The following is a 57,671-nucleotide window of genomic DNA, read 5'->3' as shown; positions in this document are numbered from 1 at the left end:
CAGGTGCTGTATTTGCTCAATATCAGCCTCTTCTGCAACTCTAAAAATCATATTTGCAAACTTATACAAATTTCTCCCATATCAAAAGCTATCAGATATGTATTAAATGTATACGTATATTAAATCAAAGTCAAGTTTAGTAAAATGAGTTTAACAAAACGGAACAAATACCGATACAATAATTTATTTTTGATTAGAAATAAGCGAAAAACGAATTTTTAGAACGTATATGAAGATAAGGTCACCTTTATGGGTAAGCATCGTATTGGTATTGTTAATAATATCCTGCAATACATATCCGGATAAAAATCCGGGCAGGAATCCTGCCCAATCCAATCAGATGGCAACACTTTCGGATATACGCTTTGGCAAGACTATAGATAAGACTCTGGAAATATGGGGAATGTCTCTTAAAGACAATAATAACAAGGCTTCCAGTTCCAAAATTGATTTTGAAGAATTTACGCTCAAAAAAGATGTTCCTGCAGAATTATACAGCATTGACCTGAGCCATAAATTCAGAAACATTTCCATTTTTTATGATAAAAAAACTAAAGTTATCTTCCGGTATGAATTAAGAATCTCAGGAAAGGATCTGGTCGAGGAAATGATAAAGGTTTTCAAAGAGAAGTATGGATCCCCATTATTTTACAGGGATCAGGATGACAAATCCGGATCCGTGTTTATTGATCAGGAAGGAAATCAGATAGAAGATTCAGAACGCTCCTATTATCAGTGGAATGACAAAAAAAACCGTACTTCATTTTTCATGATAAGGAAAAATGAAGCACAAAGCGAAGTACTGGAGATCATAGCAATGGAGAGAAATTCAAAACGCAACCAGCAGGAATCTGTATCCGGTGGTACGGAAACGGTTTTCCCGGAATAAAGAATCAAAACAGATAGCTTTCTGTATAGATTTATATAAAAAGACATTCCCTATGCTTAGAAAGATTTTATATACCCTGATATCATGTTCACAGTTAGGAATACTCTTTTCCTGCGCTGAACAGATAGATGCTGTCTCAGAAAATTATTACATCAAATCCGGAAAGATTTATTACATCCCCGGGGGCAATTCATTTGAACGAGGCTCTGTTGAAACCGGTGCTGATAAAAACACTTTTCAGGTATTATCGGCTGATGTTGCAAAAGATAAAGCGCATATCTATTATAAAGGATATGCACAGAAGCAGGTAGATTACTCCTCTTTTTATCTGGAGAATGGTCTTTTTAAGGATAAAGACCATGTTTACTATTCGAAAAACTATTCCACCGAACCAGGTCGCCCAGGCAATCCTGAAGACAGAAACCAGTGGAATATCGTCCGTCTGGCAGATCCGAAAACTTACATTCCCCTGGCTGCTCCAAACCAGCAATGGGCTAAAGACAAAAGCCGTTATTTTTACAACAATGAACCCTTAGATGTAGATTATGCCACTTACAGCATTATCAATAAATCGTTTTCTGCGGATAAGAATACGCTTTACATCAATGAAAACAGGCTTATAAAACCAACAAAGTATGTCCCGATAAGTATAGATTCATTGACAAACCGTTATATTCTGCTTAATCACAATACCTTACTCTTCTATGCCGGCCAGTTAGCAGAACAACAAATTCAAAACAGCAAGGATGTCCGGGTGCTTCATAATAATGTTGTATGTATAGACAAGAAGGTGATTGTAGACGGAAATCTTTTTCATCGTAATGAAGCAGATGCATCATCCTTTGAAATACTCTTTATTTCGACCAGTTTTTTTGTAGCAAAAGATAAAAACAAGGTTTACTATCAGGAGGACATTATAGATGGAGCAGATGCGGCAACTTACCAAAATCTGTACCTGGCGATCGGCAAAGACAAGGATCATGTGTACAGCGGAACAGACATCGTACATGTCCCAGATCCGGCTTCATTTCATAAAATTGACGACAAAAATTTTGATTTCGCAGACAATAAGGGAAACCAGTTTAAGTACGTCAGAAAAGAAAGCAAAATCCGGCTTCAGGATCAGTCCGGTAAATTGTATTAAAAAAATCAACCAAAGCCATGTGGAAATACTATGCTTTACTCTCTGCCCTGTTTGCTGCTCTGACTGCTATTCTGGCTAAGATCGGCGTAAAAGGAGTCAACAGTAACCTTGCAACCGCAATACGTACTCTGGTCGTGTTGTTTATTGCCTGGGGTATTGTACTGTTGAGTGGCGAGATCAAAGAAGTAAAAACGCTGAATAAAGAAAACTGGTTATTTCTAACACTATCCGGCATAGCGACCGGATTATCCTGGTTGTTTTATTTTAAAGCTTTACAGACAGGAGATGTTTCCAAAGTAGCCCCTATTGATAAGTTAAGTGTCGCTATCGCTATAGGTCTCTCTTTTTGGCTCCTTAAAGAACCTGTAGATGTCAAAACAATAGTAGGTGGTCTGCTGATTGTAGCCGGAACACTGGTGATTATATGGTGATAGGTCCTATATAATACTATGACATCTATGACTATTGTGTCCACAAATGATATTATTAGTATCTTAATATTTATGATACATATTATCCAAATTCAAAAAGAATTCAAAATTGAATGTTTAATTTGCATCAAAGGAATAATTGACAACCCTACAGTCTAAAAATGAAGATCCTGATCATAGAAGATGAATACGAGCTTGCAAAAAGCATTGCTGACTATCTCGGCCAGCAAGGTTATCGCTGTGAATTTGCATCCACTTTTCAGATGGCTCAGGAAAAAATAGCCGGATTTGATTATGACTGTATTTTATTGGACATTATGCTTCCGGATGGCAATGGAATGCATGTATTGCAGACTTTGAAGGAGCAGGAAAAACAAGATGGAGTTATTATCATCTCAGCCAAAGATGCACTTGATGACAAAATCAAAGGGTTACAGATCGGAGCAGACGATTATCTGACCAAGCCTTTTCATCTGTCGGAGTTGGTCGCCCGCATTTATGCTGTAATACGACGTAAGCAATTTCAAAATTCCAATATTATTGTACAAAACGAACTTCAGATCGATCTGTTAGCCAAAACCGTATCTGTAGGGGATCATGCGGTACCCTTTACAAAAAAAGAACTTGATCTTCTGCTTTATTTTATCGGGAATAAGAATAAAGTGATTTCAAAAAGTACGCTTGCAGAACATCTTTCCGGTGATGTGGCAGATATGCTGGACAATCATGATTTTATTTACGCACACATTAAAAATCTGAAGAAAAAATTACAGGATGCGCATAGCGGATCTTATCTAAAAACCATCTACGGCAGTGGATACAAATGGGAAGGATGAAAAAATTACTTAGTAAATCCATAAAACCATTTATTATATACTCATTAGTAGTACTGCTTTCCAGTATTCCGATCTATTATTTCCTGGTAGATGGCATATGGTTAAGTGAGCTGGATGAGCATAACGAAATTGTAGCAGACCGAACTGAAAATCAACTCAATAAACTTAATCTCAGTAAACAACAATTGTCCGAGAGCATCAGGCTCTGGAACAGTATACAGCCGGGAACCAATCTTCATCCGTTCACCGATACACGGATTCCGGCAGACAGCACATATACCATACGGAAAACAAATCCATATACCGAACATGAAGAGATTGACCGTTTCAGAGTCTTGCAACGCATAATCAGGATCAACGGTCAGCCCTATATCCTTACGGTAGAAACCAATGTGGAAGAGACTGAAGAAACAGTGATTGCTATTGCTATAGTTACGTTATTATTCTTCATGATTCTTGTCGTAGGTTTCCTGATCTTAAACAAAAGACTTTCTATAAATCTGTGGACACCTTTTAGAAGTACATTATCCAAACTCAAGACCTTTAACCTGAATACACAAACAACTATTGAATTTGATAAAAGTGACACCGTAGAGTTTGAAGAATTGAATGCCGCACTAACCAAACTACTTGAACATAACATTACTGTATTCAAATCTCAGAAAGAATTTACAGAAAATGCTTCTCATGAACTGCAAACGCCTCTGGCCATCATGAAAAACAAACTGGATCTTCTCCTGCAGCAGCAGCAACTTACGGAAGAACAATACCACATTATTGAAGATATTAATAAGGCGCTTAGCCGTAGTGCACGCATCAATAAAAATTTACTTTTACTGGCAAAAATTGAAAACTTACAATTTGACGATCGCGAAGATCTGGATATAAGTCTGATGATCCGTCAATCCCTCCTTGTTCTGCAGGAACATGCAGATCAGAAAGAACTTACGATCACAGAAAAAATAAGTCCTCAGATCATAAAAAGCGGAAACACCACACTTATTGAAATTCTGCTCAACAATATAATTATCAATGCCATAAGGCATACCAGACCCGGCGGGAATATTACGCTGACTCTAAATTCTCAGTTTTTAGAGGTCAGCAACTCCGGCAATAGCCCCCTACGACAGGATCTGTTGTTTAACCGCTTTTCCGGTACTACATCCGAAAGCTCCGGAAGCGGACTTGGACTCCCGATTATTAAGGAAATCTGTAAAAGACAAAAATGGGATATTACGTACCGTTTTGACAATAATCTTCACTGTTTCCGTATAGCTTTCTAAAATTCAAAATTTCTTCAAAATTGGCTTTTATCATTGTAATAAAAACAAACAATGGTAAATCGATTCTGGCTTCTCAGCATTTTTCATCTGATCTGTATCAGCGTTTCAGCACAATATCGTCAGCAGACCTTGAGTACCGATAGTACACAGATCTTATATAATTCCGCAATCTCAAAACCTCATTTCCAGTTCCGTCAACTCTATATTCCGGGAGCTTTGCTGATATCCGGTATAGCACTAAACGGTAATGGGCCTGAATCTTTTAAAAATGAAATTGTAGAAGAACGAAATGAACATATTCCCAGATTTCGTACGCATATAGACGATTTTCTGCAATTCTCCCCTATCCTTGCCGCTTACAGTCTGGATGGATTAGGAATCGCCTCAAAAACGGATCTATATAACCGGACAGCAATACTAATCAAAGGTGAAGCTGCTATGGCGGGTATTACCTACATTATGAAAAAAACTATCCATCAGCAACGTCCTGACGGATCCAACTACGAATCCTTCCCTTCCGGTCATACAGCTCAGGCATTCGCTGCAGCAACTTTTCTTAGTGAAGAATACAAAGACAAATTTCATTGGATGCCATACGCTGCATATGGTGTAGCAGCTTCTGTAGGCACATTCCGTATGGTCAATAACAGGCATTACATCAGTGATGTGCTTGTGGGTGCTGCCATAGGAATATTATCCATGAAAGCAAGCTATTGGACACATCACTACAGATTAACAAAAAAACAAAAAGAGGCAATAGCTTATAAACGGTATATGGAAGAAAGTTACTAAAACACGAACTATCATTCCCCATTTTTTTGAAACGATATAAATCTAAAACACATGCATCGCAGAATCCTTTCTTTCTTAATTTTTCTATTTCTACTGATAAATACCAGCTACGCGCAGATAAGTTCGGTAACTGTATCAGGAACAATAAGAGCACAGGCCGGCAAAGAACACTTACCTTATGTAACTATAACCCTTAGCACTGCATCTGACAACAAGTTTGTATCAGGAACTGTTTCCGATGAACAGGGACGTTTCACCTTATCTCATATTAAACCTGGTAATTACCAGTTGTCGGTTTCACTTGTCGGATATAAAAATCAGCAACAGAATCTATATGTGGGCAGCCTTTCCGAATATCTGGATGTAGCAAATATTAATCTGGAATACGATGAACACATGTTGGACGAAGTAACAGTAACCGGGCAACAGTCAGGAATAAGTCATAAGATGTATAAAAAAACATTTACAGTTGCCGATAACCTGAGTCAGACCGGAGGATCCATATTACAGGCATTGCAAAATCTCCCGGGAGTAAGTACTCAGGAGGGAAAAGTACAGCTCAGAGGCAATGACAAAGTTGCTATTCTTATTGATGGCAAGCAGACTGCTATGACCGGATTTGGCAGCCAGACAGGACTGGATAATATTCCGGCATCAGCTATTGAACGTGTTGAAATCATCAATAACCCTTCGTCCAAATATGATGCAAATGGAAATGCAGGTATTATCAATATTATTATGAAAAAAGAGAAGAAAGAAGGATTAAACGGTAAGATTGGATTAACTACAGGTGCCGGAGCATTGTGGGTGCGTCAGGCCAATTTGCCGACCATCCGGCCACAGTATACGTTTACCCCAAAGATCAATCCTTCTCTTTCCCTTAACTATCGCAAGAATAAAGTCAATGCCTTTCTATCTGTAGATAATCTCTACACACATACGTTAAATAAAAATGAATTTGTAGACCGTGTATACGATGACGGTACAACAATCCGTCAACAAACCAAACGCAACAGGAATACAAACTACTTTACGTCAAGAATGGGACTGGATTGGACGATAAACGAGCAAAATACATTGACCGTATCCGGACTTTTCGGCAGTGAAAAGATAATAGACCGTGGTGACGAACCCTTTTTTAATGCGGATCTTTCTGAGCGGCTCAGACTGTGGCAATTTTTAGAAGACGAGCTCAAAACGACTGTTATGGCTACAGCTAATTATCAGCACAAGTTTAAGGAAGCCGGACATACACTAAACGTCGGGCTGAACTATACCTTCCACCGTGAAGATGAAAAATACTTCTTTGACAATATCATGCCTGATTATACGGGTAAAGATGCTTTCAAACTGATATCTGATGAGCAGGTAACGGATCTGAATATTGACTATGTAAGACCTCTTAAATACGGGCGAATAGAAGGAGGGTTGAAATTCAGACACAGGCGCATTCCTACCGATATGCTCTTTATCCCGGGACTCCATTCCCCATTAGACAGCAATGCCGGTGGTTGGGCGACTTACAGGGAGATAATCCCTGCTGCATATGGAAATTACATCTTTGAAAACGAAAAGATTGAAGCAGAAATTGGTCTTCGAATGGAATATGTAGACCTGCAGTATGATGTAAACCCGCTGCATCCGACATACAAAAGTGACGGATACAATTACACACAGCCTTTTCCGAATATCAGACTGGCATACAAGATAAATCCTCAAAACAAATTTTCATTGTTTTACAACAGAAGAGTGGACAGACCTAACGAAGTAGATATACGGATATTTCCGAAATATGATGATGCAGAGATTATCAAGGTTGGTAATCCCGCTTTACTTCCGCAGTTCACCAATTCATTTGAACTCGGGTACCGCAGTGACTGGACCAAAGGTTATATTTATACAGCCTTATATCATCGCTTTGCTGATGGTACCATTTCACGTATATCGACTACTGTACCTGGAAGCAATCTGATCTATGCCATTTTTCAGAATGCAGGCAGAAGCTATAATTCCGGATTGGAAGCCATGTTTCATCAAAAATTTTCTGACACTTATGCCTTAGATATCAATGGTAATATGTACCGCAATCAGATCAATGCCTTTACCGTCGAAAACCTTTACCCTGTTACGCACAGTTTTCATGCAGACGAACAACGTATGTTTTCGGGAACGCTGAAGATTAATAATAATTTTCATTTCCCAAAAGGACTTGATGCACAATTGACAGCGGTCTACCTTGCACCAGATATTATTCCGCAAGGAAAAATACAAAGCCGGTTTTCAATCGATTTAGGTCTCAAAAAAGCTGTTCAAAAGGGCAAAGGAGAACTCTTTCTTAATGCAAGTGATCTGTTAAATACGATGGTTATTAAAAAGACTATCCAGGGTAATACTTTTTATTATGCCAGTAAAGATTATTATGAAACTCAGGTCGTACGGTTGGGATACAGCTATAAATTATAGTCACTGCAATTTTATCGGTTATTATAAACAAAAATCCCTCTTATAGGGTTAAAACTATGCTGAATAGCTAATGTGAAGACTATTACAGAAGCATCTGTTTATGCGTTATCAATCACACAATCATAATTGCAAATCCCTTACAGATACCTGCTTAACAGATCGGCATATCTAAAGAATATATTATATTTATGTTTAAAAGGATTATAAATGTATTAAATCACTTAAAAAATGAAAATAATTAGCTGTCATCTTTTATATCTGTCTTTACTATTCACCCTAACATTTTGCAGTGGATCTGCTCAAAAACAAGAACAAGAGATGATATGGTTGGTCTTTCAGCCTAAGGTCGAATTGAATAAATCTGTTGCGTTAAGATTATTCTTTAAAAATAAACCGGAAACCGGAAGTATTAAAGTACATTCATCGGACAAAGATAACTACAAAGAACTTGAGGGCTCAGAAATTGAAAGAGAAATGGAATCACAAGCTGATTTATATTTTTACGACATCACTTTTGAAGCAGGATCATTAGGAAAATCAGATCTCCCCATTATAGAAGCAAAAATAGACGGAAAGATTTATAAAAGCAGTGCAGAGATTATAGAAGTTGTAGAAAAACAAGATGTGGACATCAACGCCGTAAAATTGGTATTAGAAACAGACAAGGATCGCTACAATATCGATGATACCATCAGGCTCGCTTTGTACGAATATTCAAAATTCTCACAGATTTCTAAATTTACTCCGGAAGACTTAGTAAAAAAGGGAGCTCCTGAAGCTCTGTTTGCCATCATTGATTCAGGTAATGTAGATTATGAGGTTGGTATTCTAGGTTTCAAAAAATATATAGACGCACACTTTAATGTCGCAAATTATGATTGGAATGTAAATGATATCGGTAAGCGTATGGCAACATTGGATGGTCAGCTTTATATTAAAAACCGAATCTTCAATATGAAAATGGTCGCTAAAGAAAAAGGAATTTTCACAATTCCCCAAAGCCGGTTTGATTATAAAATTTACCCCTATGCGGAAGCTTTTAAAGAAGAACTGCTTGGCTCCGATGAAACTCTACGTACAAAAAATAAAATTCCCGCACAGTCCAATTCTTTGAAGATTATAGTAGAATAGCTAATGTGAAAATTCTCACATTAGCTTACATTTTAACTGTTGTCAAAGGTTTAATCAAAGGAAATGCAACTTATTATAGAATTTTGTCAGACGATTGCTGAAACAACAATAGATGATGCTTTGAAATATCTATATGTCAAGCTTTATATGCCCTCACCGCATCAACAATATCCTCCTTTATAAATTCCCAATATTTACCTCTTAAACAGATTGGATCAAAATCATCATCAGCAAGCTCAAAATTGATGAGGTTGTTAAGTATTAGTTCTTGATCGTGTGTGTAAGGGTAACGTTGTTGATGGAGAGAAAGCATGGTAGAAATATTGTATTGGGATAGCAGCTCATGCAAATCCCAGAAATCTTTCTTACGACCTATACGTTGTACCACATCTATTTTCATGGCAATGATTTCTTCGGTAGTAGCCATTCTGATTTCATCCGTAATCAAAGGAAGTTGTATGAAAGTATCCGTATAAAACACATCTAATTTTACCACATTGTCTTTATCTGTACCCACACTGTAAGATTTACCCATTGCTGGATCTAGATTTGAAAAATGATAGTGGTAGGGAAATGTTTTCTCAATAAATTCATCAATAGCCTTAAAATCAATAGAGCCATACAGAGCATCACTAAACAAATCTATATCTACTGACAAACGATGTCCTAATTGAAGACTTAATGCCGTACCGCCCACCAAACGAAAAGACTCAAACACAGAAGACTCCATTAGCGTAATCAATGTGTTTCTTAATAGATCATTGACGGTGTTATAATACATCATAATTAGTCTGTAGTTTTATTGGGTCTGTATATGGTATATGGACTTCTTATATTAGAATCCTCCAAAGCTTGTTTTACTTTTTCAGCACCATAAAAGCGAATGATCTCGTTTTTATCATTCTCATTTCCACGTTCAAAAACACGCTGAATCACGGCTCTGTACTGTCGTTTCCAATCTATGTGTTGAATAACCGTATCCCAAAATAAAGCTTTACTCAGGATATGCAGATCAGGAGTTCTTTTGATTTCTTTTTCTTTGATTTTTTGGATATCATAATAGGCTTGCAATATCACCAAAGTACCCTCTTCTAACCCAAGTTCTCGCTCAATCTTCAATGCTAATGCCGTGCTGATACCTCTTTTACCTTTGGTAATAGCATTAAAGGTTTGAGGATGTTCCTCTAAAGACAAAGCAAAAGGACGTTGCTTGATAGAACGTTTTTTTAATTCTCTGTCAATTACAATACCCGGATGTATTCCTTTATATTTTTCAAATTGCTTAATCATAATACAAATATAAACATTTTTGCTTACATTATTATTTATTGACTGGATAATTTCATAAGAGCAAATTGAAGAAGATTTTTTTATATAAGTTTGCTATCTTCTAAATCATATTACCAAACCGCCATCTTCTCTGTTCTGAAAAATAAGTAAATACTCACCCCAAGAAAAAAAGAAAACCCCACAGCCAGCAAATACCAAGATAATGAAGTACTGACGAATCCATTAAACAAATACAATTATTCTTATCCGTTAACTTTGCATATTTTTTGTGTAGTAAAAATAAGTACGGAAACATCAATACTGAGTCCTGGATCGTATTTCCTAACAACATATCTGAACAGCTCAGTATATATGAGACCAGTTTTGAGTAATAGTCAATAAATGCAGGGATAAGAAAGTTGCTTTTACCAAATTAGGACTAGGGCACAATCAGATAGAAGTTTCAGGAATATCATCTTTTGAAAGCATGGCCAGATCTATCGTTACCCATCATCCCTATCCTACATTACTTTGATAACAAAAGTACCAATGCTTCAGCAGAGTCATTCAATGCTAAACTAAAAGCTTTGAGAAGTTAGTTTACAGGTGTTGGGGATATTAACTTTTTTCTATTCAGGCTAACCAAATTATTTGCTTAGTCCACAACTTTTGAACATGATCCGATGCTTTGGACTTGGAGGTGTCTCTGATATCTCCACAAATGTGGTGACACCTCGAAGGACACCTCCGGATTGGGGTTTAATACTTAACCTGATTACCGCATAAAAGAAAAAACCGCTAAACAATTAAGTTTAGCGGTTTTTTAACCTTTTTGTATTGCTACTTGCGGAGCGTTCAGGATTTGTTGCGTCCCTCATCCCCATGCGCAACCCGCAACGATAATGTTCGAACCCGGCCACCGCTTCAGGTTAGAATCTGGAATTGCTGTCTATATCTTGCATCAAAAAACGGCGGGACATTGCATAAAAAAACCTTCATCTTTCGATGAAGGTTTCTGCGGAGAGTGAGGGATTCGAACCCCCGGACCTGTGACAGTCAACAGTTTTCAAGACTGCCGCATTCGACCACTCTGCCAACTCTCCGCGACAAAAGTACAAATTTTCTCTATTCTACCAAATAATATTTTAGAATTTATGGCTAAAATATGCTTTTAATTATGAATCAAGCTGATTATTAGCTTTTTGAAAATTGAATGTCACCTGATATTTTTACCTCTTCACTGACCATTACTCCACCGGTTTCTAATGCCGCATTCCATGTCAGGCCAAAATCACTTCTGTTTATTTTACCTGAAAAGGTATATCCGGCTTTACTATTGCCCCATGGATCTACAGCAATGCCTCCGAAATCCACATCTAACGTAATAGGTTTGGTCACATCCTTGATCGTTAAATCTCCTGTTACTGCAAATTCATCTTCTGATTTCTTCACAATGGAAGTCGATACAAACTTTATCTCAGGATAATTGGCCGCATCAAAAAAGTCTCCGCTTTTTAAATGTTGATCGCGTTGTTCATTTTTAGTATTAATGGAGTCGGTTTTGATAGCTGCTTTAATAGTTGCTGAGGTCAAATCTTCACCATTTCCTTCTAATTCGATTTCAAAGTCTTGAAAAAGTCCTTTTACATTTGAAATCATCATGTGTTTTACTTTAAACTCCAATTCACTGTGAGCAGAGTCTAGATTCCAGATAGTTGCCATATTTTTATTTTAATTTTCCATACAAAAGTAAATGTTATAACATATATATTTGTTTTTTATATGTCATATTATAACAAAAAAGATAAGGGAGTTGTTCTGACAGGCGAGAGAAATAATTGCCTTGACAGGCAATGACTTAATATATCGGCATAAAAAAAGTATTCATTTTTTTTGGAAATATAGCGGATTTGAGTAGTTTTGCATCACCGAAAGGGACGCGCCCATAGCTCAGCTGGATAGAGCAACGGTTTTCTAAACCGTCGGTCTCAGGTTCGAATCCTGATGGGCGTACAAAAACCCCACTTAACATCATGTTAAGTGGGGTTTTTGCTTATTTATGGCCGTTCTATTTTACTAAAACTTTTGGATTTAATCCGCAATTCCAGATTCGAACGTGAAACTGTAGTCTGAGTTCAATCCGAATTTAGTTTAGTTCTTTCAGATGTCACACCTATACGAAATATAGAATACTATTTCGCCAACTAAAAAGATCTTTCAGTAACGAAAAATAAAAATCATATAGCTATTACCCCCTACTAATACAGATGTTAATTATACTTTTTAATTTTTGATCTGAAAATTAAAAATTCAATAATTGTACATAACAAATAAAGTATTGAAAAGCCTAACAGCATTTTTATAGAAGAGGGTATAATATCATACTGATGAATGTCAAGTGCTATATTAACACCTACGAAAAGAACAAAAAAGAGAGGTAATCCCGAAAAGGTCAGAAAGGACAAGTAATAATTATTCCTGATTCGGTCTATTTGATTTAGAAAAAACAATAATGAACTGACAGCTATTGCAACAAGATAAACTGAAGACAAAATGATCTGCATGAAAATATCCATAACAGTATAGATTTTTTCCAAAGTTGTTGTATCAGGGGGATTTAATCTGTCAATAATAACTCTGTAAAGCAAAAACAACACAATACCCAGCCCAATGTTAATCAGCGAAAATCTAAATATTATTTTCTTCATATCTTATTAACAGCTCTTTTATTAAGAATATCATTAGCATTCCACCATTATATGCTAACCCTCTAAAATTATAAAAAATATAGCTATTAATAAAGCTGTATCAGGTCTAAAAACACTTATCTTTTAACTTCTAACTGTCGGAAATATTAGTGATTTATTCAATTTGTTTTATTGGGTCTTGTATATACTTCTAAATACGGATTAGAAAAATCATATCCGCTGTAAACGCCCGAAACATTTATGCTCTTACCTGATTTGACACCCCGATATACAGCTTTGTACTTTAATTCAACAGTATGCTGTACTATCCATAAATCATATGAAAACCAAGAATATGCCGGTATTACAATCTCCATCGGGTAGGTAGTAACAATGGTACGATAAGGCTTTGGACCATAATTCATCTTTATTTTTTCCTTCTTTCCAAAAGAATTCATGCCAGCAGAAGAGCTTACTCTGGGCAAATCAGTTTCTAATTCAACATTTTTGTTTTTTTTAAAACTTATTCCATCAAATGTCTCCTGAATTGAAAATTCACTTTTTAGTGTATCTCTCAGCAACACATTTTCCCTGAATTCTGTAGATCTGGTGTTTACCCTCAAACCATAATCAATTCGGGTTATTCTTGAATTGGTGATCTTTCCACCTGTTGTATCCAGCTGTATACTCTCCAATATAAACTCCTCATTGGGAACAAATACAAAATTCAGATATTGTATAAAGTCCCTTTTCCCCATAAACAATCTACCATACTCTGCTCTTATACTATAATTAAATGGCTTTGGTTTTCCATCTATCACAACTGTACCCGATACATCCCGACTGTCTAAATAGTAAGCTGTTCTTTCTGGATTTAAAACCGGAATCCATGAAAAACCAAATGAAGAAGGTCTGCCGGATCGTTGGGTAAACGGAAAATACTGGTCCGGACTTTTGGCATATGCTCCGACACCTATTGCTGTATTTTCTTTTACTGAGTAGAGCATATAAGGATTATCAGAAGATGGAGGAGAAAACTTAAAATAAAACAACTGCGAGTCGTCATCAGGCGCTATGGGTTCCAGAAGCAGATTTTTTCCTTTACCATAGCTCTGTAAAACTAAGTTATCATATGCTTTTATATAAAACTGCAGACCATCCAACTGATAAAGAATATCATATACACTCTTTACTACAGTATCTTTTTTGACAACCGGAAATTTTGTAGAATCGAGTTCCAATAGTATGCCTCTCTCTTCCGGATTATCAGGGGGTTTTATATCCTGCCTGGAACAGGAAAGTAGCAGGCTTGTATTCAGTAATATAAATATCATCAACTTTATATAATAGATGGATGGTTTCATTTTTGTATCAACTTAGGAGAGCTTTTATAACGATCAATTAACCTTTGTTTTGGAAATAACTTTTATAAGTTCAAATTCTGTGTCACCTGAATCCATAGGTGGATTTGCTAACTTTGTAGCTTTTACCAGAATTCTATACTCATATCCGAGTTCGTAACTAAATCCGGGAATTTCACTTTTAGCTAAATAATAAGTATTATTATTTTTAGCCTCAGTTACTATCAGACAATCGGATACTTTAACACCATATGAGGGTTCACATGTTGTATATTTAGATGCAACAATCATTTCCACCTGCCTTACGACATCCCGTTCTTCTTTCATACAAGCCATACTCAGCAACACCACACCGAACAATGACAATAATTTAACTCTAAAATTCATAATAACATGTTTTATATTAACAAAAGATATAAATATAAAATCAAATTTACAAAACAAAAATAATAAAGAAATCAAAAACTAAATAAACGACAATATTTTTCAACAAAAAAAAGCTCATTTTAGCTATTAGACCCGTTTTCGTTCATGTAAAAACAGAAAAGCTAAGTTGATTGTTATTAATAAACAACAATCAATATAAATATGGAAACCAGACACAATTACGAAACGGCAGATGTCGCATTAGCGAAACTACAGCAGATGGGATACAATATAGATTACAATATAGAATTCGATGAAATATATAGCAATACAGAAGAATACCAGATCGATTATCTTTACCGGTATGAAGGTTCGTCAAATCCTGATGATGAGTCCACTGTGTATGGTATTTCTAACCCAACCAATGGAAAAAAAGGAGTATTTGTAGTCGGCAATTTATCTCTGATAGAAGGTAAAAAACGTGATATCATTCTTAATCTGGAACTGAAATATAAAAACAAAAGCACCTGATGACATATCTGTTATCAGATGCAGCCCTACTAAAAGACATAAAGCTCAGTTCCTTTCCAGAAACTGAGCTTTATGTCTAAATATTCCTTACCTAATTCTTAATTCCTGTATACGTCGTTATACTTTTTGCCGGCAAAGTTACTGACAACTCCCCTGAAGCATCTGCATTTACGACAGTTCCCGCAGGCCAGTGACCAGCACTTGAATCTGTAGTCTGATAATTCTGGAGACTACTTACTCCAAAGCCCTGAAGTTTGATTTTACAATTAGCAGCAGTAGTACCGCTATTAATTACTACACATGTAAATTTGCCTGAAACAGGATCTTTATATGCAGATACCATAATATTACTTCCGCCAGTTGAGGTTGCTTTAAATCTATAGTATCCGGCATTAATAAACCGTGAATAGTGCCCCATCACATCGTATGTCTTCGGAAAATCAAGCGTTCCGTCACTGTTGGTACAGATCAGTGATTCATTGTTTCGGATAGCCAGCATACCTAACCAGTACACATATGAATTTACATTACATTCAGCCAAAAATTTATGCATATTTTTAGCCAGTTTGAGTCCTCCTGTCATGGTATTATCATAGACGCCACTATCGTCAGAGGCTTCTGTCACCCAGACCGGTTTATTTCCGGTAGCGTAATTCCAGATTTGTGGATTTTGGTTCAGACCGCGTTGTCCGAAAATCAAATCCCCAATTTCCACATAACCATGCCCTGCAAGTATATCTACTTTACTCTTATCCATAGAAGACAGGAAACTATTTGCGGTACCCCATGCTGCATTTTCTGAAGAAATGATCTTGACACTTTGTAACCCTTCACGATTCAGGGCCGGTCTTAGATTATTGGTTATAAACTCACCCAGATTTTTTGGTTTCCAATAGGAAGCATCCCAATCTGAAAATACATTTTCCGGCTCATTGCTCGGAGAAATCCCGTAAAAATCGATTCCTGCCTCTTTATAAGCTTTCGTAAATCCGGCCAGATAATTTGCAAATGTAGTCGACGAAGTATTAAAGTTTAAACCATTAAAAAACTTACCGCTTATACTGTTAGGATTCGTTTTCATATACAAAGGCGGTGTCCAGGTACTTGCAAAGATAATCGGAACCTGATGGCGCTGTTTTGCAGTTTTCAGAATCCACAACTGTCCCAGATGTTCTTTCTGATCTTCCGTAAGAGATTGGTATTGTGTGCTGTTCACATCAATATTGATATCCACACCGGCCGGCTGAATCGTTACAACTTTAGTTTGCTGATTAAACGGATAGGTGTGCAGCACCTTCCCTCTCAGCATATTCAGATGTAAGCCGGTATTCCCCCACAAATATTCCATTATACTATCTCTTTTACCCGATTCAAAAAACGGAGTAATTCTTCCTCCGAAAGCACCGAATCCCTCAATTTTCTGGTAAGTCTGATTCCAGTCCAGCACCACATCCACCACTCCGTTTGTCTGAGCAAGAGCATTCTGATTCAAAAGTTTATCATTTACCAGATCCTTTTTTTCGCAACTACCCAGGACCGACATCGCAAACGCTAAGCCGAGGGCAATCTTTAATTTTTGTGTTTTCATAATTTTGTAATTTCGTGTTTGTTATTTATCTAACCATTTCTGTTATTTTACTTTTTCGAACGATCAAAATTCACACTGCTCTGTTACCTGACAAAATCTATTGGTTATGTTATAATGATTATACAGAGCTAAACTAAAAGAAATGAACATTCGAAAATTGAATAATTAACTCATTATGATTGAACTATTTAATCTTTATTTAAGGAGTAAGCATAAGATATGCTTCAGCAGCTTTAGAGGCTGTCAAATTGGATTGATAATTATGAAATTTAAAACTTGCTGTCGCGAAAACAGGCTTGTAGCAGGTGTATGTTTGAATAAAAGAACTTAAAAAAATGCCTACTGAACAATTAGCTCAACAACTATTGAACTATTTACCAATGCTATAAAAGAGATTTTAATAAAGAGAAGGGATAAGTATCTAATAATAATGATCTTCAGACTAAAAAGATGGCACACGGATCTGCCAAGAATTAGCTAACCAAGTGGCTCTGACAGATTCTATAGTCCTGAGCGAGATAGTCTGACGATATGTATATCCTGTTCGTATAGGAATTACTGTTACTTTATTTCTTTATGCCCCTGATCATATAAACCCACTAACAGACTATTACCGTTTTTATCGATCCTTAATGCCCCGTATTTTGCGCGTTCATATTTTTCAGCATGCCCTTCCTGAAAGAAAAAAGATTCCGCTCCGATATTGATAATCCATTCATTCGGCGATGTATACTTAATCAGATATTCACCTTTATCTAACGGACTGGGATCCCGTTGAAAACGAACCTTCTTCCCTACTCCATGCCCATCAATTTTTATAACACAATATCCCCTTCTTGATAATTTTTCGGTTTCCGTATCTATATCCCTCGAAATAGCATAACGCAGGTTCATATAATCCCCCTGCATAAGTGAACGCGGATCGACGGGTGCCAGCTCTAATAAAACCAACTGACCTTCATCCAATATTTCTTCTTTCGCTCGGATCGAATATGTAAAATACCCCAGCAACAGAAGCAGATTAAAGAGTATGATAAACCACTTATACTTTTTCATGTTTAGTCAGGCTTTTACGGGTAAATAAATAGAGTGCCAGAAATAGAATTCCTAATGAGATCAGCAATATGGATTTAGTCAGTAATGTAAAATTGAGATCGTAGTAATACTGAGAAATAAAATAAATAAAAGCGATCACTCCGGCAATCAGTCCTGTCTTATAATTCACATAAAAGCTCAGAAGGATAATCAATATTGCTCCTGATATTGCAGGCGACCATACTGTAGGTAATAAAACCAGTATACTAAGAATACAAATTACAGTTCTTTGGATGACACCTGCAACATGCAATATATCCGATAACTTCAACATCAAATACCCTATTGCCAAAAAGATCAGCACAGCGGAAACCCATATATATTCCGGAGAAAGAGCGATCATTCCCTTCTTACCCAAAAAGATCAGCAGCACCAAAAATGAAAAGATCAGTCCGGCTCTTACAGGTTTATAAAGTCGGGATAATACTTTAGTGCTCGTAATGATCTTCGCTTCATTCAGCATAGTATAGCTGACCAACACAGTTAGTACAGCGATCTGAATATGAATCATATTCTAGGCATCATTAGTCAGGATCAGGCCGAATATACAACCATTTAGGATCAGAATGGATATAAAGGAAAGGATATAGTTATGTACAATCATCAGGGAACAGGAAGCTATAAGAATAAAGATCAAAAGGATACTGCTATCTTCCATTTTAAACTTATTAAAGCCCATTGTCATAAGCACAAATCCAATGATGTAAAACAATACCGTCACAGTATCCAGAATAATTTTATCACTTTTTTTATTCACCAACACGGCTATTACAATACAAACAAAACCCAGTATAACAAGACCAATACCGGAGTCATACAGTCCGCTGATAAGTAAAAAACCAACAAAAGCCAGGCTGGCCAGCAGACCTCCAAATATGGAAAGAATCTTGATAGCCAGCGATTCGCTATATCCGCTTTTCTGATAAGAAGCTGCAATAGCTTCCTCATCGCAGACAAATGATTCTTTATTTTCTCTTTTACTTCGGATATAATCCAATACCTCTATGATCTGCTCTTTATTTTTCATTTGTCCATTTCTTTTGAAGATCTATCAATTTTCTAATAACAAGTGTTACACTGATCACAATAAAACAACTCACAGTCAGAAACATCATTTCTCCATCCGAAATACGGATGAGCAGGCCTGATATAATGACAATAAGACTAAAGGGAATCAGGGAAAGATAAAATCCGCTTTTGGTCTTTAAGCCGTAGCGGATACCAAAAAAATAAGCAGCAGCTGTCAGGATCAGAAGTAAGGGGAAAGTATGCTGTACCTCATCAAATATCCAGAAAATAACACCTGCAGTAGCAAATGTCGCAGCACCTAATGCCACTACATTTGAAAACCATTGCGGAACTGACACATTATTAATATAACGGGATTGCAGAATGGAAATCAATAGAGCAGCGCCATTCACCATAAACAATAGCGTACATACAAAAACTCCGCTCCAATCCTCTGCCACCTGATCGGCATACATCAGGAAAGTCGTATTGATCAGAATAAGATACAGCAACCAAAGCGGCGCATAATTGGAAACAAGTACCCACAGGGTAATAAAGACTGTCCAGGCCAGAAAAAAGTCATAAGCATCCGCTCCGGTCTGATAAATCTGACCAAATACAGCAAATAATACACCGACCAGTACGGCAGCTCCGGTGAGGATGATATTTCGTACAGAAATATGGATTCCGGGAATTAGCACCAGTACCGTTGTCACAATAATCAATCCCTCTGCCAGACCGATCTTTACAAACTTGTGCAGATCAGCCCAGTTATAAGCAAAAAAGAACACAATCCCGGCAACTGTAAAACCGATGCCAAGTACTATAAAAAACAAACGCAGAAACTTTTCCCAGGCGCTTCTGTCATTGAATATATCTTCTTTCAACAGTTCAGTTATTTCCTGCTCAGTCAGATTGCTGTGTCTGCTTATAATATAAATATCTTCCCGTTCTATTTTATTCATTACATGAATTTTAAAACTGTAAATAATCCTAATTAACGACTACTTATTAATCCGTTCTACATTCTTTATTTAACTCACAAACAGATCACTAATACACACTCTAACTCATTCATTTAATTTTTTTGCTATTTAAAGAGTGAAAAAATATCAACCCTTAACGATGAAATTGTTATTGAAACAGATGAAGTGACAGATTGGGCTAATGTTCCTGATTATTGTCATTCTTGAAAATTTCAGCAATAATTATTTTTTGAACTTGTTCTGCCTCATCAACTAATACAGAATGCCCCGCATTTTTAAAAGTATATATGTTCTTTTTAGGTGCTTTTAATATATTATAGTAATCCCTGGCAATATTGCAGTTTGTCTGTAAGTCTTTTTCTCCCAAAAAGAAATATACAGGGCATTTGATCGTTGGTAATTCTACGAGAAGATTATGTTTCATTACTTCATTCCACGTTGGCATCCAGACTTTCGACCAATCTTCCATATATTGCTTCAGGAGCGGCAGGTCTTTTTCTGCAACTGGGTGACCATCGTAGCTTAACATCCATTTTCTTGAATAGTACATATCTTCGTAACTGTTGAATGGAATTTTGACGATATTCAGTTCTTTCAGAGCTTCTGGGTTAGCTTTCTCTTTAGCATCCAGTTTTAAGTTTTCCAACAGGATCTGTTCACTTTTTGTTTGGTTGACCACTGGACTGAACGCGAGATAGGCATTTAAAAGTTCAGGATGTTTTTCAGCCATCTTGAAGCCTAAAACAGTTCCTCAGGATTCACCAACGAGATACAATTTCTTCTGGTTGAATCTTTTTAAAAGTAATTTGATCAATTCAAATGTATCATTTACCATTAAGTCCAGCGTTATCGGCACTAACGATTTATTCAACGCCTCGGTTCTGCCCGCACCTCGCTGATCCCACTGAACGACCATAAAATGTTTTTGAAGCATGTTGGAAAAAACTTCAGCCTGCTTCATCCTTGAGCTTCCGGGGCCACCATGTAAGAAAAGAATAACAGGTGCATCTTTACTTCCGCTATAGGAAACAACCTGTTTAATATTACCAATGGAAAGTGTATCATAAATAGCCGGGGATTGTGCATGTACATTATGAATCAGCCATATCATCATTATCAGCAGACTAAACATTTTAATTTCCTTGATCATATATTCTTTATTTTAATCATTCATAGCTTAGAAGCAAATTACGAAACAATATCGGAAGTTTCAAAGCAACTACTACAAGAAAGGCTATCACGATGTCGCAGAGACATCCGGTAGAAAGGCGATAAAGAAGCTGGAGGATTAAGTTAGGCACATGCATTAATTAAATGGAAAAATCCTTGCTTACAGTACGTATTATCAGCATTGCTAAGATAGAGACAGACATTATTCATCTGATTCAAAGTTATGAGAAATGCTTTCCGATTTAGCTGTACAGGCGCAGGCCTTACTTATGGGTTGGGCTTTCACAAGCTCTATTAAGAAACAACAGATCAATAAAAGGGATAAGCTATAATGGCTGATTCAGGTACAGGTAATAAATCAGTTCATTTTTCTGTTGCAAAGCCTCCTCTATATCCGAAGCTCTCTTCATGCCTAATTTTTCTAAAAGACGAATAGACTTAAGATTGCTGTTTTTGGTAATTCCCAATACTTTGTTCTGTATACGATTCTCCCGTATATAGATCAACAATCTGCTTGCGGCCTCGAATGCATATCCTTTCTTTTCAAACTCAGGCAACAATGCAAATCCAATATCGGCATCTTCGAGATAAGTTCGCTTGACAAGTGAAACGACGCCTACAGGAAGTTCTCCGGCAGTTAATGAAACCACCCAGTATTGAATATCAGGTGTTTCGATTATTCGCTTTACATAGGTTTCAGCCTCATCTATACTATTGACATTTCTGTCACCAATGTTCTCTTTCCACTGATCCGTATTGACCAGCCTCAACATAAATTCAGCGTGAATCATGTCTAACCTGTGTAAGTTTAACCTCTCCGTTTTCATATTTAGACCTTTAACTCTTGTCATTGGCGAATTTAACAATTACATTGATAAATCAATACCACTACTGAACCTACTGTATCCGGCCATTTATTATATATATGGATTGGCAGCTAACCCTTTTTTCCTGTTTATTTAAATGCTATATTTAATACCAACTATCAATACTATTTTATAAAATCTACTTATAATACCTATGGCAGACTCCCTAACTTATCTGTCCAAACATTTTAGAGATGTACACTTCGGGGCAACTGGACATGTGTCAATCTGAAGGATACACTTCTAAATATAAACTGGCTACACGCAACTAATCCTGTTTATAGCCTCAATACCATAGCTATGCTGGTTTTTCATATTAACTATTATGTGGTCGCTATCACAGATGTTCTTACCGGCAAGCCGCTCACCTCTCAGGATAAATTTAGTTTTGATCTCAAACCTATCACTAGTGAAGAAGAATGGCAGCTCCTCATTCACAAAACGCTTCAGGACGCTGAACACTTAGCTGTTCTGATTGAAAATCTAAATCCTTCGTATTTAGATCTGGAGTTTACGGATCCCAAATACGGAACATATTACCGCAATCTGCTGGGTGTTATCGAACATACACATTATCACCTCGGGCAGATCAGTATCTTGAAAAAAATAATTACAGAAACAAAGATCAGAGAAAAAGATCAGCACACATAACATGACATTAAAATTGCGATTTAATCCTGTAGTACATAAATACGGAGCATATTATATGAACAATAAAAGTTAAATTTGATCATACAAAGAGTAAAATAATATGTCAAAAATATATACCGAAGAAGAACTGAAAGAGATCGCTCATCAACTGGCGAATCCGAATGGAGAATTTGGACTTGTCATCGCTGATAATATGAATGAAAACAATATCGGCATGACACTGGAGACCATCAAAAATATTGGGTTAAACGATAATGATCAACTTCTCGAATTAGGGCATGGCAACTGCGGACACCTCCAACTAATATTGCAACAAGCCAGGTCTATCCACTATAGTGGTCTGGAAATATCTTCTACAATGCATCAGCAGGCCAGCGCAGACCATAGGGCTGAAGTCGCAAAGCGGCAGGCAACTTTTCGTTTATACGACGGATTGCATATCCCTTTTCAGGATGAGCTGTTTGATAAGATAATGTCAGTCAACACCCTTTATTTCTGGGAAGATATCCCCGCCTTGTTAGCGGAGATCAGACGAGTTCTAAAACCGGATGGCTGTGTTGCCATTACATTTGCAGACCGGGCTTTTATGGAGACTTTGCCTTTTACAAAATTCGGATTCAATCTGTTTGATCTGGATAAATTCAAGACAGCAATTGCAGAAAGCTCCTTTATTATGAAAAGTGCTTTGAAAAGAGCTGAATATGTAAACAGTAAAACGGGAGATCCGGTTTTGAGGGAATACTGGATCGCGATATTGTCCCCTGAAAATGAACATACTAAAACCGAAAAGCTCTTAACACCGTAATAATATTTAACAGTAATGCTAAACCATTTTTCAATATATTTGTCCATTATAGAAATAATATTAGTTTTATGAAAAAAATCACGCCTCTTCTGATGTGTTTCTTTATGGTCACATCTGCGATCACTGCACTGGCTCAGAGCAAGACCTTTAGCATGGAGATCAAAGAAAACAGAGTTGATTGTAGTGGAGTAGGACGTATGAAATGTTATCTGGTAAAGTATCATAACAGCAAAGACTGGGAATATTTCTACACATCCCTTGATAATTTTGACTATACCGAAGGATACCGTTACAAGGTAAGGGTAAAACGTACCAAATTAAGCAATGTCCCTGCAGATGCTTCATCTTATAAATATGAAGTGGTAAAAGTAATCAGTAAGAAAAAAATCAAAGATTCAAATGATCAGAGTGAAGAGATCACTATGACCGTCAAAGAGAATCGGGTAGATTGCACAGGCGTGGGACGCATGAAATGCTATATGGTCAAATATGACAACAGTAAGGACTGGGAGTATTTTTATTCCGGTTTCCAGCACTTCAATTACGAAGAAGGATACCGCTATAAATTACTGGTAAAGCGTTCTAAACTGAAAAATGTTCCGGCGGATGCTTCAGCATATACATACGATGTAATCAAAATACTGAGCAAAAAGAAAATAAGCAATGTCAAAGAAGAAAATACGGCACTCGCTTTTCTGGGAAAACACAGCTGGAAACTTCTGTCCCTGCGCGGAAAGATGCAGGAGAACAGTGGCGCATTTATGAATTTCGATATAGATAAGAACAGTGTAAGCGGCAATTCCAGCTGTAATAATTATTTCGGAACTGTACGCTTCAATGGAAATAAAATCACATTTACCAATGTAGGAAGCACACAGAAAGCATGTCTTAATGATAATATTGAAAGAGAATTTTTTGATTTGTTATCGCTGAACGGTCTGACTTATGATATCGCAGAACAGACTTTTAATCTATACCATGAGCAAAAGCTTATTGCCATATTTGGCATGACCCAAAAGAATTAATCCCGTAGTTTAACGGAATAAAGAAAGCCGCCCTGAGATCCAGGACGGCTTTCTTTGTTAATGATTTTAAAGACAAGTCTGTCTTATATAGTTTATACGATTTCGTCGGAATATACATACCGTATTTCTTCCCGAAGATTGTAATGTGAAGACATTACTTCTCCGTAAGCACCGGCTGTTCGTATCGCAATCAGATCTCCTCTTTTGCTTACAGGCAACGGAACTTCCTTACCGAAACAATCTGAACTCTCACAGATTGGCCCTACGACATCATAGTTGATCTCCTCCTGATCGGACTCTCCTACTCTTTCGATCTTATGATACGCCTGGTATAGTGCCGGACGCATCAGTTCTGTCATACCTGCATCAAGAATAAGAAAATTTTTCTTGATGCCACTCTTTGTATACAAGACACGACTTAGCAGACTGCCACATTGTGCGACTAATGCCCGCCCTAATTCAAAATGAACTTCCTGATGAGAATTACGCTCTAAAAATCTGTCAAAAATATCAAAGTAAGCCTCAAAATCTGTTACAGGATTACCATCAGGATCTTTATAATCGACACCCAGTCCGCCACCAACATTTAATACCTTGATCGTAGTACCTCTCTCCTCAAACCAGTTCTTCCATTCATTGACCTTCACACAAAGGCTTTTAAATACATTCAGATCTACGATCTGCGAACCGATATGAAAGTGTAATCCAACCAGATTAAGATGTTTTGACTCCCTTAATATAGCAGCAGATTTTTCAAGCTCAGAATTAGGGATACCAAATTTATTTTCATCCAGTCCAGTTGTGATATAATGATGTGTCTGTGCATCCACATTGGGATTTATTCGCAGGGATACATTTGCGATCTGTCCTGTCTCCCCTGCCAAAGCATTGATGACCTCCATCTCTTCAATTGATTCTACATTGAACGCAAATATCTCATGTGCCAATGCATAACGAATCTCTTTATCCGATTTACCGACACCGGCAAATGTAATCTTATCAGCTTTAAAGCCCGTTTCAATAGATTTTTTCACCTCATTACCACTTACACAATCTGCTCCAAAACCTTTGGCCTGAATAAGCTGAAGAATACGGTCATTGAAATTAGCTTTTAAGGCATAATGTACGTGAAATCCTCTTTTTTCTGCCGCTGCAGAACACGCATCCAGTGTGCGCTCCAGCAAACTCATATCATAGTAATAAAATGGCGTCTCCTGATGCTCAAAAGAAGCCAGCTGTTTCGTACTGAACATATGGAAATTAAAATAAACGGTTGTGTAATGAACGTAATGCCTCAGTTTTGTATTCGGAATCCATCAGAATCGAAACGTTATAGTCCGAACCACCATAGGAAATCATACGAATAGGAAGATGCTTTACAGCATCCAGTACACGTGCTGCATATCCATGTGTATTCTGACCAAAGTCACCAACCACACATACAATAGTCTGATTTTCATCTGCGGATACCGTTCCGAAATCTTCTACTTCTTTAATAATATCTGCCAGATGCGTTGTATCGTCAATAGAAAGAGACACAGCTACCTCCGATGTGGTAATCATATCTATAGGAGTCTTGTATCTTTCAAATATCTCAAATACTTTACGCAAGAAACCATATGCCAGCAACATTCTGGATGAATGAATATGAATTGCTGTGATATTATCTTTTGCTGCAATAGCGCGGATAATACCTTTCTGTGCACCATCTTTACTGATCAGTGTACCGGCAGCTTTAGGATCCATCGTATTCAATACACGCACAGGTACATTATATTTCTGAGCAGGAAATACAGATTGCGGATGTAAGATCTTTGCTCCGAAATAGGCAAGCTCTGCAGCTTCATTAAAACTCAGGTGAGCTATAGGCGTGGTATTTTTCACAACGCGTGGATCATTGTTGTGCATACCGTCTATATCGGTCCATATCTGTACTTCATCCGCCTGAATAGCAGCACCAATCAGCGATGCAGTGTAGTCAGATCCTCCTCTGCGCAGGTTATCGATCTCACCGAACGAGTTGCGACAAATGAATCCCTGCGTAATAAACAGCGTATTATCCGGATATTTAGCAAGTAATGCATTTAATTTTTCACCGATATAACTGACCATAGGTTCGTTATCTTCATCGATTTTCATAAAATCTAATGCCGGCAACAACACTGAAGGTACACCGATCTCATTCAGGTGAAAGTGAAACAAAGCAGTAGAGATCAGTTCTCCCTGAGCCAGTACCACTTTTTCCTCTATCGGCGTAAAGTGCTCGTTAGAAAGAGAACCAATAAAATCAAAATGATAATCAATAAGATCTTTACCGTTTTTGTATCCCTGATCTGTTGTGAAAAGTTCCTTAATCAGTGACTCATACTTATCCTTATGCTGCTTGATCAGTTGCTTGGCCTCGTCCTTCTTACCTACCAGATAAGCCTGACTGATTTCGACTAAAGCATTTGTTGTTCCTGCGACAGCAGACAACACTACGATCTGACGTTCAGAAGGGTTTACAATATCTAACAACCCTTTGATACGTGCAGCACTTCCGACAGATGTGCCTCCAAATTTTAGAATTTTCATATTTAAAAAAAATGTATAAAACAGTTTTATGTTTTGCGTGGTGAATATACAAAAAAGTAATGCTATTAAACAAAAACGGCACAAAGTGTAAACTTACGCTTTGTGCCGTAAATTATGATTTACAACAATTACTTCTTCAGCTGTTGAATAATTAAATTAGCAAGTTCTTCACCTATGCGTTCCTGAGCCTCATTTGTAGCCGCTCCGATGTGCGGTGTCAATGAGATTTTTGCATGCTGAAGGATTCCCGCACGCGGAGTTGGTTCATCATCAAAAACATCCAGTGCAGCAAAAGAAACTTTTCCTGAATCCAGCGCTTCAATTAATGCAAGTTCATCAATCACACCACCACGAGATGCATTGACTAACGCCACTCCGTCTTTCAATAATGCAAACTCTTCTTTGCCGATTACAGGTTTGTCTGTAAATGGAACATGTAATGAAATAAAATCAGAAACACTGAAAAGTTCCTGCAGACCGACTTGTTTCACCGGTACCTCTACCTTGACACCTCCTGAGAGTGAAAGCTCCAGAGAAGCCGGACCGTCATACAGATCAGAAAAAACAACATCCATACCAAGTCCTAAAGCAATTTTAGCTGTTTCACGCCCTATACGTCCAAAGCCTACTATACCAATTGTCTTACCGCGTAACTCAATACCTTTAGCGTATGCTTTTTTAAGACCTGCAAAATTTGTTGATCCCTCCACAGGCATTTTACGATTGGCATCGAATAAGAAACGTACACCGTTAAGAAGGTGTGCGAATACTAATTCGGCAACAGAAAGGGATGATGCAGCTGGTGTATTGATGACAGCTATACCTTTACTGCGGGCATAATCCACATCAATATTATCCATTCCGACACCACCTCTGCCAATTACCTTGATATTCGGGCAGGCATCAATAAGGGCTTGTCTTACTTTAGTAGCACTACGTACAGTAATTGCATCGTAGTTATTTAGCTTTGTAACCAGTTCCTCTTGCGGAATATGATTTGTATCTACCTCAAATCCGGCATCTTCCAATAATTTTTTTCCGATTGGATCGATTCCGTCATTTGCTAATATTTTCATCAGTACTAATTTATTTTATAAAGTGGTGGAGCCATCCTCTGTTTTCGTTGCACCATGTGGTCCGAAAAATCGGGATGATTTCATCCGTAATCTTATTTTATTTATACTTTTCTTCAAACTCCTGCATAGTGTCTACCAATGCATTTACAGAGGAAATACTCAATGCATTATAGATAGAAGCACGGAAACCTCCTACAGAACGGTGACCTTTCAGTCCGATATGACCACGTTCTTTAGCTAAATCCAGAAATGCACCTTCCAGTTCAGGGTTATTCATAACGAAAGTAACATTCATTCGGGAACGATCTTCTACTTCTGCTGTACCTTTAAACAGCGAATTGCGGTCAATCTCATCGTACAATGTACGCGCTTTCACAATATTTTCCTGTTCAATAACAGATATACCACCTTTAGCTTTCAACCAACGCAGATTGAGCATAGACACATATATAGAATATACGGGAGGTGTATTGTACATAGATCCGCCTTTGATATGACTGTCATAATCAAAGATACTTGGAAGTGTACGTCCTGTTTTACCTAGAAGTTCATCTTTTACGATAACCAGCGTAACACCGGCAGGTCCCATATTCTTTTGAGCTCCTGCATAGATCAGACCATAGTCAGCAACATTGATCTCCCGGCTTAAAATATCAGAAGACATATCAGCGACTACCGGTACAGCTGATTGAGGGATATCGAATACCTCTGTACCGTAGATCGTATTATTAGTAGTATAATGGAAATAAGCAGCATCCGAAGGTACAGTGATGTTCTTCGGGATATAGGTATAGTTGCGATCACTTGAAGAAGCTACCACCTCTACCTGTCCTATCTTCTTTGCTTCTTTAGCAGCTTTGGTTGCCCATACACCTGTATCGAAATAAGCAGCTTTTCCACCTTCAGGAAGAAGGTTTAACGGCACCATCGCAAACTGTGTACTTGCACCACCCTGCAGAAATAAAATTGAATACCCTTGTGGCACATTCAACAATTCACGAACTAAACGCTCCGTCTCCGAGATTACAGCTTCAAAATCTTTGGAACGGTGCGAAATTTCTAAAATTGATAATCCTGTGTTATTGAAATCGATAACAGCCTGTGCAGCTTCTTGAAAAACCTCCTTTGGCAAAATACATGGCCCTGCTCCAAAATTGTGTTTCATGGATATAAAATTTTAATTGATGATTTTGTAATGGTAGACAATCGTTTGCCTAATCCATTGCAAAGGTAGAATTATTTTTACAAATTTTTCATACATATTACACTTTTATTAAAAACGATTTAAGACATTTCCGCTATTGATATGAAATTACTACGTTTTTAACCCAATTGAATACAAATTATCACGAAGCAATATTGGTTTTTGTACTCTACTAAAAATCACCAGATTACAGCTCATAAACATCATACATTTATCATGATTTCTCTTACAGATACTATTTAGTCTAAATAATTCATAAATTCACAGCTTTAAAATGAAAGACATAATGAAAGTATACATATCCAGAAATGTACCACAGGAAGGATTAAATTATTTGACCGAACATGGTCTGACCTACACTGTAAATATGGAAAATAAAAAACTGACGCAAGAAGAAGTGATAATAGAATGTCAGTCTGCAGATCTTTTATTAAATGTAGGCGGAGTACCTCTGGATCAACATTTTTTTGATAATTGTGCTCATCTTAAAGGTATAGCACTGGCTAGCGTGGGCTATGATCATGTGGATATGGATGCCGCCAGCAAAGCCGGGATTCCCGTAAGCAACACACCGGATGTGCTCAGTGGAGCCACGGCAGATGTTGCATTCTTATTAATGCTGGCTGTGTCCAGAAAAGCTTTCTACAGAGCAAATGAAATCAGAGAAGGAAAGTGGAATGATTTTGAGTTTACAAAAGACCTAGGAATAGAACTTAACGGAAAGACATTAGGTATATATGGATTAGGCCGGATTGGCCTTGAGCTTGCGCGTAAAGCACAGGCTGCATATGGCATGAAGGTTATCTATCACAATCGCCATCCCAATGAAACTGCAAAGCGAGTGCTGAATGCCGAATATGTCAACTTTGATGAGCTCCTGACGCGAAGTGATGTGCTGTCTGTACATGCCAATCTCAGTCCGGAGACACAATATCGCTTTAATAAGGAAACATTTGCCAGAATGAAAAATTCGGCCATTCTGATCAATACCGGTCGTGGCAAAATCGTTCATGAACAAGATCTCTATACTGCTCTGGTAAACGGAGATATATGGGGAGCCGGATTAGACGTCACAGATCCTGAACCCATGAAGGCAGACAGTCCCTTACTTACGCTTCCCTCTGTATGCGTACTGCCACATATCGGATCAGCTACCATCGAAACGCGTACAAATATGATAAAAATGGCTGCAAATAATTTGATAGCAGCCTCTAAATCAAATCATATGCCCCAGATAGTTAACGTGGAAGTTTACAAAGCATAAAAGAAAAAATTACCTGTTCAATGAAATAACCCTTAATATCTATATAAAAAAACAGCCATTCAAATGAAATCAAAAATCTTCTCAATCTTACTATTAACTGTCATCAACAGTTTTTCTATTCTGACTTATGCTCAAAAAACAGAAACCTATCGCGTAGACGGATCAAAATCTTCTATTTTGTGGAAAGGTGATAAAGTTAGCGGCTCCCATACGGGAACAGTAGATCTGACTACAGGAACACTCGATTTTACCGGAAAAAAACTTACTGGGGGCGGTTTTGTGATCAATATGGCCAGCATTAAAGATGCCGACAAAAGTGCCGGACTTGAAAAACACCTGAAAGCAGACGATTTCTTTGGTGTAGAAAAATTCCCGACCGCCCATTTTATTATTAAAAAAGTGGAAGGTAGTGGCAATAATGTGAATATTACAGGTAATCTGACACTTAAAGGTGTTACACAATCCATCAGCTTTCCGGCAACTATCACCTGGAATAGCGATAAAACAATCAGTGCTACTGCTGATAAAATCACCGTGGACAGAACAAAATTTGGCATTCAATATAAATCAAAATCCATCTTCTCAGATATAGGTGATAAGTTTATTTATGATGAATTCACCTTATCAGTAAAGCTGCTTGCAAAAAAGTAACCCCATGACCGGAGTCGCAGCCAAAACAAAAATATCCCCGTTATTAGACGGGGATATTTTTATAACCTTAATATAAGGCCGGTCTGCAAAACAAACGGATTAATTATTTGCTAAACTAGGTACATTTACAACCTCATTTGTGTCCGCTTCATAGTCAATACCGTCAACATTGAAACCAAACAAATTAAAGAATTCATCACGATATCCTTTGATATCACTGATTTCGCTAAGATTCTCTGTAGTGACCTGATCCCATAATTTAGCTACTTCTTCCTGTACATCTTCACGCATTTCCAGATCATCGATGCGGATACGTCCTTTATCATCTGTAGGAATGGTACTGTCTAAGTATAATCTTTCTGCAAACAAACGCTGGATTTGTTCGATCGTACCTTCGTGAATTCCTTTTTCTTTCATCACTTTATATAACAATGAAATATAAAGAGGAACTACCGGAATCGCAGAGCTGGATTGTGTAACCAATGCTTTATTAACCGAGACATAAGAAATACCGTGCAAATCTTTCAACAAATCGTTGATGACAGGCACTGTAGCTTCCAAATCGTCTTTAGCTTTTCCGATTGTACCGTTTCTATAGATAGGATACGTCAATTTAGGGCCAATATAAGAATAAGCGACTGTCTTCACTCCTTCTGCCAATACTCCGGCAGCTTTCAGATCTTCAATCCAGAATTTCCAGTCTTCACCTCCCATTACAGCTACAGTATTCGCTATATCTTCCTCATTCTCTATAGGCTGAATAGAAATATCAGAAACTACACCTGTATGAAAATCTACAGTTTTATCTGTAAACGGCTGGTTGATAGGTTTCAATACAGAAGCATAACTAACACCATTTTTAGGATTAGTACGACGCGGAGATGCTAAAGAATACACAACCAGATCAACCTGTCCCAGATCTCTCTTAATAAGGTCAATTACCTCTTTTTTGACTTCATCAGAGAATGCATCGCCATTGATACTTTTCGCATACAATCCGGCTTCTTTAGCTTCATTTTCAAAAGCAGCAGAATTGTACCAGCCTGCAGTACCCGGCTTACCTTCTGTAGCAGGTTTTTCAAAGAAAACGCCAATAGTAGCCGCTCCCGAACCGAAGGCAGCTGTAATACGGGATGCTATACCGAAGCCTGTAGAAGCACCTATTACTAATACTTTCTTAGGACCATCTGTGATAGTACCTTTCGATTTCACATATTCAATTTGATTTTTAATGTTTTGGGCAGCTCCTTGCGGATGCGAAGTCAAACATATAAATCCTCTCGTTCTTGGTTGTATGATCATGCGCTAACTTTTTACAGTTTTAATTTTGATATATGGTACAAAATAAACAATTTTCAATTTAAAAAAGAGATTTATTCTTACAATAAATACAGGTCTGATCTTTTATCCACCAACTGAAATTCCTATTTTCGGACGCTCATATGCTTGTATAATTATCTAAATCAATACTATGCCGGACAAAATCAGGATATCTCCGATTTTTTTGGGAGTCATATCTTCCTTGTTTTTTGCTGCTACTTTTGTACTTAACAGAGCAATGTCTCTGGATGGCGGACACTGGATCTGGTCTGCAGCCTTACGTTTTGTATGGATGCTACCCCTACTGATGATCATTGTCGGTTTTCGTAATGGCTTAAAGCCAACTTTTGCAGCGATTAAGGCAAACTGCTGGCCCTGGATACTCTGGAGTACCGTGGGATTTGGAATATTCTACAGTACACTGACTTTCGGAGCCAAGTATGGCCCCTCCTGGTTGGTTGCCAGCACTTTCGAGACCACTATTATATTCGGGATGCTGCTTGCTCCTTTGTTGAGTCCCCGTGCAGCAAACCAGATTTCTAAAGGATCACTGGCATTTTCGGCCCTTATTATTCTTGGAATTGTCATTATGCAGATCAGTCAGGCTAAATTTACCAATTGGGCTGATATTGCAATGGGTACCATTCCTGTCCTGATAGCAGCGATCGCTTACCCACTCGGAAACCGTAAGATGATGATGATCACTGACGGAAAGCTGGACGCTTATCAAAGAACCCTTGGTATGACCATCTGCAGTATGCCTTTTTGGATTATCCTGTGCGCATTTGCCTATCATCAGGACGGACTACCCTCTTCCGGACAGCTGACACAGACTTTTATAGTAGCATTGTCTTCAGGAGTCATTGCTACTGTTTTATTTTTTACAGCGACAGACCGCGTACGCAATAGTCCGCATAAGCTTGCTGCTGTAGAGGCTACACAGTCGATGGAAGTTATCTTTGCATTGATTGGCGAACTGCTGATTCTTCATGGCGCATTTCCGGACATGTATTCATTAGCCGGAATAGTATTAGTGATAACAGGTATGATCTTACATAGCCGGCATACAACCTGATCATCCTTATAAAAAAGGACTCAAAATATAGTTTACCGCAATTCTGACAAATCCAATAGCCACAAAAAACAAATGGAAGAAACGTATACAATAAAGAGAACTGACTCAGACAGTTTGGATTTTCAAAAGTTAGTGCTTGAACTTGATAAAGATTTAGCAATTAAAAACGGAGAAACAAATAGTTTTTTTGCTCAACACAATAAAATTGACTTAATCCGGCATGTAGTGGTTGCTTACGAAGCAGACAGAGCCGTTGGTTGCGGAGCAATAAAGGAGTATCGAAATGGCATAATGGAAGTTAAGAGGATGTTTGTACCTATTGAGATGCGGGGAAAAGGCATTGCAGGTAAAATATTGAATGAATTGCAAATCTGGGCAAAAGAACTGGGTTACAGCAAATGTATTCTGGAGACAGGCGACAAAATGATAGAGGCTATTGGTTTGTATAAGAAACACCACTTTAAAATCATTCCCAACTATGGACAATATGCGAATATCGAGAGCAGTGTTTGTTTCGAAAAAGAAATTTAATCACGGCTGAATGCTGTGGCTGGCAGCGGAAATGTTAGTGCAGCAATCCCTTAGCCGTTATCCAAAACAAAAACAGGCCTGAGCTAGCTCAGGCCTGTTTTATAAAAGCCGTTTTCTTTAGTTTAAATGTGAGCGTAACATCCAGGCCATTTTTTCGTGCTGCTCTAATAAAGCTGTTACGAAATCTGAACTTCCGCTGTCTCCGTATTTTTCTTCAAATTCATCAACCAGTCCGCGGATATACATGATAATGGACTCATGATCCCCTAACAATTCCTTCATATAAGTCTTGCTATCATTCTTACCATGAGTAGATTCTGATAAATGTGCTATTTCCAGATATTGTTTCATAGTGCCTACAGCGTAGTGCCCCAATGAACGTACACGCTCAGCGATATCGTCTATCGTTTCTGAAAGTTGGTTGTATTGTTCCTCAAAAAACAAATGCACTGCATGGAAATCACTTCCTTCAACATTCCAGTGTGCATTTCTGGTTTTGACATATAATACGGTTTCATCAGCTAATAAAATATTCAATGCCTGAGCTACTTTTTCTAAGTGTTCACTTTTAATTCCAATATTAGTTTTCATGATAATGATATTTGATAAATTATTAAATTAATTTTGTTATTTCCAATCGCTTGCAGCGTCCAGCTTTTCCATGGATTCAGGACTAAGCTGTAGCTGTACCGCCGATACAAATGGCTCGAGATGACTTTCTTTTGTCGCACTGACAATCGGAGCCGCTACTGAAGGCCTTGCGATCAGCCAGGCTAATGCCACGGCAGTAGAAGTTGTCTTATAAGCATCTGCTACCTCTTCCAGGGCTGCTACAATGCGCTGTCCGCGTTCATTCCAGTATTGTTTTTTAACACCTTCACTTCTTGCAGACTGATTAAAATCTGCATCACTCTTATATTTACCGGTTAGAAAGCCACTTGCTAAGGAGTAATATGTCAATACACCAAGCTGTTGCTCTACCGAAAGTTGCTCATATTGCGTCTCATATTTTTCTCTTGAAAAGAGATTATACTCCGGCTGCAAAGTCTGATAACGTGGCCAATGCTGTTGTTCACTTACCTCTATAGATTCCAGTACCCGCTGTGCTGACATATTAGAAGTTCCTATCCATCTTACTTTGCCAGCCTTCACCAACTGCTCATATGCTTCCAGTGTTTCTTCTACAGGAATACTTTCATCATCATAATGGGTCTGGTAAAGATCAATGTAATCTGTCTGCAATCTTTTTAATGAAACGTCTACCTGTTCCAGAATATGCTGCTTAGATGTATTGGGCGTTGGATTTCCCGGAAAAGTCCCTCCCACTTTTGTCATCAATACAATCTTATCTCTATTGCCATTTTTCTTCAGCCAGTTTCCGATAATAGTTTCGGACTCCCCTCCTGTATTCCCCGGCACCCAATGCGAATACTGATTGGACGTATCTACAGCATCAAATCCCTTATCCAGGTAAGCATCTAAAATATCAAATGACTGCTTTTCATCTAATGTCCAGCCAAATACATTTCCTCCAAAAACCAAAGGAACGATTTCCAGATCAGACTGGCCTAATCTTACTTTTCTCATATATGCGATTGCTTTATTATAGTACAATCAATATCGGGATTTGTTTGCTGTCCGGTATGATCTGATTGTCAAAATTTTCTTTGTTTACAATATCGTGAAGAATGTTTTTAGGATTTATTACCTTTGCCACTTCAAAAGATATAGCAATCAGCGGATTATGGGCAAACCCGAATTTCTTCATTATTTCAGTCAGGATATCCGGAATATTCCTGTGCCCGGGAAGTTTACTTTTCCTTTCTGCTATGAACCACATCCTCTTAGTATTATTGCAAGCAAGGAGTTGCAGCATTATCTGCAACATCAGTCTGAATGGCAGCATAATTTCGGATTAGGTAATCCATCAGATCAACAGGTGATCGGTAAGATGTTTGGTGTACTCGTTGTTACGGATCCGTCCGGAACTCCGGGATACCTGTGTGCCTTTTCAGGTAAACTGGCTGGCACTAATGCTCATAAACATTTTGTTCCCCCGGTCTTCGATATGTTGCAGAAAGACAGTTTCTTTCTCTTGGAAGAAGAAGAAATCAACGAGATAAACCGGCAGATAGCGTCACTTGAACAGAATGACAGCCTGGCACAACTAAATACAGATCTGGAAACTGTAACACGATCTGCAGAAGAATCCATTACACTTTTCAGACAACATCTTAAAAAATTGAAAGAGGAACGTAAACAAATCCGTTTTGTACAGACCGGAATCCTCTCTGCCACTGAGTTTCAATTATTAGAGGCCGACCTGATTAAGCAATCTCTTCGTGACAAACATGAGCTGGCTGTCCTTCAAAAAGACTGGAAATCAAAAATCACAGCGATTCAGGAGCAACTGGATAATTATTATAGCCGTATAGCTGTACTCAAAGAAGAAAGAAAGTCTAAATCAGCATTATTGCAATCCCGGCTTTTCGAGCAATATGTATTTCTCAATAAAAAAGGTATATCCAAAGATATTTGCTCCATATTTGCCGACTTTAATCAATCTGTGCCTCCTGCCGGAGCTGGCGAGTGTGCAGCTCCCAAACTATTACAATATGCTTTTCTGAATCGGCTCTCTCCTGTTGCTATGGCTGAATTCTGGTGGGGAGATTCTCCTTCATCTGAAATAAGAAAGCATAAAAACTATTACCCGGCATGTAAAGGCAAGTGTGAACCTATTCTATCCCATATGCTGGATGGCATGTTACTCGAAGATAATCCCTTACTTGAGGCCCCAAAAGCACAGGCTGATTTGGAGATCCTGTATGACGATGAAGATATTGCAGTAGTCAATAAGCCTGCTGAATTCTTATCTGTTCCGGGCGTTCATATACAGGATTCTGTTTACACCCGTATGCAGGCCGCTTTTCCGGAGGCAACAGGCCCCATTATTGTACATCGGCTGGATATGTCTACCTCAGGCATTCTGTTGATTGCTAAACACAAAGACGCCCACAAGTTTATCCAGCAGCAATTTATAGATCACAGTATTGAAAAACGCTATGTTGCTCTTCTGGATGGTGTGATCAAAGAAGATAAAGGAATCATTGATCTTCCACTGCGTCTGGATCTGGACGACAGACCACGGCAGATGGTATGCTATGAATATGGCAAAAAAGCAGTGACGAAATATCAGGTTTTATCCCGCATAAATGGACAAACAAAGATTCTTTTCTTTCCAGTAACAGGACGCACGCATCAGCTTCGCGTACATGCAGCTCACCTGCTGGGACTACATACCCCTATCGTTGGAGATGATTTGTATGGAACCAAATCTAACAGACTTCATCTGCACGCTGCACACCTCTCTTTTGTACATCCCCGAACAAAAAAAACAGTCATTTTTGAAGTAAAAGAACCTTTTTAAAGCTGACTAGAAAGTTAAATTAGTCAGAATTTTGTAAATTATTTCGCTTTTTTTTACCCTAATCACCTCATAATCTGCTATTAACGCAATTTTGTATTTTCTTATCATTTTTAAGACGTTTAGTCGTTTACTTTTCTGTTAATAATTATTTAATTTTGCAATGTTTATTAGAATATTTAAACATTTTGATTAAAAAGTCAAAAGTTTAGTTTTAGTAAATCGAACAAACTAGAGACTAATGAAAATTACTATGAGTGAAATATTTACCAAGCAAATCTGGAAGGGTTTACTCTTTGTGCTTTTGACATTTATCAGCACAACTTCCGTTTTTGGTCAGCAAATTATGCTGAAGGGTAAAGTATTGGATATTGTGACTCGTAAACCTATAGATTACGCTACTATTGCAGTTATCGGAGCTCCTGCAGGTAACAGTACCTCAACGGACAGCCGTGGAGAATTTAGTTTAAAAATCGATGGAAGTTATACTAAATTCAGAGTTACCTATGTTGGTTATGAATCACAGGATATTCTGATCAATCCTACCAATTCGGATAACATCACCATTAATCTTGTTCCGGAAGAAAATGTTCTGGAAGAGGTAGTGGTCAAGGCGAAGAAAGCAAAATACAGAAATAAAGATAACCCAGCTGTAGAATTGATCCGTAAGGTCATTGATAATAAAGAAAAGAACAGATTAGAGGCTCAGGATTATGCTGAATTCCAGCAATATGAGAAGATCTCAATGGCACTAAGCAATCTGTCTGAAAAATTTAAAAACAGAAAAATATTCAAACAATATCAGTTTTTATTTGAAAAAGACGATTCTGTAAAAAATGAAAACAGATATGTATTACCCGCTTATATAGAAGAGAAATTATCTCAGGTATACCAGCGCAGAAGTCCGAAAAAGACCAAGCAATTTGTTATAGCTGAGCAAAAAGCACAGTTTGACCCCAAATTTGTAGATAACAACGGTCTGAGCAATTACTTCAACAGACTTTATGAAAACATTGATATATACGACAATAATATTTCATTATTGACGAATCAGTTTTTGAGTCCGATCGCCGGATCATCCCCTACTTTTTATAAGTTTTTTATTACGGATACAATCAAGACTGAATCCCCATATCTGGTTGAATTGAGCTTCTTTCCCCGTAATAAAGCGGATATGTTATTTAAAGGAAAACTCTATATCACTTTAGATGGCAATTATGCAGTACGTAAAGCGGAGTTAACAGTTGCCGATGGTATTAACCTTAACTTCGTTAGGGACATGGCTATAGATCTGGATTTCAGCAAAGATAAGAGTGGTCGTTTCTTTCTGACCAGCAGTTCGCTGGCAATGGATTTTGCCTTATCCGAAAAAGGAACCGGTATCCGGGGACAACGTACTGTTTCGTATACCAACTTTAAGACCGGTATCGTACAACCAGACAGTGTATATCAGGGCCCTGATGTCGTTATTGTCAATGAAGGCAAAAAGGGAACTCAGGCATTTGATGAACAATACTGGAGCACGCACCGTCCTGTAGCGCTTAAGAAAAATGAATCTGTAATCTATCACAATATCGATACGTTACAAATGATGCCTTCTTTCAAACGCTTTATGGATATAGCAGCTCTTGTGCTTTCGGGTTATAAGCAGGCTGGCCCTGTAGAGATCGGACCGGTCAATACTTTTTACAGTTTCAACCCGGTAGAAGGCTTGAGATTGCGAGTGGGCGGACGTACAACAGAAGCTTTCAGTAAACGCTTCTATGCCGAATCCTATGCTGCATATGGTTTTAAAGATGAGAAATGGAAGTATTTTATCAGCGGAACATACTCATTGAATAACAAGTCCGTGTATTCCTTCCCGATGCATTACATCCGTGCCTCTTTTCAAAGAGACACCAAAATCCCTGGGCAGAATCTGGAATTTATTCAGGAAGATAACTTTTTATTGTCTTTCAAACGCGGGGAGAATGAACGTTACCTGTATAATGATATCTACCGTTTAGAATACAAAAGAGAATTTGACAATAACTTATCTTATACAGTCGGGTTCAGCAAATGGAAACAACAGCCAGCCGGAATCCTTACGTACCAGATGCTGGATGAAAACGGAAATTCAAAACTGTATAATGAGTTAAATACTACTGAAATCTCTGTAGGAGTACGTTGGGCACCAAAAGAGCAGTATTATCAGGGTAAACTGTACAGAACCCCGATATTCAACAAGTATCCTATCTTCACGTTGAATTATACAGGTGGAGTTAAAGGCTTGCTTGACGGAGAATACAACTATCACAACTTTACGGGAGGTGTATTTAAACGTTTCTATCTGTCACAGCTGGGATATGCGGATGTCAATCTGGAAGGAACCTATATCGCGGGTAATGAAATCCCATTCCCTTTACTGACTATCCACAGAGCAAATCAGACCTATGCATATCAGTTGAATTCATTCAACCTGATGAACTTTATGGAGTTTGTAAGTGATCATTCGGCCTCTACTAATATTCAATATTACATGAATGGTTTTATTCTGAATAAGATCCCGCTAGTCAAAAAATTGAAATGGAGAGAGGTATTCAGTTTCAAAGCGGTATATGGAGGGTTACGCAACGAGAACAATCCGGATATTACCAATAAAGTATTTACATTCCAGAAGAATGAAGATAATGTTCCTATCTCTTACACCTTTGCAGACGGACGTCCTTATATGGAAGCCAGTGTAGGTTTGTACAATATATTTAAGATCTTACGTGTAGACGCTGTCAAACGTCTCAACTATCTGGATCATCCGGATGCTCCAAGTTGGGGAATCAGAGCACGTATTAAATTTGATTTTTAGCCGTATCTATATTTTTTATATTTAGTTTTCTAGTTAAGGGGGAGTTTGCAAAAACTTCCCTTTTTTATTGGCCGAGTGAATAAAAATCTCTAAATTTAGATAACTATTGTATAAACCATTGAATATAAATAAAAAAGACATCGTTATTGAGGCACAAATGCTTGTCCGCAGACCTGTGGCGGATGTGTTTACAGCTTTTATTGATCCGGAGATAACCCGTCATTTTTGGTTTACATCCGGTAGTTCTATTCTTGAAAAAGGCAAAACTGTAGTCTGGACATGGGAAATGTATGGCGTCTCTGCCGAAGTGGAAGTACTGGATATTCTTACAAATGAAAAAATAAGTGTTCTATGGGGTGAGCCCCGCACGCATATAGATTTTCTCTTCCGACCTGTGAGCCCGGCAAGTACATATGTACAAATCCGGAATTATGGTTTTGAGGTCTTAGAAGATGAGCAATTGATCTCCTTTCTGACAGACTCTACCGGTGGATTCACGACTGTTGTAGATGGATTGAAAGTATATATGGAGCAAGGCATCAATCCCGGGTTGATTGCAGACAAATTTCCTGCCGGACATTAGTCGCAAATAACCTCTGCATACATATTGTTAAAAAAAAGACACTTTTTCCCTATGAAAGTGATCAATAACTAATATAAACTATAATACAGTCGTTATGGCAAAAGTACATCATTACCTTAATTTTGACGGTCAGGCCGAAAATGCATTTAATTTTTACAAATCTGTATTTGGAGGAGAATTCAGATCCTTTATGCGCTATCAGGATATGCCTTCTCCTGAAAAAATACCGGATGAAATCGGCAACAGAATACTTCATGTAGTACTTCCTATCAGCAAGCATTTTGTGCTTATGGGTGCTGATGTACATGATGACTACGGTTCTGCAATCAACAGAGGTAATAATTCTTTTATCTTACTGGCGGCAGATTCGTCTGAAGAAGCCTTGCGGCTGTATAAAGGATTATCTGAAGGTGGAGAGGTCGAGATGCCAATGGAAGAAACTTATTGGTCTCAATTATACAGTTCCTTCAAGGATAAGTACGGAATATGCTGGATGATCAACTATGACGGGAGCAAACTCGACCGCTGGGGGCAATAATGGATTTGGAATAACAAACGAACCACACCAGACTTTAGTCTGGTGTGGTTCGTTTGTTTGTCAGGTATAATGTACCAGTGAAATAATATCGTGATTAAACCTGGTCAACCTGCCCTGGCTATGCAGAAAATCCAGACTGATCACAAAGCTGAAGCCAGCTACCTGACCACCGAGCTTTTCGATCAGTTTACTTGCAGCTACCACTGTCCCTCCTGTAGCTAACAGATCATCGTGAATCAGAATATGCTGTCCGGCCTCGAATGCGTCTTCGTGTACCTCAATTGTAGCTTGTCCGTATTCGAGTGCATAAGATTCGGAAATCGTATTGTAGGGCAACTTACCCTGCTTGCGGATGGGAATAAAAGGCAGATTGAGTCGGTTTGCCAACATCATCCCGAAAAGAAATCCTCTGCTCTCTATACCCGCTACTGCATCAATTCGTTTACCTTCCAGCCGTTGTACAAAAGCTTCAACTACAGCTGTGCACAGTTCTGCATCTTTCAGTATGGGTGTAATATCTTTAAAAACTATACCGGGTTTTGGAAAATCCTCGATATCCCGGATTACTTCTCTTAATCGTTGTTCTATCATCTGATAAGCTAAAATTTCAAATAAGGCTCAAGTTTACGCAAAAATTCTTCATCAAGAAGAAGTACTGCTTTTAAATCATTTATATTTTTATAATTCCCGTGTTCTCTACGATAGTTGGCAATAGCTGTAGCCTGTTTATAATTTATATAAGGATGCCTGGCTAGTTCGGCAGCAGTCAGTGTATTCAGCTCCAGTTGCCTGATATCCGTACTTACAACCCCCAAGGAACTTTCGATTGTTTTGTAGCGCTCAGCATCCATACCATACACTTCGTTAATCTGTTGAATTGAATAGAATCCTCCTAAAGCATCTCTGAATCTGACTATACGTCTCGCAAATGAAGGTCCTATTCCTTTTAATGACATCCAGGCTGTGGTATCTGCCGTATTGATATCGATAACGGCTGTTTTTACCGTATTTTGATACATTTTGGGATATGGTGCCGATGTTTCAGCAGTGCTATTATGATCCGCTGATGGAGTCCTGGGGATACGTATATATGCTTCAATCCGTTGATAGTCGGCTTCTTTGATAGCATATATTTTGCGGAGATCCTCCTTTTTATAAAATTTACCTCCTTTGGCCGTATAGTTGAGGATCATGCGGATCTGATAGGCTTTGAATCCTAATTTTTCCCATCCTTCAGCTTTGAGTTGATTAGGATCAAATTCAAAATAGGTCACCGCATTCAGAGGTGTAGCTTTGGAAGAATAATATGTTGATCCCGGATCTAAAGATTCCTGCTTTTCTATTTCTGTATAGGATTGTACAGTTTTATCATCTTCAAAAATATGGAGCTGATAAGAAACAGAAGGTGATGTATGTATTAAGTTCCAAACAATCGGACTGAAAGTCATCAATCCTATCAATACAAGCAGCACAAAAAAGCCTTTTTGCTCTGCCCTGCTTAGTCTGAAAAAATAAAATAGCTTATTCATATTCCATTTTTAATGTTTGTCATTAGAAAAGAAATAAGAATAAGCCTGGTAAAGGATTTCTTAATTAAGCTTATCCTTATCTACTTTTTCAACTTTACTTTTATCTTTTAAAGTTTTTGAAATTGCATTAAATGGTCTGGAGACAACTTCCTGATCTTTCTTCAATCCCGACAAGATGATAATATAATTATCGTCCTGAATACCCGTTTTGACTTCTACCATATCGACCTCTTTCCCGTTTACGACAAATACATATTCTTTAGCTCCTGCATTTTCAGTTGTAGCAGCTTTTTTAGCTTTATTCTCCTTATTCGCTTCATCATCTCCTTTGGATTCATCAGATTTGATCTCATCGGTACGGATGGTAACTGATTGAATCGGCACCACTAATCCAGAAGAAGTCTTCGTTCTGATCTGGACTGTTGCAGAAAGTCCCGGTCTGAATGGAGAAGGGTTCTTCAGATTGTTATTCAGGATGTCTGCGTATGATTCCGGAGATATCCTTACTTTCACATTAAAGTTTGTTACCTGCTCAGCCGTAGATGCCGCAGTAGTAGTTGCGGCGCTCTTTGAGGAGCTTGCTATTTCTGTGACGACTCCAACAAACTTGCGCCCCTGAAAAGCGTCTACTTCTATATCTGCCTGGTCCCCCAGTTTTACTCTGTTTATATCATTTTCATTGACATCAACATTCACTTCCATTGATGACATATTCGCAATACGCATAATCTCCGTACCGGCCATCTGTGCAGTTCCTACTACACGTTCTCCCAGTTCTACAGACAGCAAAGAAATCACACCATCTGAAGGAGCGTAAATAGTTGTTCTTGCCAGATTATCTCCGGCTTGTTTGACTGATGCCTGCGACTGATCGATCCCGTATCGGGTAGCACGCACGCTCTGTCTCTGCGCTTCTATAGAAGCCAGTGCACTGCGATAATCAGCTTCCGCCTTGTCCATTTCTGCTGCAGATATGACACGTTTTTTGAAAAGCTCCTGATTTCTTTTGAATGTGGCTTCAGTATTTACAAAATTAGCTTCCTGTTGCTTCAACTGTTGTTGCGAAGAAGCTAATGTTGCACGCTGTATATTCAATGACGCTACCGCCTGATCAAAACCAGACTGAAGGATATCGGGTTTTACACGACACAGTACCTGTCCTTTCCTCACGACATCCCCTTCCTTGATATTCAGTTCAATGATCTCCCCTGAAACTTCTGAACTCAGTTTGACTTCAAATTCGGGCTGGATTTTGCCACTGGCTGATACCAGCTCGTGAACAGTTCGCTCCTGAACTTTATCCACCGCTACTTTGATTACGTTACCATCACCAAACCATCCCAATTTATTGCCGGCAACAAATACGACGAGAATTACTACTGCCGCAATTACCAGAATGAGAGGAAGTCTATTTTTTTTCTTAGCCATTTATAGTTAATAATAAGTTTTGCAATTAAAATTTTATTGGATTGCCAATATAGTAATCTATTACTTTTTCCTTGAATACAGATGTATATTTTGCCTGGATCATATCAAATTCAGCTTTATTCATTTTGGTCTGCGCAGTGGACAGTTCCATTGCATTCGCCATGCCTACATCATAACGTTCCTTGATGACCTCATAGGCATCTTTTGCTGTTACAAAAGCAGTTTCTGACGATACAAACTGCTGGCGTGCAGCTTTCAGATCCAGTACCGCCTGATTAATCGTTTTATTCAGATTCCGCTTGACCAGATCTTCCTGATTTTGGGCCTGTAATCTGCCAATTTTAGCCTTTGCAACCGCTGTTTTTGTTCTTCTGTTATTAAAAATCGGAACATTAAGAGACAAGCCTGCTGAGAATGATTTATTCTGATCTAATTGTTCCCCGAAAGGCATCCGTATAAATTGCGGATTCATGGGATCTAAAGTATTAGGATCAACTTTTTTAGCATTGGACGAATAATTAGTTCCATATCCGGTAGAGATCGATACTGTAGGATAATATCCGCCCTGTGCAATTTCTATATTCTTTTCGGCTACCTGTGTATTGATCTGTGCCTGTTTAATATCTGGCTGCGTATCCAGAGCGCGGGAAAACACATTTCGTGCATCATAAGCAGTTGCTTCAGATATTAACGCTGATATATCGGGTTTAACAAGTGAAATACTGGTGTCGCCCGGCATCTCCATAAGTTGCTTCAGCTCCAGCATGGACAATTCATAGGCATTATTGGAGTTAAGCATATTTAATTCATCCGTAGCAACCTGATTCCTGGCCTGAGAAAGATCCGCCAATGTTTTGTTGCCTACTTCAAACTGAATAGAATCCGTACGAAGTTGTTCTTTGGAAAGTTTTAATTGTTGCTTACTGGCTTCATATAGCTCATTATTCGTAATCGCCTGCAGATAATTAGTCAGTACAGACAGAATAAGATCATTCTTTGCTTTTTCTACAGCTGTTGCATCGGCCAGCAACTGAAGTTTATTAGCTTTCACCTGATTAACAAGTTGAAATCCCTGAAATACAGCATAAGAGGAAGATATCTGAGCATTTGCATTATGATTCCATTGTCCCCGAACAACGTTACCGCTGACCTGGTCAAATCCAAAACCATAATTATTACTCTGATTACCACTCAGACTAAGATTCGGATAAAGGTTACCTTTTGCCTGCGACACATCCTGCTCTGTGAGCTGCCTTCTGTATTCTGCCTCTTTTATTTGCAGATTACGCTCAAGAGTCAGCTTTATGGCCTCCTGAACAGTAATATTGCTCTGCGCCTGACAAAATGTTGCCAATGATAAGCATGCCCCCAAAAGTAGGTAGTTGGTCAATTTTTTGGCCATTCTTCTATTAAAATGTTATGATTTCATAAATTTGGTATAATTATTTGAATTTCACAACATGTATTTAGTTAAAGCACCATTTTTTCTGAAGTGGTATTATCCGGACAATATCTTATGGAACAAATCCAGAGACGAAAAAAAACTGTATTTAACATTTGACGATGGTCCTATCCCGGAGATAACTCCTTTTATTCTGGACACTTTAAAGGCTTTTGATGTCAGGGGAACTTTTTTCTGTGTGGGAGAGAATATTGTAAAAAACCCTGAAATTTACGCCCGTATACTTGCGGAAGGGCACCGTGTAGGCAATCACACATATAATCATTTGAAGGGATGGGATACTCCTGATCAGGAATATCTCGAGAATATCAGTAAATGTCAGCAACTCACCGGGACGGATCTTTTCAGACCTCCTTACGGACGCCCAAAAAGAAGTCAGTTAAAGCATTTAAAGCACTTTCAGGTCGTTATGTGGGATATCCTTTCCGGAGATTTTGATCTCAGACTGACTCCTGAAAATTGTTTTAAAAACGTTTTAAAATATACTAAAAATGGCTCTATAATTGTCTTTCACGACAATATTAAAGCCATTCCAAGAGTTACTTATGCCCTGCCCAAAACATTGGAACATTTTACTGCATCAGGGTATACATTTCACACTTTATAAGATTATTCAATAATGGTTGAATATTCTTTAGCACTGCTTGTACTGAAGTATCCAAGTGCACCATTTGTAATATTTGATGTAGGATTGGCAGGTGATGCCGATCCCGGATTAGTAAGCTGAAAATCATTCCAGTATCTGTACACACCTTTATCTATACATTGTCTGCGAATGACGACCTCATCACCTGCAACAAGATCATTGTCTTCGTTGGCAATATCATGAGAAACGGATAATCCATCATTGAATTTATCACTTAATACAGCTGCGAATTCCATTTTTTTCTTATTTACCGAGATCAGGTACCGGTAATAGTTTTCTACTCCCACAGGATCGGTGAATGTAAAGACCACATATTTATATATATCTCCAAAAATGCTTTCCTCTTTCAATCCGAACTTTTCAACTTCTACATAAGGCGGCACTGATGATACACTTTCATACAGCTGTCCTTCTACTGTTACACTAAGCTTGTAGGATCTGCCGACTCTCAGCTGCATATTACGAACCGAATAGTTTCCATTCTGGTCACTTAGCTGAAAAGTGTAGGTTCTCCCGCCCACTTCTGTCACCTGTACAGTAGCATTATTCACCGGAATACTGTTTGCCGGTTGATTAAAGGCAATTGTCTTACTGACTCTTATCTGGTGCTGATCCGAAAGGTTACTTAAATCACCTACAATAACAACTTTAGGGCTGGCATCATTAAGATTTATATCAATCTTATCTTCACAGGAGACCAGCAAAACGCTAAACAACAATACGATATAATAAATTCTTTGCATGATATTAAAATTTAAAGTCCCAGGTAATAGAAGGAATAGCTCCGAATAATGCAATACGATAGGCTTCAGTAATATTCGAGTTGTCTTCATTTTCTCTGAAGTCTATGATATAGGCATTTTTACGATTGTAGGCATTATAAACACCAAATGACCAGCTGGAGTGATATTTTTTGCCGGGACGTTTTCGTGAATAGGTAGCAGAAAGATCAAGTCTGTGATAAGCCGGCATACGGTATCCGTTTCTTTCGGTATAGTAAAACATCGTACGGCCATCTACTTCATATTTACCACTGGGGAATGTAATGGCATTACCCGTGTTATATACAAATGTAGCACCTAATGTCCATTTCTTACTCAATTGATATATACCCACGACGGATACATCGTGTGTACGGTCTTGTCTGGCATTGAACCAGGATCCGTTATTAATCTCGTCAAACTGGCGTTCACTTTTGGACAAGGTATAGCTGATCCATCCGTTGAAGCGGCCTTCTCTTTTTCTCAGGTACCATTCCAGTCCATACGCTCTGCCGTCACCATATAACAACTCTCCTTCCAGATACTTATTAGCCTGCAGGTCTGCCCCATTTCTGAAATCGATCTGATTTCCCATTTGCTTATAATATGCTTCTACCGAAAACTCATAGGTATTGTCTTTGAAGTTACGGAAATATCCGAATGCGCCCTGATTGGCATACTGAGGTTTGATATTAGCACTGCTTAATACATATTGGTCGGTAGGCAGACTGGATGTCGTATTGGTCAGCTGATGCAGATTTTGGGTGATACGGTTGAACGATAATTTTAAACTTTGTTTTTCATTCAGCTTGTAAGACATCGATAATCTGGGTTCCAGATTAAGGTATTGCTTGATCACTTTATTATCTCCATAAGTATTACTTCCAATGGGTTCTCCTTCTTCATCATAGTTGTAGAAAGTACCCGGACCAAGCACGAAAAAGTCTGATAACCGCACACCATAAATCATAGAAAGTCTGTCGGTAGGTTTCCACTCATGTGAAAAGTATGCCGATGCATCAAGACCTTTACGAGGTTCGATAAAGATAGAGTTGACTTCCGAACCTCCTGTAGCATTCAGACTCGCGGGAGATATTTTTTGATAAAGCAAATGAACACCAAATTTGAATGTATTCTTAGGATTGGTGAAATATTGAAAATCTTCCTTAAAGTTCCAGTTATTGATCTTTGAAGCAATCTTAAATACATTATTATCACTATTTACATTCACATTGTAATTAAAATTACTGTAGATCAATGAGGTGTTACTGAATAGTTTATCATTAATTACATTATTCCAACGTAATGTGGCTGTCGCATTTCCCCAATCAAAACTGAATTTGTCTGAATAACCCAGTTCGTCTTTTCCGAAATATCCGGAAACGTAAATGGTATTTTTGTCATTCAGCTTGTAATTAGCTTTAGCATTCAGATCGTAAAAGTAAAGCTTACTTTTCTTAGCATCTTCATCATTTGACAACTTCAGGAACATATCCGCATACGTTCTCCTTCCACTTATCATAAATGAACTTTTGTCTTTTACAATCGGGGCTTCTACCTTCAACCTGGAAGCGATAAGTCCTATCCCTCCTTCCATACTGAATTCTTTGCTGTTACCATCTAACATGGTAATATCCATTACAGAAGAGATACGTCCTCCATATTGTGAAGGAATTCCGCCTTTATAGAGTTCGACATCTTTGATAGCATCCGAATTGAATGTTGAGAAAAAACCTAAAAGGTGAGATGAGTTGTACACAGTAGCCTCATCCAGTAAGATAAGATTCTGGTCTCCGCCTCCACCTCTTACATAGAAATTAGCACTACCCTCTCCTCCGGATGCAACTCCCGGTAACAACTGAAACGTTTTTAAAATATCTTTTTCACCAAAGACGACAGGAATATTACGGATTTCAGAGGTATTGAACTTGAAACTTCCCATCTGTGGGCTTTCCACATTACTGTTCTTCTTACGGGCAGAAACAACTACTTCTTCCAGCTCATTCTGATTAGGAATCAATTCGACATTTTTCTTCATGTTATCATTAATAGTGATAACTTCTTCAGTGATGGCATAACCGACATACCGAAATGTCAATTTATGCTGTCCTGCCGGAAGGCTCAACGCATAATAACCGTAATTGTTGGTTCGTGCTATAAATTTAGGGTCTTCACCTTGTACAATGGCACCTATTAAGGTCTCTCCTGTACTATTATCCCGTATAAATCCACTGATTGTATACGTATTTTGTGCCACGCACACTTTTACTACAAATAAAAAAATGAGAAGGGCTGATATTTTTGGAAACATATTGTCATAAATCTTTCAGCCGGTAAAAATAGCATAAAATACCGATAAAACAATCTGACAGTCAATGTTTATTTTCCGTTAAGTTTATTGTTAATCTGTAATTTGCATTATAATTTGCTTAAAGATTAATATTTACAACTAAAATATAGCCAGGCATCTATTTTCATTTATATTCCATAACCAAAAAATAATAATAAAGTCTTAAATCGAAACATTCTGTTTAGATTTTTCTGATTAATGTTATCATCAGTCAGCTTCGCTGACCATCAGAAATAAGAATTCTGAGCATGTAACAATTCCATATCATTCTTCGGTAGTAATTATGTTATTCGATGATTATCTTATTTTTGGTGTTGACTATTACCATTCTTTATCTACAACACTATGAAAACTATATTTACTGCAGTTTCAGTTTTACTGCTTATGTTTAGTGCGACACCATCGGTTGCTCAGTCAGCTTCTTCTGAAGATCTGGGTGCATGGTATATACTTATGGGAGATGAAAAGATTGCTAAACGCTGGGTATTAAGTTATGATTTTCAATACCGGAATCACAATATTATGGGCGATCTGGATCAGTTGCTTTTAAGATCAGGTGTAGGATATGATCTTTCTGAAAACAATAACAATCTTTTGCTGGGATACGCTTATGTATTGCAGGATATAGATGGTCTTATTCCTGAACAGATTTCAGAACATCGCATTTATCAGCAATTCCTCACTAAACAAAAGTTTGGAAGAGTGGCGATAAGTCATCGATACCGCTTTGAACAACGCTTTATGCGAAAACGTACCGATCTGCGCATGCGCTATTTTCTAAGTGTCAATGTACCGCTCTCAACACAGGAGATGAAACCCCGAACAGTATATTTCAGTGCCTATAATGAAGTATTTATCAACATGAAAAAAGAAGCCTTTGACCAAAACAGGCTCTATGGTTCTGTTGGATACGTTGTAAGTCCGAAAATAAGAGTAGAAGCAGGTTTGCTCAATCAGCATTTTGGAGAAAGAAAACGCAACTTATTACAGGTAAGGATGCTTACTTCCAATATTTTCGCAAATTAATATTTTGCAGAGCTGGGTTTGAAACCTCTCTGCCCTTCGGGCATCTCTCCTTGAAAAGGAGAGATGATTTTAGTAACGCTTCTACAAAGCCCACCTACTCTCCTTTTTAAGTAGGGAATCAAAAGGAAACTATAATATCTAAAATATTTACAGACTTTAAAAACGGAACCTATTCCCTCTCCTTTTCAAGGAGAACCTGTTCCGACTCGTCGGAAGGGTTAGGGTGAGGTTCTACAATTTTACTATAAAAGTTTAAGATTAAAAAAATTCAAAACAGCGTCATTTGGCGTCCCCGCCAAATGATAGAACCAGAATTATCATATTGCCGGTGAGGACAGCAGCAGACGCGATCAAGAATACTTATCATCGGTAAAGCTATTCCCTGTCCCTTTTAAGGATAACCTGTTCCGACTCGTCGAAAGGGTTAGGGAGAGGTTATAAACTTATATTTTAACCTCTCTGCCCTTCGGGCATGTCTCCTTTTCAAGGAGAGAAAAATTTTAGCAACGCTTCTAAAAAACCAAAATCATCTGCATTCTAAAAAGAAATTATAATAAAAAAAACCAGGCCTTAACTGAGTAAGGCCTGGCTTTGAATAAGTTTATAATGTAATTAGTATGGTTTCTCTGTCACAAATATGCATACAATTATTTAAGCCGGCAAATTATTTATTCAAATCGGACAAAATTTTTAGATTTCCTGATGAAAAAACTGATTAAAAAAGGCCATTTGATAATCAATAGACTGCGACCAGTACTTCCAATCGTGTTTTCCGGGCAATGTAAGGAAATGATGTTCGATATTAAGGTATTGTAACTTTTCGTGCAACTTCACATTTACCGGATAGAAAAAATCTCCGTAACCACAGTCGATAAACAATTTCAAACTTCCGGGTGTAAGCAGATGAGTCATTTCAATAACTGATCTTTTGCTCCATTCTTCAGGTTTTTGCGTCTGAGTACCAATACGCTCTCTTATACTCCAGTTATTTGCAAATGGCAGAATATCGACTCCGCCTGAAGTGCTTCCTGCAGCACCATAAACATCCTGATGTTTAAATGCCAGAGAAAGAGCGCCATGCCCACCCATACTTAATCCTGTAATACCTCTGCCTGAACGATCTTTACAGGTCGGATACTTGCGGTCTATCTCGCTGACCAACTCGCCGGATACAAATGTTTCATATTGATAGTTCGGCTGGCCTTCGATATCCCAATACCAGCTGTCATATCCTCCGTCCGGACACACTACGATGTAATTGTACCGATCTACCAGCTGTTTGATATGCGGAACTTTGTTTACCCAGTTATTGTAACTACCTGACCAGCCGTGCAACAGATACAATACAGGAAGGGATGTGCTTTTTTGATAATTATCAGGAAGGATTACGACCGTTTTAATTTTCTTATTCATGCGCGCACTCTGAATGCTCAATGTATCTACCTGAGCGGCATATGTCAACTGACAAAAAGTAAAGAACAGCGTTGTCCACAAAATGTGTTTAATGGTTTTGGTCATAGTTGTAGAATTTATATTGATAAAGATAAGAACTTAAACCAAAAGGTTGTTCACTGAGCGTATAAAAACATGTGCCATCCAAGTCGAATGCAATAGCTTCGCCCTGTGGTTCGGGACTATAGGGAAGTTTCACAAATGGTTTCTTCAGGTTTTCAAGTATTCCTGTAGGGGGATCCAGTTTCCAGTAATAGACATTCGTCAGATTTTTCATAATCAACTGGCGTCCGTCACGGGAAATGTCTGCCGCAGTAATAAAGTTAAAAGGCAACTCGCCCACTTTCTTTAGCTGCTCGTCGTTTTTTAAGGAATCTCCCAATACATCCGAAACATAAATACCCGTTCGGAAATCGCGCTTTGAAAAGATCATAATCTGATTGTTTTCCGGAAGGACGATAATGGCTTCAGCATCTCTGGCTTTATCCGGATACCGCAGCGGAATGTGACGGATCTGTTCTTTAGGAATACGATGTACGAGTCGCGAAGTATCCGCCATCGGTTCTTTAAACAGATATAAAGAGACGAAAGACCTGTGTGCTAAGTTATCACCAATATCAGCCAGCAACAGATAAGGTTCTCCGTCTATTTCAAGCCATGCGATATCTTCACAATCTACAGCGTCTACACCTTCCAATGTGTAAATTGCCCGGAGTCTGGCTTTATTATCGATTAAGAAAATGCGTCCTTCATCTCCGCTGTCATTATGTGTCCAGAAATGTTGCTTATTCACCGAGGAAGCGACCAGACCTGAAGCTTCCTGCATTCTGGGATCAGTAAGTTTGCCAAGACTGCTTCTGCTGACAGGAACAGTTGACTGTTGAGCTTCAATCACACAACATTTTAAAATAATAAGGATCAGAATCAGGTAACGAATACGCATATATACAACAATCAAAATCTAAAATTAACTATACAAAGAAGGGACACCTTTTGGCATCCCTTCCCCTACTTTATATCATTCCAAAACCTTTATTCACCAGTAAAGGCTTTTAAGAATTGAGTACGAAATGTAGAATCCTTTTCAGTAATCTCAAATGAATTTTTGTATGTATCTATCACAGCAAACACTTCAGCTTGCTTATCATTCGGAATATCAAAGAATAATTTGAAGCTATATGTTCCGTTTTTCGTCAGATCGACTTTACCTTTATTAGAGGAAAATACAGTCGGTAATATCGGAGAACTCAACATCGGCTTACTTTCCGGTATTTTGAACAAGTGAGCTGCACTTTTCACAAACGCATCGGATTGAGCTCCCAATGATGAAATCTTAATAGCACCTTTTCGGAATCCATTATCCTCATTAGGTGTACCATCGGCATTGATCCCCGGCTGAATATCCGATAGTACTTCCAGTCGAAGCCCTACTGTGTCTGTATTGTACAACCCTTTGGCTACGTAAAAAACAGACGAATCGGATGTACCGTCTTCCTTAATTGTAAAATAGAAATGTTTTTTTGCATCTGTGGAATCCGCCAGCTGATGAAGAGCGACCTCTCCTGTTTTTTTACCGTCTTTGGATTTATTAGCGGAGTCACCACATGCAACAGCTAAAGCCAAAACACTAATGCCAAATAAACTTTTTATAACGTTCATATTGATTAATATTGATTTAACAATTAATTACTTTTTACTGTAAAACACCAAGATATTCATTTTGTTTTTCATTTATCATACGAACAAAAAAATTATTTGATTAATGCATCATATAAGATCTCTACCGGATGGTAGGATTTTCTCGCTGTCCCATCTTTGATCTGATGTCTGCAGGAAGTACCTGCCGCTGCAATCAGAGTCGATGCATCTGTTTTACGCACTTCAGGAAGCAATACTAATTCTCCTACCTGCATCGAAACTTCGTAATGTTCCTTTTCATAACCAAATGAGCCTGCCATACCACAACATCCGGATGGGATCACTTCTACCTCGTAGTTTTGAGGGAAGGAAAGTAATGTTTCCGTAGCTTTCACCAGTTTGAATGCTTTCTGATAACAATGTCCATGTAATTTTATCTTTTTGGAAGCCGCTGTAAACTGTTCCTTATGAATACGTCCCGCCTCGATCTCACGAACCAGAAATTCGTCAATCATAAGGGCATTTTTCCCCAATTCATATGCTGCGCTTCTTAAATCAGTGTCTACTAAGGAAGGGTATTCATCCCTAAAAGTAATTATACCGGATGGTTCTACACCCAGCAAAGGTGTGCTTTCGGATATAATATCTTTGAGCAGAGAGACATTCCGGTTGGCCAATACTTTGGCATCTTTTACGAAACCTTTTGACAGGTAGGTCCGTCCGCTTTCTACATGCTTAGGGATGATTACTTCATAGCCTAATGCTACCAGGAGTTTATAAGCTGTTTTACCAATTTCTACGTCATTGTATTCTGTAAATTCATCACTGAAAAGATATACTTTCTTATTAGTGCCACTGCTGTAAGATTGTTTTTTTGCCCACGAACTCAATGTAGTACCTCCCACTGTAGGAAGTGATCGTTGAGCTGCAAAACCAACTACACGTTTTACTATCCCGGACAGGAAATCACTTTTGACCACCAGATTATACAATGGTGCCACCGCTACCCCCAGTTGCTGGGATTTGGTAAAATTAGCGATCAGCTTTGTACGGAAGGAGGCCCCGTTTGCATCGTAGTAATGCTGCAGAAACTCTGCTTTCATTTTGGCAACATCCACGCTGGAAGGGCATTCGGTTTTACAGCCTTTACAGCTCAGACACAGATCCATGACTTCCTTAAGCTCTTCATGATCAAACCGGTTGGTCTGGGTAGAGTTCGTAAGAAATTGCCGCAGAACATTAGCACGTGCCCGGGTTGTATCTTTTTCTCGTCGTGTTGCCATAAAAGAAGGACACATGGTACCTCCGGTAATCTCTGTTTTGCGACAGTCTCCCGAACCTGAACACTTCTCTGCCAGTCTCAGTATACTTTCATCTTTACTAAAATCAAAGTATGTCTTGATCTCGGTACGGTTATCATTATTATCATAACGAAGATGCGTATCCATAGGCGGTGTATTGACAATTTTATTTGCATTGAAAATACCTCTGGGATCAAATATCTGCTTGACCTGCTCTAATAAAGCATAGACTTCCTCACCTAAAACTTTACCTATAAACTCTCCTCTCAGCCGTCCGTCACCATGCTCTCCACTTAGGGAACCGTTATATTTAAGTATCAGATCACTGGTGCGTTCCAGTATCCTTCTGAATGTTTTCTTTCCTTCTGCAGTCTTCAGATTAACAAAAGGTTCTATATGCAATTCTCCTGCTCCGGCATGTGCATAGTAGGAAGCGTGCACAGCTTCTTCCTGTAATAATTTCTGAATATCCGTTACATAAGCCGGCAAATCTTCGGGAGATACTGCACAATCTTCTATCAGGTTGACAGGCTGGCTATCTCCGGGCAGGTTACGGATCAGGCCAAGTCCGGCTTTACGCACATCCCATACCAGATCTGTCTGCGGTCCCGTCACATACGGATAGGCATACCCCAATCCTTTTGAAATGAGTTCTTCTTTAAGTAATAATGCCTTTTGTGCTACTTCTTCGGCTGTATCCCCTCTGAACTCCACAATCAGTAAAGCCTGCGGATCGCCTTCTATAAAGAAGCGATTGTGCTGATAAGTCGGATGACCGACCGTAAAATCCATGATATACTTGTCCACCAGCTCGGATGCTTCGGGACGATGGGAAAGTGCAACCACGTTACCATGCATACACTCGACCATATCCTCAAAATGTACACATAGCAGCCCTAATTCGCGGGGAGGCAGAGGCATAAGCTTCAACCTGGCTTCTGTAACTATTGCCAGTGTACCTTCAGATCCGGCCAACAGTTTACACATATTAAACGGTTGGGTTTTATCCGAAAGCATATCAAGGGCATAACCTGTATTACGTCTGGTCAGTGATCTTTTAGGATAGCCTTTCTCAATAGCCTGCAGATTCTTCTCATTCGTAAGGATTTCATTTATCCTTCTGTAAATATCTCCTTCACGATCCTTTTGAATCAATTTTTTGAAATAGGCACTTTCATCCAGCGACTCGAACACCACTTCAGACTGATCATCAAGGAGAACCTTTGCCGACAAAAGGTTTTGTCGTGTGTCTCCCCAGACAATAGAGTGAAGTCCACTCGAATTGTTACCAATCATTCCTCCTACCATTGCTCTGCTGGCAGTGGATGTCTCCGGTCCGAACATTAACCCGAAAGGTTTCAGGTAGGCATTCAGATCGTCACGGATTACTCCCGGCTCTACTCTCACCCACTTCTCTTCGGTATTCAATTCGAGGATGCGTGTAAAATGTTTGGACATATCTACTACAATTCCTTTACCAACCACCTGTCCTGCCAGAGAGGTACCGGCAGTTCTCGGAATCAGTGTAATTGCCATAGCTGTTGCATAGCTCATAAGCAGGTGCAGATCGTGCACGTCTTTCGGAATCGCTACTGCGAGTGGTAGTTCCTGATAAACTGATGCATCGGTAGCATAAGCTATACGAATTGTACGGTGCTGTGCTGTATCGTTATAATAAAGATCCCCACTAAGGAGGTCACTCAAATGGTCTAGTGATTGTATACTTTCCACGTTTAATAAATTAAAAAAGGTAGCTCACAAAGCTACTAACAAAAGTTCTAAAGTGTAAGACTTAAAGATAATGCTAATTTATGCGTAATTTTCCCTAACTAAAACTAAAAAACGCAAAAACTTGCATCATAATCATAAAAATATTCTTATTCCTCCTGTAATTACATTTTATATTTGCGCCATAGGATGTGCACTGATACCTTTGAATAGAATATGAAAGATAAATTACTGCGTTATAGCTTAGGCTCGGATCTTATTATTTATGCTTTGCGCTGTCTGATCGGATTTGGTATAGGGTATTATATATACTGGAAGTTTCCTGAAAAAGAACTCTACTGGATGTTGATTTCAGTAGTACTGGTGATCTCTCCTGAGGAGAAGGATGCAAAGAAGTTAGCTATTGAACGGTTCAAATCTAATTTTATCGGGTCTGTCATTGGTTTGTTCTGTTATTTTATACCTGTACATCAGGTTTTTATGATGCTGACCGGTATTATTCTGTCTATTATTGTATGCCGGCTTTTTAATATTCTGACGGTGGCACGTACTTCCATGGTTGCACTGATCATCGTACTCGTACACGAACAGCAACAACATAGTTACTTCAGCGCTTTTGAGCGGTTCCTATCTGTAGGAATGGGCTGTTTCATTGGTCTTATGGTCACTTTAGTGACTTCTTACTTTATAAATAAACTACGGCGCAAACTTAATCTTGTCCGGGAAACGGATATTAATACCGATTGATTTTTGATATTTTTATGATTCTTCCTACTTTTAATCTCACAATCTATTCCTTATGAAATTAAAAGCGACTTTTTTATTTTCTTTTTTTGTCCTTTATATCCATGTTATTGCTCAGGATATATTGACAGACTCTGCTTATGTGCG

53 protein-coding genes, 2 tRNA genes and 1 pseudogene (2 of these 56 only partly in view) are annotated in these 57,671 nt (G+C 38.3%); 25 read left to right on the top strand and 31 right to left on the bottom strand.

Features of this window, described 5'->3' with window-relative positions; translation table 11 throughout:
- Positions 1–51, bottom strand: partial view of a GNAT family N-acetyltransferase gene (locus tag HMPREF0766_RS06455; RefSeq protein ID WP_002994735.1) — the beginning only. 423 nt of this gene lie to the left of the window's left edge; only the first 51 of its 474 coding nucleotides appear in the window; it begins with the start codon at positions 49–51; its stop codon lies beyond the left edge, outside the window.
- Between the two features lie 178 nt (positions 52–229).
- On the opposite strand from HMPREF0766_RS06455, the gene HMPREF0766_RS06450 reads away from it, so the two are divergent.
- The 8 genes from HMPREF0766_RS06450 to HMPREF0766_RS06415 all read left to right on the top strand — a co-directional run bounded on the left by HMPREF0766_RS06450 (position 230) and on the right by HMPREF0766_RS06415 (position 8,969).
- The gene (locus HMPREF0766_RS06450; RefSeq protein ID WP_002994734.1) at positions 230–889 is read left to right on the top strand and encodes a hypothetical protein; all 660 of its coding nucleotides are present in this window, start codon (positions 230–232) and stop codon (positions 887–889) included.
- A 52-nt stretch (positions 890–941) separates the two neighbouring features.
- Positions 942–2,033: a DKNYY domain-containing protein gene (locus HMPREF0766_RS06445; protein ID WP_002994733.1), complete on the top strand. Its 1,092-nt coding sequence runs from the start codon at positions 942–944 to the stop codon at positions 2,031–2,033.
- A gap of 17 nt (positions 2,034–2,050) precedes the next feature.
- Positions 2,051–2,464, top strand: a complete 414-nt coding sequence (locus tag HMPREF0766_RS06440; protein WP_002994732.1) for an EamA family transporter — start codon at positions 2,051–2,053, stop codon at positions 2,462–2,464.
- 161 nt (positions 2,465–2,625) lie between these two features.
- On the top strand, positions 2,626–3,300 hold the full coding sequence (locus HMPREF0766_RS06435) for a response regulator transcription factor (protein WP_002994730.1): 675 nt from the start codon (positions 2,626–2,628) through the stop codon (positions 3,298–3,300).
- Positions 3,297–4,583 (top strand): sensor histidine kinase, encoded by a 1,287-nt coding sequence (locus HMPREF0766_RS06430; protein ID WP_002994728.1) that lies wholly within the window; start codon positions 3,297–3,299, stop codon positions 4,581–4,583. Before HMPREF0766_RS06435 ends, HMPREF0766_RS06430 begins: the two co-directional genes overlap by 4 nt.
- Positions 4,584–4,634: 51 nt before the next feature.
- Complete coding sequence (locus HMPREF0766_RS06425) at positions 4,635–5,375, top strand: phosphatase PAP2 family protein (RefSeq protein ID WP_002994727.1); 741 nt, start codon at positions 4,635–4,637, stop codon at positions 5,373–5,375.
- 51 nt (positions 5,376–5,426) lie between these two features.
- Complete coding sequence (locus HMPREF0766_RS06420) at positions 5,427–7,838, top strand: TonB-dependent receptor (RefSeq protein WP_002994726.1); 2,412 nt, start codon at positions 5,427–5,429, stop codon at positions 7,836–7,838.
- Positions 7,839–8,066: 228 nt separating this feature from the next.
- Positions 8,067–8,969, top strand: coding sequence for a hypothetical protein (locus tag HMPREF0766_RS06415; protein ID WP_002994725.1), 903 nt, complete (start codon positions 8,067–8,069; stop codon positions 8,967–8,969).
- 136 nt (positions 8,970–9,105) lie between these two features.
- On the opposite strand, the gene HMPREF0766_RS06410 is transcribed toward HMPREF0766_RS06415, so the two are convergent.
- The 4 genes from HMPREF0766_RS06410 to HMPREF0766_RS06395 all read right to left on the bottom strand — a co-directional run bounded on the left by HMPREF0766_RS06410 (position 9,106) and on the right by HMPREF0766_RS06395 (position 11,960).
- Positions 9,106–9,753, bottom strand: coding sequence for a nucleotidyl transferase AbiEii/AbiGii toxin family protein (locus HMPREF0766_RS06410; protein ID WP_002994724.1), 648 nt, complete (start codon positions 9,751–9,753; stop codon positions 9,106–9,108).
- Positions 9,754–9,755: 2 nt separating this feature from the next.
- Positions 9,756–10,259 (bottom strand): helix-turn-helix transcriptional regulator, encoded by a 504-nt coding sequence (locus tag HMPREF0766_RS06405; RefSeq protein WP_002994723.1) that lies wholly within the window; start codon positions 10,257–10,259, stop codon positions 9,756–9,758.
- A 997-nt stretch (positions 10,260–11,256) separates the two neighbouring features.
- Positions 11,257–11,341: transfer RNA gene (locus tag HMPREF0766_RS06400), tRNA-Ser, on the bottom strand.
- A 91-nt stretch (positions 11,342–11,432) separates the two neighbouring features.
- The gene (locus tag HMPREF0766_RS06395; protein ID WP_002994722.1) at positions 11,433–11,960 is read right to left on the bottom strand and encodes a YceI family protein; all 528 of its coding nucleotides are present in this window, start codon (positions 11,958–11,960) and stop codon (positions 11,433–11,435) included.
- 217 nt (positions 11,961–12,177) lie between these two features.
- Here HMPREF0766_RS06395 and HMPREF0766_RS06390 point away from each other — a divergent pair.
- A tRNA-Arg gene (locus tag HMPREF0766_RS06390) sits at positions 12,178–12,251 on the top strand.
- An 853-nt stretch (positions 12,252–13,104) separates the two neighbouring features.
- On the opposite strand, the gene HMPREF0766_RS06380 is transcribed toward HMPREF0766_RS06390, so the two are convergent.
- On the bottom strand, positions 13,105–14,259 hold the full coding sequence (locus HMPREF0766_RS06380) for a hypothetical protein (protein WP_236590520.1): 1,155 nt from the start codon (positions 14,257–14,259) through the stop codon (positions 13,105–13,107).
- A 63-nt stretch (positions 14,260–14,322) separates the two neighbouring features.
- Positions 14,323–14,673, bottom strand: coding sequence for a DUF4377 domain-containing protein (locus tag HMPREF0766_RS06375; protein WP_002994719.1), 351 nt, complete (start codon positions 14,671–14,673; stop codon positions 14,323–14,325).
- 201 nt (positions 14,674–14,874) lie between these two features.
- Here HMPREF0766_RS06375 and HMPREF0766_RS06370 point away from each other — a divergent pair, with 201 nt between their 5' ends.
- The gene (locus HMPREF0766_RS06370) at positions 14,875–15,183 is read left to right on the top strand and encodes a hypothetical protein (protein ID WP_002994717.1); all 309 of its coding nucleotides are present in this window, start codon (positions 14,875–14,877) and stop codon (positions 15,181–15,183) included.
- A gap of 91 nt (positions 15,184–15,274) precedes the next feature.
- On the opposite strand, the gene HMPREF0766_RS06365 is transcribed toward HMPREF0766_RS06370, so the two are convergent.
- The 7 genes and pseudogenes from HMPREF0766_RS06365 to HMPREF0766_RS06340 all read right to left on the bottom strand — a co-directional run bounded on the left by HMPREF0766_RS06365 (position 15,275) and on the right by HMPREF0766_RS06340 (position 21,857).
- Positions 15,275–16,771: a glycoside hydrolase gene (locus HMPREF0766_RS06365; protein WP_037459646.1), complete on the bottom strand. Its 1,497-nt coding sequence runs from the start codon at positions 16,769–16,771 to the stop codon at positions 15,275–15,277.
- Between the two features lie 561 nt (positions 16,772–17,332).
- A complete protein-coding gene (locus HMPREF0766_RS06360) occupies positions 17,333–17,827 on the bottom strand; it encodes a GDYXXLXY domain-containing protein (protein ID WP_002994714.1) in 495 nt (164 codons plus the stop codon).
- Positions 17,814–18,893: pseudogene (locus HMPREF0766_RS22505) on the bottom strand (DUF4401 domain-containing protein). The gene HMPREF0766_RS06360 and the pseudogene HMPREF0766_RS22505 overlap by 14 nt, the downstream one beginning before the upstream one ends.
- Positions 18,883–19,839, bottom strand: a complete 957-nt coding sequence (locus HMPREF0766_RS06350; RefSeq protein WP_002994711.1) for a DUF2157 domain-containing protein — start codon at positions 19,837–19,839, stop codon at positions 18,883–18,885. Before HMPREF0766_RS06350 ends, HMPREF0766_RS22505 begins: the two are co-directional and overlap by 11 nt.
- A gap of 199 nt (positions 19,840–20,038) precedes the next feature.
- Positions 20,039–20,590 (bottom strand): alpha/beta fold hydrolase, encoded by a 552-nt coding sequence (locus HMPREF0766_RS21825; protein WP_002994710.1) that lies wholly within the window; start codon positions 20,588–20,590, stop codon positions 20,039–20,041.
- Positions 20,591–20,611: 21 nt separating this feature from the next.
- Complete coding sequence (locus tag HMPREF0766_RS21820; protein ID WP_002994709.1) at positions 20,612–21,010, bottom strand: alpha/beta fold hydrolase; 399 nt, start codon at positions 21,008–21,010, stop codon at positions 20,612–20,614.
- Between the two features lie 346 nt (positions 21,011–21,356).
- Complete coding sequence (locus HMPREF0766_RS06340; RefSeq protein ID WP_282645197.1) at positions 21,357–21,857, bottom strand: GNAT family N-acetyltransferase; 501 nt, start codon at positions 21,855–21,857, stop codon at positions 21,357–21,359.
- 339 nt (positions 21,858–22,196) lie between these two features.
- Here HMPREF0766_RS06340 and HMPREF0766_RS06335 point away from each other — a divergent pair, with 339 nt between their 5' ends.
- The 3 genes from HMPREF0766_RS06335 to HMPREF0766_RS06325 all read left to right on the top strand — a co-directional run bounded on the left by HMPREF0766_RS06335 (position 22,197) and on the right by HMPREF0766_RS06325 (position 24,377).
- Positions 22,197–22,547 carry a hypothetical protein gene (locus HMPREF0766_RS06335; RefSeq protein ID WP_002994707.1) on the top strand — a complete coding sequence of 117 codons (351 nt, stop codon included), beginning with the start codon at positions 22,197–22,199 and terminating at the stop codon, positions 22,545–22,547.
- Positions 22,548–22,647: 100 nt separating this feature from the next.
- Positions 22,648–23,352, top strand: coding sequence for a class I SAM-dependent methyltransferase (locus HMPREF0766_RS06330; RefSeq protein WP_002994706.1), 705 nt, complete (start codon positions 22,648–22,650; stop codon positions 23,350–23,352).
- 68 nt (positions 23,353–23,420) lie between these two features.
- Complete coding sequence (locus HMPREF0766_RS06325) at positions 23,421–24,377, top strand: DUF4377 domain-containing protein (protein ID WP_002994705.1); 957 nt, start codon at positions 23,421–23,423, stop codon at positions 24,375–24,377.
- A 92-nt stretch (positions 24,378–24,469) separates the two neighbouring features.
- On the opposite strand, the gene lysA is transcribed toward HMPREF0766_RS06325, so the two are convergent.
- The 4 genes from lysA to serC form a co-directional block, all read right to left on the bottom strand.
- The gene (gene lysA, locus HMPREF0766_RS06320; RefSeq protein ID WP_002994704.1) at positions 24,470–25,630 is read right to left on the bottom strand and encodes a diaminopimelate decarboxylase; all 1,161 of its coding nucleotides are present in this window, start codon (positions 25,628–25,630) and stop codon (positions 24,470–24,472) included.
- Positions 25,631–25,637: 7 nt separating this feature from the next.
- The gene (locus HMPREF0766_RS06315) at positions 25,638–26,951 is read right to left on the bottom strand and encodes an aspartate kinase (protein ID WP_002994702.1); all 1,314 of its coding nucleotides are present in this window, start codon (positions 26,949–26,951) and stop codon (positions 25,638–25,640) included.
- 128 nt (positions 26,952–27,079) lie between these two features.
- Positions 27,080–28,027: a D-2-hydroxyacid dehydrogenase gene (locus HMPREF0766_RS06310; RefSeq protein ID WP_002994701.1), complete on the bottom strand. Its 948-nt coding sequence runs from the start codon at positions 28,025–28,027 to the stop codon at positions 27,080–27,082.
- A gap of 97 nt (positions 28,028–28,124) precedes the next feature.
- Positions 28,125–29,192, bottom strand: a complete 1,068-nt coding sequence (gene serC, locus HMPREF0766_RS06305) for a 3-phosphoserine/phosphohydroxythreonine transaminase (RefSeq protein WP_002994700.1) — start codon at positions 29,190–29,192, stop codon at positions 28,125–28,127.
- A gap of 325 nt (positions 29,193–29,517) precedes the next feature.
- Here serC and HMPREF0766_RS06300 point away from each other — a divergent pair, with 325 nt between their 5' ends.
- Together HMPREF0766_RS06300 and HMPREF0766_RS06295 are read left to right on the top strand one after the other, a co-directional pair.
- Complete coding sequence (locus tag HMPREF0766_RS06300) at positions 29,518–30,495, top strand: 2-hydroxyacid dehydrogenase (protein ID WP_037459643.1); 978 nt, start codon at positions 29,518–29,520, stop codon at positions 30,493–30,495.
- 63 nt (positions 30,496–30,558) lie between these two features.
- Entirely contained in the window at positions 30,559–31,146 is a 588-nt protein-coding gene (locus HMPREF0766_RS06295) for a YceI family protein (protein WP_002994698.1), read from the top strand.
- Positions 31,147–31,245: 99 nt separating this feature from the next.
- Here the strand turns inward: HMPREF0766_RS06295 and fabV are convergent, their stop codons facing one another.
- A complete protein-coding gene (gene fabV, locus HMPREF0766_RS06290) occupies positions 31,246–32,448 on the bottom strand; it encodes an enoyl-ACP reductase FabV (RefSeq protein WP_002994697.1) in 1,203 nt (400 codons plus the stop codon).
- A gap of 169 nt (positions 32,449–32,617) precedes the next feature.
- Here fabV and HMPREF0766_RS06285 point away from each other — a divergent pair, with 169 nt between their 5' ends.
- Together HMPREF0766_RS06285 and HMPREF0766_RS06280 are read left to right on the top strand one after the other, a co-directional pair.
- Positions 32,618–33,541, top strand: coding sequence for a DMT family transporter (locus tag HMPREF0766_RS06285; protein ID WP_002994696.1), 924 nt, complete (start codon positions 32,618–32,620; stop codon positions 33,539–33,541).
- 72 nt (positions 33,542–33,613) lie between these two features.
- Complete coding sequence (locus HMPREF0766_RS06280) at positions 33,614–34,072, top strand: GNAT family N-acetyltransferase (RefSeq protein WP_002994695.1); 459 nt, start codon at positions 33,614–33,616, stop codon at positions 34,070–34,072.
- A gap of 117 nt (positions 34,073–34,189) precedes the next feature.
- On the opposite strand, the gene HMPREF0766_RS06275 is transcribed toward HMPREF0766_RS06280, so the two are convergent.
- Together HMPREF0766_RS06275 and HMPREF0766_RS06270 are read right to left on the bottom strand one after the other, a co-directional pair.
- Positions 34,190–34,663, bottom strand: a complete 474-nt coding sequence (locus HMPREF0766_RS06275; protein WP_002994694.1) for a Dps family protein — start codon at positions 34,661–34,663, stop codon at positions 34,190–34,192.
- 36 nt (positions 34,664–34,699) lie between these two features.
- Positions 34,700–35,659, bottom strand: coding sequence for an aldo/keto reductase (locus HMPREF0766_RS06270; RefSeq protein WP_037459640.1), 960 nt, complete (start codon positions 35,657–35,659; stop codon positions 34,700–34,702).
- Positions 35,660–35,816: 157 nt separating this feature from the next.
- Here HMPREF0766_RS06270 and HMPREF0766_RS06265 point away from each other — a divergent pair, with 157 nt between their 5' ends.
- The 4 genes from HMPREF0766_RS06265 to HMPREF0766_RS06250 all read left to right on the top strand — a co-directional run bounded on the left by HMPREF0766_RS06265 (position 35,817) and on the right by HMPREF0766_RS06250 (position 41,459).
- On the top strand, positions 35,817–37,499 hold the full coding sequence (locus tag HMPREF0766_RS06265) for an RluA family pseudouridine synthase (protein WP_002994692.1): 1,683 nt from the start codon (positions 35,817–35,819) through the stop codon (positions 37,497–37,499).
- A 238-nt stretch (positions 37,500–37,737) separates the two neighbouring features.
- A complete protein-coding gene (locus tag HMPREF0766_RS06260; RefSeq protein WP_002994691.1) occupies positions 37,738–40,338 on the top strand; it encodes a DUF5686 family protein in 2,601 nt (866 codons plus the stop codon).
- Between the two features lie 118 nt (positions 40,339–40,456).
- Positions 40,457–40,921 (top strand): SRPBCC domain-containing protein, encoded by a 465-nt coding sequence (locus HMPREF0766_RS06255; protein WP_201680388.1) that lies wholly within the window; start codon positions 40,457–40,459, stop codon positions 40,919–40,921.
- 94 nt (positions 40,922–41,015) lie between these two features.
- A complete protein-coding gene (locus tag HMPREF0766_RS06250) occupies positions 41,016–41,459 on the top strand; it encodes a VOC family protein (protein WP_002994689.1) in 444 nt (147 codons plus the stop codon).
- A 60-nt stretch (positions 41,460–41,519) separates the two neighbouring features.
- On the opposite strand, the gene HMPREF0766_RS06245 is transcribed toward HMPREF0766_RS06250, so the two are convergent.
- Genes HMPREF0766_RS06245 through HMPREF0766_RS06230 form a run of 4 tightly spaced genes read right to left on the bottom strand, consistent with a single transcriptional unit; the run spans position 41,520 to position 45,818 of the window.
- Complete coding sequence (locus HMPREF0766_RS06245) at positions 41,520–42,050, bottom strand: adenine phosphoribosyltransferase (RefSeq protein WP_002994688.1); 531 nt, start codon at positions 42,048–42,050, stop codon at positions 41,520–41,522.
- Positions 42,051–42,058: 8 nt separating this feature from the next.
- Positions 42,059–42,988, bottom strand: a complete 930-nt coding sequence (locus HMPREF0766_RS06240) for a ComEA family DNA-binding protein (RefSeq protein WP_002994687.1) — start codon at positions 42,986–42,988, stop codon at positions 42,059–42,061.
- 60 nt (positions 42,989–43,048) lie between these two features.
- Positions 43,049–44,416 (bottom strand): efflux RND transporter periplasmic adaptor subunit, encoded by a 1,368-nt coding sequence (locus tag HMPREF0766_RS06235; RefSeq protein WP_002994686.1) that lies wholly within the window; start codon positions 44,414–44,416, stop codon positions 43,049–43,051.
- 25 nt (positions 44,417–44,441) lie between these two features.
- Positions 44,442–45,818 (bottom strand): TolC family protein, encoded by a 1,377-nt coding sequence (locus tag HMPREF0766_RS06230; RefSeq protein ID WP_002994684.1) that lies wholly within the window; start codon positions 45,816–45,818, stop codon positions 44,442–44,444.
- Between the two features lie 58 nt (positions 45,819–45,876).
- On the opposite strand from HMPREF0766_RS06230, the gene HMPREF0766_RS06225 reads away from it, so the two are divergent.
- Positions 45,877–46,485: a polysaccharide deacetylase family protein gene (locus HMPREF0766_RS06225; protein ID WP_002994682.1), complete on the top strand. Its 609-nt coding sequence runs from the start codon at positions 45,877–45,879 to the stop codon at positions 46,483–46,485.
- A 2-nt stretch (positions 46,486–46,487) separates the two neighbouring features.
- On the opposite strand, the gene HMPREF0766_RS06220 is transcribed toward HMPREF0766_RS06225, so the two are convergent.
- Entirely contained in the window at positions 46,488–47,267 is a 780-nt protein-coding gene (locus HMPREF0766_RS06220) for a DUF4249 domain-containing protein (protein ID WP_002994681.1), read from the bottom strand.
- A 4-nt stretch (positions 47,268–47,271) separates the two neighbouring features.
- Positions 47,272–49,596, bottom strand: coding sequence for a TonB-dependent receptor (locus tag HMPREF0766_RS06215; protein ID WP_002994680.1), 2,325 nt, complete (start codon positions 49,594–49,596; stop codon positions 47,272–47,274).
- Positions 49,597–49,980: 384 nt separating this feature from the next.
- On the opposite strand from HMPREF0766_RS06215, the gene HMPREF0766_RS06210 reads away from it, so the two are divergent.
- The gene (locus tag HMPREF0766_RS06210) at positions 49,981–50,661 is read left to right on the top strand and encodes a DUF2490 domain-containing protein (RefSeq protein WP_002994679.1); all 681 of its coding nucleotides are present in this window, start codon (positions 49,981–49,983) and stop codon (positions 50,659–50,661) included.
- A 690-nt stretch (positions 50,662–51,351) separates the two neighbouring features.
- On the opposite strand, the gene HMPREF0766_RS06205 is transcribed toward HMPREF0766_RS06210, so the two are convergent.
- The 4 genes from HMPREF0766_RS06205 to HMPREF0766_RS06190 form a co-directional block, all read right to left on the bottom strand.
- A complete protein-coding gene (locus HMPREF0766_RS06205) occupies positions 51,352–52,179 on the bottom strand; it encodes an alpha/beta hydrolase (RefSeq protein ID WP_002994677.1) in 828 nt (275 codons plus the stop codon).
- Positions 52,163–53,056, bottom strand: coding sequence for a hypothetical protein (locus tag HMPREF0766_RS06200; protein ID WP_002994675.1), 894 nt, complete (start codon positions 53,054–53,056; stop codon positions 52,163–52,165). Before HMPREF0766_RS06200 ends, HMPREF0766_RS06205 begins: the two co-directional genes overlap by 17 nt.
- 89 nt (positions 53,057–53,145) lie before the next feature.
- Complete coding sequence (locus HMPREF0766_RS06195) at positions 53,146–53,772, bottom strand: hypothetical protein (protein ID WP_002994673.1); 627 nt, start codon at positions 53,770–53,772, stop codon at positions 53,146–53,148.
- A 92-nt stretch (positions 53,773–53,864) separates the two neighbouring features.
- Positions 53,865–56,783, bottom strand: coding sequence for an FAD-binding and (Fe-S)-binding domain-containing protein (locus HMPREF0766_RS06190; RefSeq protein WP_002994671.1), 2,919 nt, complete (start codon positions 56,781–56,783; stop codon positions 53,865–53,867).
- Positions 56,784–56,996: 213 nt separating this feature from the next.
- On the opposite strand from HMPREF0766_RS06190, the gene HMPREF0766_RS06185 reads away from it, so the two are divergent.
- Both HMPREF0766_RS06185 and HMPREF0766_RS06180 read left to right on the top strand, forming a co-directional pair.
- On the top strand, positions 56,997–57,527 hold the full coding sequence (locus HMPREF0766_RS06185) for an FUSC family protein (RefSeq protein ID WP_002994669.1): 531 nt from the start codon (positions 56,997–56,999) through the stop codon (positions 57,525–57,527).
- A 52-nt stretch (positions 57,528–57,579) separates the two neighbouring features.
- On the top strand, positions 57,580–57,671 hold the 5' portion of the coding sequence (locus HMPREF0766_RS06180) for a CocE/NonD family hydrolase (protein ID WP_002994667.1). It continues 1,774 nt past the right edge of the window; only the first 92 of its 1,866 coding nucleotides appear in the window; it begins with the start codon at positions 57,580–57,582; its stop codon lies beyond the right edge, outside the window.

It is taken from the genome of Sphingobacterium spiritivorum ATCC 33861 (assembly GCF_000143765.1).
Lineage (GTDB): Bacteria > Bacteroidota > Bacteroidia > Sphingobacteriales > Sphingobacteriaceae > Sphingobacterium > Sphingobacterium spiritivorum.
Note: the sequence above shows the minus strand (reverse complement) of the source record. Positions and strands in the feature narration are given on the sequence as shown.

Excerpts from the sequence above, each read along its gene's own strand:
- HMPREF0766_RS06450 (WP_002994734.1), top strand. The coding sequence starts at position 230 with ATGAAGATAAGGTCACCTTTATGGGTAAGCATCGTATTGGTATTGTTA.
- HMPREF0766_RS06445 (WP_002994733.1), top strand. The coding sequence starts at position 942 with ATGCTTAGAAAGATTTTATATACCCTGATATCATGTTCACAGTTAGGA.
- HMPREF0766_RS06440 (WP_002994732.1), top strand. The coding sequence starts at position 2,051 with ATGTGGAAATACTATGCTTTACTCTCTGCCCTGTTTGCTGCTCTGACT.
- HMPREF0766_RS06435 (WP_002994730.1), top strand. The coding sequence starts at position 2,626 with ATGAAGATCCTGATCATAGAAGATGAATACGAGCTTGCAAAAAGCATT.
- HMPREF0766_RS06430 (WP_002994728.1), top strand. The coding sequence starts at position 3,297 with ATGAAAAAATTACTTAGTAAATCCATAAAACCATTTATTATATACTCA.
- HMPREF0766_RS06425 (WP_002994727.1), top strand. The coding sequence starts at position 4,635 with ATGGTAAATCGATTCTGGCTTCTCAGCATTTTTCATCTGATCTGTATC.
- HMPREF0766_RS06420 (WP_002994726.1), top strand. The coding sequence starts at position 5,427 with ATGCATCGCAGAATCCTTTCTTTCTTAATTTTTCTATTTCTACTGATA.
- HMPREF0766_RS06415 (WP_002994725.1), top strand. The coding sequence starts at position 8,067 with ATGAAAATAATTAGCTGTCATCTTTTATATCTGTCTTTACTATTCACC.
- HMPREF0766_RS06410 (WP_002994724.1), bottom strand. The coding sequence starts at position 9,753 with ATGATGTATTATAACACCGTCAATGATCTATTAAGAAACACATTGATT.
- HMPREF0766_RS06405 (WP_002994723.1), bottom strand. The coding sequence starts at position 10,259 with ATGATTAAGCAATTTGAAAAATATAAAGGAATACATCCGGGTATTGTA.
- HMPREF0766_RS06395 (WP_002994722.1), bottom strand. The coding sequence starts at position 11,960 with ATGGCAACTATCTGGAATCTAGACTCTGCTCACAGTGAATTGGAGTTT.
- HMPREF0766_RS06380 (WP_236590520.1), bottom strand. The coding sequence starts at position 14,259 with ATGATATTTATATTACTGAATACAAGCCTGCTACTTTCCTGTTCCAGG.
- HMPREF0766_RS06375 (WP_002994719.1), bottom strand. The coding sequence starts at position 14,673 with ATGAATTTTAGAGTTAAATTATTGTCATTGTTCGGTGTGGTGTTGCTG.
- HMPREF0766_RS06370 (WP_002994717.1), top strand. The coding sequence starts at position 14,875 with ATGGAAACCAGACACAATTACGAAACGGCAGATGTCGCATTAGCGAAA.
- HMPREF0766_RS06365 (WP_037459646.1), bottom strand. The coding sequence starts at position 16,771 with ATGAAAACACAAAAATTAAAGATTGCCCTCGGCTTAGCGTTTGCGATG.
- HMPREF0766_RS06360 (WP_002994714.1), bottom strand. The coding sequence starts at position 17,827 with ATGAAAAAGTATAAGTGGTTTATCATACTCTTTAATCTGCTTCTGTTG.
- HMPREF0766_RS06350 (WP_002994711.1), bottom strand. The coding sequence starts at position 19,839 with ATGAATAAAATAGAACGGGAAGATATTTATATTATAAGCAGACACAGC.
- HMPREF0766_RS21825 (WP_002994710.1), bottom strand. The coding sequence starts at position 20,590 with ATGGCTGAAAAACATCCTGAACTTTTAAATGCCTATCTCGCGTTCAGT.
- HMPREF0766_RS21820 (WP_002994709.1), bottom strand. The coding sequence starts at position 21,010 with ATGATCAAGGAAATTAAAATGTTTAGTCTGCTGATAATGATGATATGG.
- HMPREF0766_RS06340 (WP_282645197.1), bottom strand. The coding sequence starts at position 21,857 with ATGAAAACGGAGAGGTTAAACTTACACAGGTTAGACATGATTCACGCT.
- HMPREF0766_RS06335 (WP_002994707.1), top strand. The coding sequence starts at position 22,197 with ATGCTGGTTTTTCATATTAACTATTATGTGGTCGCTATCACAGATGTT.
- HMPREF0766_RS06330 (WP_002994706.1), top strand. The coding sequence starts at position 22,648 with ATGTCAAAAATATATACCGAAGAAGAACTGAAAGAGATCGCTCATCAA.
- HMPREF0766_RS06325 (WP_002994705.1), top strand. The coding sequence starts at position 23,421 with ATGAAAAAAATCACGCCTCTTCTGATGTGTTTCTTTATGGTCACATCT.
- lysA (WP_002994704.1), bottom strand. The coding sequence starts at position 25,630 with ATGTTCAGTACGAAACAGCTGGCTTCTTTTGAGCATCAGGAGACGCCA.
- HMPREF0766_RS06315 (WP_002994702.1), bottom strand. The coding sequence starts at position 26,951 with ATGAAAATTCTAAAATTTGGAGGCACATCTGTCGGAAGTGCTGCACGT.
- HMPREF0766_RS06310 (WP_002994701.1), bottom strand. The coding sequence starts at position 28,027 with ATGAAAATATTAGCAAATGACGGAATCGATCCAATCGGAAAAAAATTA.
- serC (WP_002994700.1), bottom strand. The coding sequence starts at position 29,192 with ATGAAACACAATTTTGGAGCAGGGCCATGTATTTTGCCAAAGGAGGTT.
- HMPREF0766_RS06300 (WP_037459643.1), top strand. The coding sequence starts at position 29,518 with ATGAAAGTATACATATCCAGAAATGTACCACAGGAAGGATTAAATTAT.
- HMPREF0766_RS06295 (WP_002994698.1), top strand. The coding sequence starts at position 30,559 with ATGAAATCAAAAATCTTCTCAATCTTACTATTAACTGTCATCAACAGT.
- fabV (WP_002994697.1), bottom strand. The coding sequence starts at position 32,448 with ATGATCATACAACCAAGAACGAGAGGATTTATATGTTTGACTTCGCAT.
- HMPREF0766_RS06285 (WP_002994696.1), top strand. The coding sequence starts at position 32,618 with ATGCCGGACAAAATCAGGATATCTCCGATTTTTTTGGGAGTCATATCT.
- HMPREF0766_RS06280 (WP_002994695.1), top strand. The coding sequence starts at position 33,614 with ATGGAAGAAACGTATACAATAAAGAGAACTGACTCAGACAGTTTGGAT.
- HMPREF0766_RS06275 (WP_002994694.1), bottom strand. The coding sequence starts at position 34,663 with ATGAAAACTAATATTGGAATTAAAAGTGAACACTTAGAAAAAGTAGCT.
- HMPREF0766_RS06270 (WP_037459640.1), bottom strand. The coding sequence starts at position 35,659 with ATGAGAAAAGTAAGATTAGGCCAGTCTGATCTGGAAATCGTTCCTTTG.
- HMPREF0766_RS06265 (WP_002994692.1), top strand. The coding sequence starts at position 35,817 with ATGGGCAAACCCGAATTTCTTCATTATTTCAGTCAGGATATCCGGAAT.
- HMPREF0766_RS06260 (WP_002994691.1), top strand. The coding sequence starts at position 37,738 with ATGAAAATTACTATGAGTGAAATATTTACCAAGCAAATCTGGAAGGGT.
- HMPREF0766_RS06250 (WP_002994689.1), top strand. The coding sequence starts at position 41,016 with ATGGCAAAAGTACATCATTACCTTAATTTTGACGGTCAGGCCGAAAAT.
- HMPREF0766_RS06245 (WP_002994688.1), bottom strand. The coding sequence starts at position 42,050 with ATGATAGAACAACGATTAAGAGAAGTAATCCGGGATATCGAGGATTTT.
- HMPREF0766_RS06240 (WP_002994687.1), bottom strand. The coding sequence starts at position 42,988 with ATGAATAAGCTATTTTATTTTTTCAGACTAAGCAGGGCAGAGCAAAAA.
- HMPREF0766_RS06235 (WP_002994686.1), bottom strand. The coding sequence starts at position 44,416 with ATGGCTAAGAAAAAAAATAGACTTCCTCTCATTCTGGTAATTGCGGCA.
- HMPREF0766_RS06230 (WP_002994684.1), bottom strand. The coding sequence starts at position 45,818 with ATGGCCAAAAAATTGACCAACTACCTACTTTTGGGGGCATGCTTATCA.
- HMPREF0766_RS06225 (WP_002994682.1), top strand. The coding sequence starts at position 45,877 with ATGTATTTAGTTAAAGCACCATTTTTTCTGAAGTGGTATTATCCGGAC.
- HMPREF0766_RS06220 (WP_002994681.1), bottom strand. The coding sequence starts at position 47,267 with ATGCAAAGAATTTATTATATCGTATTGTTGTTTAGCGTTTTGCTGGTC.
- HMPREF0766_RS06215 (WP_002994680.1), bottom strand. The coding sequence starts at position 49,596 with ATGTTTCCAAAAATATCAGCCCTTCTCATTTTTTTATTTGTAGTAAAA.
- HMPREF0766_RS06210 (WP_002994679.1), top strand. The coding sequence starts at position 49,981 with ATGAAAACTATATTTACTGCAGTTTCAGTTTTACTGCTTATGTTTAGT.
- HMPREF0766_RS06205 (WP_002994677.1), bottom strand. The coding sequence starts at position 52,179 with ATGACCAAAACCATTAAACACATTTTGTGGACAACGCTGTTCTTTACT.
- HMPREF0766_RS06200 (WP_002994675.1), bottom strand. The coding sequence starts at position 53,056 with ATGCGTATTCGTTACCTGATTCTGATCCTTATTATTTTAAAATGTTGT.
- HMPREF0766_RS06195 (WP_002994673.1), bottom strand. The coding sequence starts at position 53,772 with ATGAACGTTATAAAAAGTTTATTTGGCATTAGTGTTTTGGCTTTAGCT.
- HMPREF0766_RS06185 (WP_002994669.1), top strand. The coding sequence starts at position 56,997 with ATGAAAGATAAATTACTGCGTTATAGCTTAGGCTCGGATCTTATTATT.